Here is a 56,470-nt window from a genome sequence, read left to right as displayed (position 1 = left end):
GCTGAGTGACCTGGGCCGAACCGTTGGCAAAGGTGATCTCGGCCGAACGCGTCAGCGTTTTGAGCAGCCAGTCATAGGCCTGCGGATGCGGGCCGCGCCGACGCCACAGTGCATCCACATGCACGGGCGTGACATCGAACGGCAGATCGCGCAGCTCCAGATGCTCGCTCATGCCGGTCACTGGCAAAAAATGGCGCGGCAAGATGGTCAGCAGATCGGAGTTGATCACCACGCGCGCCGCAGTGAAGAACTGGTTGACGGTGAGCACCACTTCGCGCGAACGCCCCAGCGAGGCCAGGGCCTCGTCGATGAAGCCGAAGGAGCGGCCCGAGAAACTGACCAGCATATGGCGTGCCGCGCAGTAGTTGTCCAGCGTCAGCGGAACATGCGCCAGCGGATGGCCTTTGCGCATCACGCACAGGTACTCGCCCTCATACAGACGACGGCTGTCAAACGCCACCAGACCGCCAGCCTGGGCACGCGCCGTCAGATCGGCCAGTACGGCAGGGAAATAACCCACGGCCATATCGGCCTCGCCATCGTCGAGCAAGGGCCTTGGATCGCGCGTGGTCAGCGGCAGCAGGCGTATGCCCAGGCCCGGTGCCTCGCGCGCCAGAATCGGGTACAGCGGTGGAATCAGCGTGGCAGCCGTGGCATCGGCCATGGCGATCACGAAAGTCGTGGCGGCCGTCTCGGGATCGAACTCGTCGGGCGCGAGTGCGCCTTCCAGATGCTGCAGGGCCTCGCGTATCACCGGCCACAGGGCCTGGGCGCGCGGCGTGGGCTCCACGCCCTGTCCCTGGCGCACCAGCAGCTCGTCGCCCAGGACCTCGCGCAGCCGGCGCATGGCATTGCTGACCGCCGGCTGGGTGATGCTGAGCTTGTGCGCTGCGCGCGTGAGGCTGCGCTCGGACATGACCTCATCGAAGACGCGCAGCAAATTGAGATCCAGAGAACGAAAGTTCAAAGACATGGCATCACCCAATACATCACTGCTGTGAATGCTACAGATTCAAAATATAAATTTGAACACACCTAGGGTAATCCCTATAGTTACACCTATTCCCCGGGCAATTCGCCAAAAGCGTGGGTCAAAGGGTTAACTGCCATGAGCAACTTCATTTACAACTCCTACTGTGTCGAGCACCCTGGTGTGGTGCGTATCTATCAAGCCAGCGATGAACGCATGGCCGCCATTGCCGCCGAACACGAGGCGCAATCCCAGTCCAGGTCGTACTGGATGGTGCTGGCCGTGGTGCTGGCAGCCCTGGCCGCCGGCGTCTTCCAGGCGACCGAGACCTGGAGCGACGGTCATATGATGGCCGCCTGGATGGTTCTGTGGGCCATGGCTTTCGCCAGCATCGCCCTGTTCTCCCAGCCCGTGCGCCGCGCCATCAATCTGGTGCGCACCGGCTACCGCGCCTGGGTCAAGAGCCGCCAGCAAGCTGCTGCCGATGAACGCGTCTGGAACGCTGCGCTGCAAGATGCCCGCCTGATGGCCGATCTGGCCCGTGCCATGGATCGCCAGAGCCGCTGAGCGCCCGGACCGCTTCCCGAAAAAGCCGCTGCCCACAAGGCCGCGGCTTTTTGCATGAGGGAATAGATTTTTAAGTCAAACAAGCCTCTATCCCAGATTCAGAAAGCGCTTACCGCTACCAAAATAAAAGTAAACAAAAAGCCCTGCTGAAAAAATCAGCAGGGCTTTTTAATGTGCACAGTCTCAGTCAGGGACACCGCGCAAGGGCCGCCCCGCCGCGCTGGCGTCGTCCCCCTCCCATAGCGCCAAGCGCCTAGAGAGAGGGGCGCCCGGCCAGGGGGAAGCCGGGCAGCGGCTCAGGGGGAGAATCAAGCGCTCAAGCGCTTTTCCAGCTCAGCCTTGGTATCCAGCATGGCCTTGGGCAGGTTGTAAGCCAGCTTGTCGAAATGCTCGCCGTGCAGCTTCATTTCCTCGGCCCAGGCAGCCTTGTCGATATTGGTCACGCTGTCGAACTGGGCAGCGTTGAAGTCCAGGCCGCTCCAGTTGATTTCAGCGTACTGGGGCGCAATACCAAAGGCGGTTTCCTGACCTTGGGCCTGGCCTTCCAGACGGTCAATCATCCACTTCAGCACGCGCATGTTCTCACCGTAGCCGGGCCAGACGAACTTGCCTTCGGCATTCTTGCGGAACCAGTTGGTGGTGAAGATCTTGGGCAGGGTTGCGCCCTGGCCTTCGATCTTGGCGCCCAGATCCAGCCAGTGCTGGAAATAGTCGCTCATGTTGTAGCCGGCAAAAGGCAGCATGGCAAAGGGGTCGCGACGCACCACGCCTTGCGCGCCAAAGGCGGCGGCCGTGGTTTCAGAGCCCATGGTCGCTGCCATGTACACGCCTTCGGTCCAGTCGCGTGCTTCGGTCACCAAAGGCACGGTGGTGGAGCGGCGGCCGCCGAAGATGATGGCATCGATCTTCACGCCGGCTGGATCGTCCCAGGCTTCGTCCAGCGCGGGGTTGTTGGTGGCAGCCACGGTGAAGCGGGCATTGGGGTGAGCGGCCTTGGCACCGGTTTCCTTGGCGATCTGGGGCGTCCAGTCCTTGCCTTGCCAGTCGATCAGGTGATCGGGCAGCTTGCCCTGATCCTTTTCCAGGCCTTCCCACCACACGTCGCCGTCATCGGTCAGGGCCACATTGGTGAAGATCACGTTCTTGTCCAGGCTCAACATGCAGTTCGGGTTGGTCAGCATATTGGTGCCGGGAGCCACGCCGAAGTAACCGGCTTCGGGGTTGATGGCGCGCAGCGAGCCGTCGGCCTGGGGCTTGATCCAGGCGATGTCGTCGCCGATGGTCGTGACCTTCCAGCCGTCGAAGGCCTTGGGCGGCACCAGCATGGAGAAATTGGTCTTGCCGCAGGCCGAGGGGAAGGCCGCAGCCACGTGGTACTTCTTGCCTTCGGGGTTGGTGACGCCCAGGATCAGCATGTGCTCGGCCAGCCAGCCCTGGTCGCGGCCCATGGTCGAGGCGATACGCAGTGCAAAGCACTTCTTGCCCAGCAGAGCGTTGCCGCCGTAGCCCGAGCCGTAAGACCAGATCTCGCGGGTTTCGGGATAGTGGACGATGTACTTGGTCTTGCTGCAAGGCCAGGTGGTCTCGTCCTTCTGTCCTGCAGCCAGAGGTGCGCCGATGGTGTGCACGCAGGGCACGAACTCGCCGCTGGTGCCGATCACGTCATACACGGCCTTGCCCATGCGGGTCATGATCTTCATGTTGACCGCCACATAGGGGCTGTCGGAGAGTTCGATGCCCACGTGGGCGATGGGCGAACCCAGCGGGCCCATGGAGAAGGGCACCACGTACATGGTGCGGCCAGCCATGCAGCCGTCGAACAGCGGGTTCAGCGTGGCGCGCATTTCGGCAGGGTCCATCCAGTTGTTGGTGGGGCCTGCGTCTTCCTTCTTGGCGGAGCAGATATAGGTGCGGTCTTCCACGCGGGCCACGTCCGAAGGATCGGTCCAGGCCAGGAATGAGCCGGGGCGCTTGGCCAGGGGCTTGAAGGTGCCGGCATCCACCAGCTGCTGGCACAGCGCGTCATATTCGGCTTGCGAGCCGTCGCACCAGTGGATCTGGGCGGGCTTGCACAGCGCAGCCATTTCGGCAACCCAGGCGATGAGCTTGGGGTTCTTGACGTAGTCGGGAGCCTGGATGTTCAGGCTTTGCACAGCGGCGTTCATGGGGAAGTCCTTCAATTAAAAAACCAATTTTTCAAAGAAGCATCCTCTGCAGTCCGTACCGGCTGCGTCTTTGAAAAAAGGCTTTTGAAGGTGTCTCGCTTGCTTTCCCTAGCGCTTGTTGGCGCCTGAAATCCGTCTGAAATAGTCAAAACAACCTTGTTTTGAATAACAGCGGGAGATCGATTTTAGGTAGGAGCCTTGAATTTGTCAGCAAATCACCGGCAATATCTATGCATTCTATGCATCAGAATATGCATTTTACATTCATTCATAACCTGCACAGACGTAAAAAAACCCCGCGTCGCGGGGTTGGGCTCGAGAAGGTTGGAATGCCTAGGCCATGTTCACGGCGATAAAGGCCAGCAGGAACATCATCACGGCGCCAGCGGCGGGAATGATGATGGGAATGTAGGGCACAACGGCTTCGGCCGCGTCATGTGCCTCGTGGTTCACTGCGGAATCATCTGACATGTGATCAATGCTCCTCCTGAAAGCAGGCGGTGAAACAAGCAAGCTCTGCCGCCATTCTAGGCACAGCCCTGGCGACATGGCTCAGGGAAAGCCATAGCAGCTCTTGGCGCTCAGACCCGCCTCCGATGCGCCGCCAATGGCGAACAGCACTTCCTCGATGTCGACCATGCGCAGACAGGTTCTGCACTCGGCAGTGCAACAGCATATGCTGGGCTTGCGGACGAGCCGGCGCCGATTGCGAAATCGATGCGCACTGTTCCGCGTCAGATCGCAGCGCCGAAGTTCCTCGCTGAAAGGATGGCTTCTATGGTTAGCGCTTCTTTCTTGTTCTGGCTGATCCTGGTGATCCTGTTGATTGGCCTGGGGACAGCGTCGATCCGGATTTTTCGCGAGTATGAGCGCGGCGTGGTCTTCACGCTGGGGCGCTTCTGGCAGGTCAAGGGGCCGGGACTGATCTTCATCATTCCCGCCATTCAGCAGGTGGTACGGGTGGATCTGCGCACCGTGGTCCTGGAGGTCCCAGCGCAGGATGTGATCTCGCGCGACAACGTCTCGGTCAAGGTCAATGCCGTGATCTATCTGCGCGTGGTGGATGCGGAAAAGGCGGTGATCCAGGTGGTCAACTATCTGGAGGCCACCAGTCAGCTCGCACAAACCATGCTGCGCTCCGTACTGGGCAAGCATCAGCTCGACGAAATGCTGGCAGAGCGCGAATCGCTGAACCTGGACATCCAGCAGGCGCTGGATGCGCAAACCGACACCTGGGGCATCAAGGTCTCGAACGTGGAGATCAAGCAGGTCGATCTGACCGAATCCATGATCCGGGCGATCGCGCGCCAGGCCGAGGCCGAGCGCGAACGCCGCGCCAAGGTGATTCATGCCGAGGGTGAATTGCAGGCCTCTGAAAAACTGTTCCAGGCGGCCAAGGTGCTGGCGCAGGAGCCTCAGGCCATCTTGCTGCGCTATCTGGAGACGCTGACCGTGATCGGCGCAGACAAGAACACGACCGTGGTATTTCCCTTGCCCATGGATCTGGTGACGCCGCTCATGAAGAAAGCAGCATCCTTGCCGGCCTGAACCCCGCCGCCGGCCCCGCTTTCACACCAGGGCGGCCTCCATGCCTGCGGCGCGCAGTGCCTGCAGCACCTGCTCCACATGAGGCCGGTTGCGGGTCTGCAGCACAAATTCGATTTCGACGTTCTGTGCGGCCAGCATGGTGAAGGCACGCTGATGGTGCACTTCCTCGATATTGGCACCGGCACCGGCCACGGTGGCGGTGATCTGGGCCAGCACGCCGGGCACGTCGCGCGCGCTGACACGGATGCGCGCCAGACGACCGGAGCGCACCATGCCGCGCTCGATGATGGCGGCCAGCAACAGCGGATCGATATTGCCGCCCGACAGCACCAGCCCCACCTTCTTGCCCTTGAATCGCTCAGGATTGCGCAGCAGCGCCGCCAGGCCTGCCGCACCCGCGCCTTCGACCAGCGTCTTCTCGATCTCCAGCAGCATGAGCACGGCCTGCTCGATATCCCCTTCGTCCACCAGCAGCAAGTCATCCACGCAGCGCTGCACCACCTCCTGGGTGATGACGCCGGGCTGGGTCACGGCAATGCCCTCGGCAATCGTCGATGTGCCCATGGGCAGCTCGGTGTGGCGCAGCGCGTTGACCATGGAAGGAAAGCGCTGAGTCTGCACGCCCACGATTTCGATCTCGGGCTTGATGGCCTTGGCCGCCGTGGCAATGCCCGCAATCAGGCCTCCGCCGCCAATGGCAACGACCAGCACATCCAGATCGGGCTGGGCCTGCAAAATCTCCAGCGCCAGTGTGCCCTGGCCGGCGGCGATCGCCTCGTCGTCATAGGGATGGACAAAGGTCAGCTGCTGCTCGTGCGCCAGCTGATAGGCATGGGCACGCGCCTCGGCCAGGGTATCGCCATGCAGCACCACCTCGGCGCCGAAGCCGCGCGTGCGCTCCACCTTCACGCCGGGCGTGAAACGCGGCATGACGATGACGGCACGCAGGCCCAGACGTTGCGCGTGATAGGCCACGCCCTGGGCGTGGTTGCCCGCACTCATGGCGACCACGCCGCGCGCGCGCTCGGCATCGCTGAGCATGAGCAGCTTGTTGAGCGCGCCACGCTCCTTGAAGGATGCAGTGAACTGCAGGTTCTCGAACTTGAGATAGACCTGTGCCCCCGTGATCTGCGAGAGCGTGCGTGATTCCACAAAAGGGGTTTGAAGGACGGCGCCATTCAGGCGCGCAGCGGCGGCTTGGATATCTGCAAAGGTCAGCATGGTGGATCCATTTTGCAAGCAGCCCATCACCCCGCGCCAGTGCCGGGTTTGCAGATCAGCGGCTTCTGAACCACTCGCTCTCCAATTGATAGCTTCAATCCCTTTATTTGAAGGGGTCTTTTGGCAAAACCGCTGGATTTCAGCGCCATGCAGCGATGGACGAGCCACTAAGGATTTCCCTTAGTTATCTCAAAACATGCAACATAGTGCCTAAAACAGCGTGCATTTTTTTGGTACATCTGCATAATTGTGCCTACACCCAGTCAATAACTGCACTATCTTTCATCTCAGCAGGAGCCGAGCATGCAGCAGCAAACCGTCGTCGATTACCGCACCGACCCCAGCCAGTACCGGCACTGGTCGTTTGAAGTGGATGGCAATATCGCCCGGCTCAAGCTGGACATTGCCGAGGACGGCGGTATACGCCCCGGCTACAAGCTCAAGCTCAACAGCTATGACCTGGGCGTGGATGTGGAACTGCACGATGCGCTCAACCGCATCCGCTTCGAACACCCGCAGGTACGCTCCGTGATCGTGACCAGCGGCAAGGACCGCATCTTCTGCTCGGGCGCGAACATCTTCATGCTCGGTGTCTCGTCCCACGCCTGGAAGGTGAACTTCTGCAAGTTCACCAACGAGACCCGCAACGGCATGGAGGACAGCTCCCGGCACGACGGACTCAAGTTCGTCGCCGCCATCAACGGCGCCTGCGCAGGCGGCGGCTACGAACTGGCTCTGGCCTGCGATGACATCGTGCTGATCGACGACCGCTCTTCCTCGGTATCGTTGCCCGAGGTTCCTCTGCTGGGCGTGCTGCCCGGCACGGGCGGGCTGACGCGCGTGACCGACAAGCGCCATGTGCGCCACGACCTGGCCGACATCTTCTGTACCAGTGTGGAAGGCGTGCGCGGCCAGCGTGCCGTGGACTGGCGACTGGTGGATGCGATCGCCAAGCCCGCGCAGTTTGCCGAGGTGGTGCAGCAACGTGCCGCAGCGCTGGGTCAAAGCAGCCCGCGCCCGGCTAGCGCCCAGGGCATACAGCTGGCCAGGCTGCAGCGCGAGCAAAGCCCGGACGGCCTGCACTATCGCCATGTCAGCGTGCGGATCGATCGCAGCAAGCGCAGCGCCACCATCACGGTCAAGGCTCCCCGGGGCGAGCAGCCCGGCAGCCTTGAAGCCATTGAAAGCGCAGGTGCCGCCTGGTGGCCGCTGGCCATGGGCCGCGAGCTCGACGACGCCATCCTGCACCTGCGCACCAACGAGCTCGATGTGGGCACCTGGATTCTCAAGACCGAGGGCGATGCGCGCGCCGTGCTGGCAGCCGGCCAGGCCCTGGTGGCGCACCGCGATCACTGGCTGGTGCAGCAAACCACAGGCCTGCTGCGCCGTACCTTTGCACGCCTTGATGTGTCGTCGCGCTCGCTGTTCGCCTTGATCGAGCCGGGCTCCTGCTTTGCCGGCATGCTGGCCGAGCTGGTCTTCTGCGCCGATCGCGCCTACATGCTGGTGCTGCCCGACGAGCCCGAGCGCGAGCCCGTGATCGAGCTCGATGCCTTCAACTTCGGCCTGCTGCCGCTGGTCAACGATCAAAGCCGTCTGCAGCGGCGCTTCTACGAGGAGTCCGGGCCGCTTGAGGCCGCGCGCGCTGCCGTGGGCAAGCCGCTCAACGGCGATGCGGCGCAGCAGCTCGGCCTGGTCACCGCCGCGCTTGACGATATCGACTGGGAAGACGAGATCCGCATCGCCATCGAAGAGCGCGCCGCCATGTCGCCCGATGCGCTCACGGGCCTGGAAGCGAACCTGCGTTTTGCCAGCCAGGAAAACATGGTCACACGCATCTTCGGACGCCTGTCTGCCTGGCAGAACTGGATCTTCAACCGCCCCAATGCGGTCGGTGAAAAAGGCGCTTTGAAGCTTTACGGCACCGGACAGAAAGCCGGCTTCGATTTCAACAGGGTATGAGATTTCTCCCCCTGGGCCGCGCCAGTTTCACAGCGAATAACGGCTTCATGAATCGGCAAAACATCACAGGAGACATCCCATGAGCAGCATCGACTACAGCCAGAAAATCCCCAACAACGTGGACCTCAGCGGCGACCGCACGCTGCAGCGCGCTCTGGAGAGCTGGCAGCCCAGCTTCATCCGCTGGTGGGACGACGTGGGCCCCGAAGGATCGACCAACCACGAGGTCTATCTGCGCACCGCAGTGAGCGTGGATCCCCAGGGCTGGGCGCAGTTCGGCCACGTCAAGATGCGTGACTATCGCTGGGGCATCTTCCTGAACCCGGCGGATCAGGAACGCAGCATTCATTTTGGCGATCACAAGGGCGAGAAAGCCTGGCAGGACGTCCCCGGCGAGCACCGCGCGAACCTGCGTCGCATCATCGTCACGCAAGGCGATACCGAGCCCGCGTCGGTGGAGCAGCAGCGCCACCTTGGCCTGACCGCGCCGTCCATGTACGACCTGCGCAATCTGTTCCAGGTCAATGTGGAAGAAGGCCGCCATCTCTGGGCCATGGTCTACCTGCTGCACAAGCATTTCGGACGTGACGGACGCGAGGAAGCCGAGGCCCTGCTGGAGCGCCAGAGCGGCGATGAAAACAACCCGCGCATTCTGGGCGCCTTCAATGAAAAAACGCCGGACTGGCTGGCCTTCTTCATGTTCACCTACTTCACCGACAGAGACGGAAAATTCCAGCTCGCAGCGCTGGCCGAGTCCGCGTTCGACCCGTTGGCGCGCACCACCAAATTCATGCTGACCGAAGAGGCCCACCACATGTTTGTCGGCGAGTCCGGCGTCTCGCGCGTGCTGGCCCGTACCTGCCAGGTCATGAACGAGCTCAAGACCGACGATGTGAACAAGCTACGCAACGCGGGCGTCATCGATCTGCCCACGATCCAGCGCTATCTGAACTTCCACTACAGCGTGACCATCGACCTGTTCGGCGCCGATCAGTCGAGCAATGCCGCCACCTTCTACAGCTCGGGCCTCAAGGGCCGCTACGAAGAGGGCAAGCGCGAGGACGACCACAAGCTGCACGACCAGAACTACAAGGTGCTGGAAGTGGTGGACGGCAAGCTGCAGGAGAAGGAGGTGCCCATGCTCAACGCCTTGAACGAGGTGCTGCGCGACGACTACATCAAGGACAGCAATGCCGGTGTGGGCCGCTGGAACAAGGTGATGGAAAAGGCCGGCATCGACTTTCGCCTGACGGTGCCGCACAAGGCCTTCAACCGGCAGATCGGCGCGCTGGCAGGCGTGCGCGTCAGCCCCGACGGACGCCCCTTGAGCGAGCAGGAATGGCTGACCAGGAAGAACGAGTGGCTGGCCAGCGACGACGACCGCAACTTTGTCGCATCGCTGATGAAGCCATGCCTGGAGCCCGGCAAGTTTGCCGGCTGGATTGCGCCACCCGTCATGGGCATCAATCGCCAGCCCGTGGACTTCGAGTACGTGAAGTTTGGGTGACCCCTGAGCCGCTACGCGGCTTCCCCCGAGGGGGACGACATCCTCGCGGCAGGGCGGCCCTTGCTCGATGTCACTGAGTTGGGTTGCCCTGGTTTGGAGAACAAAATGAGCACCATCACGCTGATTGAAAACGGCATCCTGAAGCAGCATCTGATCGACCCGGAAATCTGCATCCGCTGCAACACCTGCGAGGCGACCTGCCCCGTGGATGCCATCACGCATGACGACAACAACTACGTGGTCATGGCGGACAAGTGCAACGGCTGCATGGACTGCATTTCGCCCTGCCCTACCGGCTCCATCGACAACTGGCGTCTGGTGCCGGCCAGCAAGCCCTACAGCGTGGCCGAACAGTTGGGCTGGGAGAGCCTGCCCGAAGAGCTTTGCGCCGATGTGCTGACTGCCGCGCAGACGGCCGAGAATGCCGGCGATGTGCAGGATCTGAGCCAGGCCCAGGCCGTGATCGCGGCCGCGGCGAGCCTGGCCGAAGGCGGCGCTGCGCAAGTCTTTCGCGCAGCCAGCTATGGCGCCACCACGCCGCCCTGGTCTGCCGCCCATGCCTACACCAATCTGCATGGTCCCAAGACTGCGGTGACGGCCACGGTGGTGGGCAATCTGAACTGCACGGAAGCCGGCTTCGACAACGAGACCCACCATATCGTGCTGGACTTCGGCGCCATGCCTTTCCCGGTGCTCGAAGGCCAGTCGCTGGGCATTGTTCCACCGGGTGTGGACGCCGGCGGCAAGCCCCATGTGGCGCGCCAGTACTCGATTGCCAGCGCCCGCAACGGCGAGCGCCCCGGCTACAACAATCTGGCCTTGACCGTGAAGCGCGTGGTCGAGGATCACCAGGGTCAGCCCGTGCGCGGCGTGGCCAGCAACTATCTCTGCGATCTGCAGGTGGGTGACAAGGTGCAGGTCATAGGCCCGTTCGGCAGCAGCTTTCTCATGCCCAACCACCCGCGCTCGCACATCGTGATGATCTGTACCGGCACGGGCAGCGCGCCCATGCGCGCGATGACGGAATGGCGCCGCCGCCTGCGCAAGAGCGGCAAGTTCGACAGCGGCAAACTGCTGCTGTTCTTCGGTGCGCGCACACCTCAGGAGCTGCCCTATTTCGGCCCCCTGCAAAACCTGCCCAAGGATTTCATCGACATCAACTTCGCCTTCTCGCGCGTGGCCGGACAGCCCAGGCGCTATGTGCAGGACGCCATGCGCGAGCGCTCGGCCGATCTCATGGAGCTGCTGCGCGACGACAACACGCATATCTATGTCTGCGGTCTCAAAAGCATGGAGGACGGCGTCGTGCTGGCCTTGCGCGACGTGGCCCAGCAAGCAGGCCTGGGCTGGGAGGAGCTGGGCGCAAGACTCAAGCGCGAAGGACGTCTGCATCTGGAAACCTACTGACGCCTCAAGCCCTCGCGAACCCTGTGGACGGCAGACAGGATTCGCGCATCCGCGCTGCGGCTGCATGTCATGCCCTTGACAGCCCAGCTCCCGCCAGCGCCCTACAGTGCAACACACCATAACCCACGAAAGACATGGCATGAATGCACGGGCGAAATTTCTGCGCATGCAAGACAGCACGCGTGAAGACTGGCAGTTGATCGGCGGTGAATTTGCACACTTCACCAGCGGTCTGCCCGATAGGGTGATGGCCCATCTGAAGCTGCTGGAGGGCGACTATGGCGGCTTTCCGGTGGACCGCTATACCCACTCCCTGCAAACCGCCACACGCGCGCTGCGCGACGGCCGCGACGAGGAGTATGTGGTGTGCGCGCTGCTGCACGACATTGGCGATACCCTGGGGTCCTTCAACCACCCCGACATTGCCGCCGCAGTTCTCCAGCCCTTTGTGAGCGAGGCCAACCACTGGATGGTCCAGCATCACGGCATCTTCCAGGGCCACTATTTCTTTCATCACATCGGCCTGGACCGGGATATGCGCGAGCAGTTCCGCGAGCACCCGCACTACCAGCGCACGGCCGAGTTCTGCGAGCTCTATGACAACCCGGCTTTCGATCCCCGGGCCGAGACCTTGCCCCTGAGTGAATTCGAGCCCATGCTGCGCCGCCTGATGGCCAGCCCCAAGCAAAGCATCTACAAGCAGGCAATGGCGCGCTGATCGCCCGGAATCGATTGTCTTTAGGACTTACGCAGACAAGGATGCACAACGGGCATGTCTATTGACCAAATATCATGCCCAATCCGAATTTGCGCGAGTCGTAGCCTTCTCGCTATCGATTAATGAGCTGCCAGCACTTTTCCCTCATTGATATCAGATGCATTTGGTGCTGATATCGTTGCATGACAAGCGCTACATGCTCCTGATTTCACCTCAGCATTTCAGGCGTCTGGTGCCTGAGCGTCGTCGGCCTGACTGCGGGCCAGACGTTCGCTCTTCCAGTACACATCGTCGCCGCCGTCGATGCGGTTGAGCACGCGGGCCAGCACGAACAGCAGATCGGACAGGCGATTCAGATACTGGCGCGCAGCGGCTCGCATGGTCTCGGCCTGCTCCAGCGCCACCACCTGGCGCTCTGCACGGCGCGCCACGGTGCGGCATACATGGGCCTGCGCAGCAGCGCGTGTGCCGGCCGGCAGGATGAACTCCTGAAGACGCGGCAACTGTGCGTTGTAGTGGGCCAGCGCGTTGTCGAGTTGCAGCAGCGCATCGTCCTTGAGCAGCTCGTAGCCCGGCATGGACAGCTCGCCGCCCAGATTGAACAGCTGGTGCTGGATGTCGATCAGCAGGTCGCGCACATCCTCGGGCATTGGCTCGCACAGCAGCAGGCCGATATGCGAGTTCAGCTCATCCACATCGCCCATGGCATGCGGGCGGCCGCTGTTCTTGGAAACGCGGGTGTTGTCTCCCAGGCCGGTGGTTCCGTCATCTCCGGTGCGGGTGGCGATTTGCGTGAGGCGGTTGCCCATGGGTCATCCCTTGTCAAAGCTGCGAATTTTGCGGGGCCGGCGCGGCCCGCAGATACGGCCGCCATTGTGCGTTACAGCCCGCAGGCAAATGTAGTCTGAGGCAACAGCAGGCAAAAATGCTGGCCCTTTGCCGCCTCACAGGGTGCAATGCACTCCTGTTATCGCATAGAGAAGGAATGCCATTCATGAACAAGAAGAATCTGCTGAACTGCAAGGTCTCGTCATTCGAAGTCGTCAGCGTGGTGCTGTTTTCTGCGCTCACCCTGGGCGGGGGCATGGCTTTTGCGCAGACCGGCGGCGGCAACGCCGGCAACAACAAGGAGCCTGTGCGCATCGTGCAGTCGGGCTCCGCCACCGGCGTGCAGCAGGCCCCCACCGCCAAGAACAGCGTGCAGGCCGCCTTCGAGCGTGCCGATGCCAATCGCGACGGTCAGCTCAGTGCGCAGGAAGCACGCCAGTTGCCGGTCATCTCCCAGCGCTTTGAAGAGATCGACAGCGACCGCAACGGCCAGCTGTCACGCGCCGAATTCGACAAGGGCGCTCAGCAGTACTGAGCCTTGTCGCGGCGCTTTCCTGATCACGCCGCAGCGCTGATTTCCTCCTGCGGCAAGGCAAACTCGGTGCCGGCATAGTCCAGGTGAATTTCGAACTCGCGGCGCAGCAGGCGCTGCGCCCAGTCTTCGACCAGGCTGCGCTGCGCAGCACTCACCCGGCTCCCCATTTCCAGCCGCACCAGGCTCGGCTCCTCAAGGCCGAAGGCACGATAGCCACCCAGCGGCAACTGGCCCCGGGCATGGTCCTCGACGGCGCGAAACAAGGCCTCGCCGGAGTCGCAGATCGCCGACGCCACAAACACCTCGGGGTCGCGCTCCACCCAGTTCAGCACATTGCCGATCTGCGCCACGCCATGCGCCCGGCAGGCCTGCGTCACGCCGGGGCGGCCGCCATCGAGCATGGCAAACACAATGTCCAGATCCGTCTGCTCGACCATTGCCGAGACACAGCTGCGGGCCCAGCCCGGGCGATGCTGGTGACCGCAGAACTGGGTGACCAGTGGCCCCTCGAAGCCGGCGCGCCTGAGACCGTCCGCATAGGCCGCGCGGCCACGCAGACCCGGCGGCACTTTCTCGCCTGAAAAATGCCCCACCTTGCCCGTCTTGCTCCACTGGCCGGCCAGCACGCCGGCGAGGAATGCCGACTGCTCCTGCAGCACCTCGTAACGCGCCACATTGGGTGCCGCCCAGCTGCCTTGCGTGACCGCAAAAGCCTGCTCGGGCCAGCGCTCGGCCAGGATCTGCACCGGACCGTCACCCTGACCGCCATGCGCAAGAATCAGCGCATAGCGGCCGCCGCACAATGCGGACATTTCGGCGGCGCGCTGCTGCGCCGACTGGCCGGCCACCCACAGCACATCGACCTCATGGCCGGCATCTCTTGCCTTGTGGGCTCCGCGCAGCCCCGACTCATTGAAACTGCCCTGCCCTTCGGGGCCAAACAGCACCACGGCATAGCGCGGCTTGCGGGGTGAATACAGGTTGTCGCTGCTCATCGTTGTCCTGGCTGGTTAAAGTTTTGCGCCTGTCTTTTTCGCGATGTCGCCCCAGGCCAGATGCTGGTCTGCAATCAGCTGGGTGAAGGCTTTGGATTCCATGTCCCGGGTCACGAATCCCTGGGCTTGCAGCGTCTGTGCAAACTCGGGACGCGCGCTGATCTGCCGCACCGCGCCGGCGATTCTTTCGGCCAGCGCCCTGGGCAGGCCGGCAGGGGCCGAGATGCCGACGAAGTTTTCGGAGACCAGCTGTGCCAGCCCCAGCTCGGCCACGCTGGGCACCGCCGGTGCCTGCGCTACGCGGCGTGGCGATGTCAGCGCCAGCAGCTTGAGCCGGCCCTGCTTGTGCAGCGCGATGTTCTGCGGCAAGGCGTCGATCGCCAGCTTGATATGGCCGCTGAGCAGATCCGCACGCATGGGACCGGCACCGCGATAAGGCACATGCTCCATGGACAGCTTGAGCGTCTGCGCAAACTGCTCGCCCACCAGATGCCCCACCGAGGCAGCGCCGCCGCTGCCAAACGCCATCGGGGCAGGCTGCTCCTTGATCCAGCTCACCAGCTCGCTCAGGCTGTTGGCGGGCACCGAGGGATGCACGGCAAACACCGTGGGCACGGCGCCGATATAGGCCAAGTGTTCGAAGCTGCGCAAGGGATCGTAGCCAGGGCTTTGCAGCAGCGATGGCGCTATCGACAGCGCCGCAGAATTGGATACCAGCAGCGTGTAGCCGTCATTGGCGCTGTGCGCCACGATTTGCGCACCGATCGACGAGCCCGCACCGGGCTTGTTGTCTATGACCACGCTCTGGCCCAGCTTCTCGGCCAGCGCGGGAGCCAGCACCCGCGCCACGATATCGCTGGAGCCGCCGGGCGGGAAGGTCACGACCAGTTTGATGGGCCGCGCCGGCCAGTCCTGCGTCTGCGCCGCACGCACATGCCATGCAGCGCCCAGCATGCCTGCCGCCGACACCCCGGCCAGCCCCTGTATGAATGATCTGCGACCCCTATCGCGCATAGCTTCGCCCTCCGAACTGCTTTTGGTTTGAAGCGAGCTCTGCAGCGCACGCCATGAGGCTTGCCAATATAGGCACGCCAGGAGCAAACCCTAAACACTGATTTCTCATTAGCTAGGGCGCAACTTATCTATGTGCTCGCGGCAGACGGCTGCGCCACGCCGAAACCGCGATCTCTGCCAGCTCCAATGGGCATGCGCCAACCTGGCGATTGCGACCTTGAGCGGCATGGCCTAGTACCCAATACGTACACGCCCGGATCGGGCCAGGTGGTATTCTTTTTCTCCTCTGGAGACCCCGATGAACGCACCTGTTGCCCATACCTCGCTGCAGCCCGATTTCGTGCAGCGCCCCATCCCCGAAGAATTCCTGCAGGCTCTGCAAACACGTTTCGGCGGCCAGTGCTCCACGGCGCTGGCCGTGCGCGAGCAGCACGGCCGCGACGAAGGCGCGATTTCCGCGCCCCCTCCGGCAGCCGTGGTGTTTGCCGAATCCACCCAGGACGTGCAGGATGCCGTCAGGCTCTGCGAGCAGTACAGCGTGCCCGTGATTGCCTACGGTGCCGGATCGTCGCTGGAAGGCCATCTGCTGGCCGTGCAAGGCGGCATCACCATCGACGTCAGCCGCATGAGTCGCGTGCTCTCGGTCAACACCGAAGACCTGACCATCACCGTGCAACCCGGCATCACGCGCAAGGCATTGAACGAGGCCATCAAGGACACCGGCTTCTTCTTTCCCATCGACCCCGGCGCCGACGCCTCGATTGGCGGCATGACCTCGACCCGCGCCAGCGGCACCAATGCCGTGCGCTACGGCACCATGCGCGAGAACGTGCTGGCCCTGGAGGTAGTGACGGCCAGCGGCGAAGTGGTGCGCACAGGCAACCGTGCCAAGAAGAGTGCCGCCGGCTACGACCTGACCCGCCTGCTGGTGGGCAGCGAAGGCACGCTGGGCATCTTCACCGAGATCACGCTGCGCATCTATCCGCTGCCCGAAGCGGTGAGCGCAGCCATCTGCTCTTTTTCCAGTATCGAGAACGCCGTGCACACGGTGATCCAGACCATCCAGATGGGCATTCCCATCGCCCGCGTGGAACTGGTCGATGTGAATTCAGTGCGCATGGTCAATGCCTACAGCAAGCTGTCCCTGCGTGAAGAGCCCATGCTGCTGATGGAGTTCCACGGCTCGCCCACGGGCGTGAAGGAGCAGGCCGAGATGGTTCAGGACATTGCCCATGAATTCGGCGGCAATGCCTTTGAATGGGCCGAGCGCCCCGAAGACCGTACGCGCTTGTTCACCGCGCGCCACAATGCCTATTTCGCGGCCGTCTCCAGCGTGCCCGGCTGCCGCTGCATCACTACCGATGCCTGTGTGCCCATCAGCCGCCTGGCCGATGCGCTGCTGGAGTGCGTGACCGAAGCCGATGCCAGCGGCATCCCCTACTTCCTGGTCGGCCACGTGGGCGACGGCAACTTCCACTTTGGCTATCTGATCGACCCCGACAACGAAGCCCAGCGCCAGCAGGCCGAGCAACTCAACCACACGCTGGTGGCACGCGCGATTGCGCTGGGAGGAACCTGCACGGGCGAGCACGGCATCGGCATCCACAAGCAGGGCTTTTTGCTGGAGGAAGCTGGCGTCGGTGCGGTGCAGATGATGCGCGCCATCAAGCAGGCTCTGGACCCCAAGAACATCCTGAACCCGGGCAAGATCTTTGCCCTGCAGTAAGCAGCGCTTGAGGCGCTTGCTGAAGACGCGCAAACCCTAAAAAAAGGGTTCATCGCGCATTACCGGGGAATGCTGCCCGAATCTTCAGAAAGAAGTAGTCCTGATCGCGGTAGCCATAGGCCCGGCGCTTGATGACCTTGATGGTGTTGTTGATGCCCTCCACAACACTTGTGTTCAACGGATGCCTGCATCGGGCGATGATCCCGTGCAGGTAGCTTTGCAAGCGCTGAGCGAAGGTGCTCAGTGCGGCAATGCCGCTTTGATGGGCTTGATCACACCAGTGCCGCCAGGCGCGATGCGCCCAAGTCGCACGACGGTAGAACCACAACTGTTTGAGCTCGTCGCGCAAGACGTATACCGTCATCAATGGTTGATTGGCCGCCAGCAGTTCCTTGAGTTGCACTGCTTGTTGAGGCTGCAGCTTGTTGCGATTGCGCAGCAGCAACCAGCGGCTGGATTTGAGCACCTTACGTGCTGAGGGCTGTTGGCGCAGCAAGTTGGCCTGATCGACACGCACTCGGTCGATGACCTCCCGGCCGTACTTGGCCACGACATGGAACAGGTCATAGACGATCTCGGCGTTAGGGCAGTGGGCCTTAATCTCCAGCTCGTAAGCCGTAGTCATGTCGATAGCAACTGCGCGAATGCGCTGGGCAACGCCAGCGGGCAACTGCTCGAAGAACTGGCGGGCCGTCTCGCGTGAGCGCCCTTGCCCCACCCACAGCACCTGCCGGCTGATGGGGTCGACGACGACTGTGGCGTAGCGATGGCCCTTGTGCAGCGCAAACTCGTCCATCGCCAGGTACTCGATCTGATCCCATTGCGGCTGCGCAGTGTTGGCCAGCAGCAAGGCTTTGTCGATGGACTTGACGGTGTGCCAGCCCAGATCGAAGAAGGCCGCTACCGCCTTGATGCTGCTGCTGCGAAGCAACTGGCTGCACGCCTGCGCCAGACGGTCTGTGACGCGCTGGTAGCGACCGAGCCAGCTGAGTTTCTCCAGGTGCGGGCCACCACAGCTATCGCACCACAGACGCCGACGCGGCACATGCAGCACCACTCTGTACTCGAACAATGCCAGATCGCGCACGTGCCGTGTCGTGGTCTCATGGACTTGGCTGCACTGCGCACCGCAGCGCTCGCAATGCATGACGCTGGCCTGCGGCTTCAGATAAATCGACACGGTGCGGCTATCGCCCTGGGGCCACTGCACACGTTCAACCACGTAGCCCTCCCAGCCGCCAAGAGCCTGCAATAACTTCGAGTCCAGCATTTGATTTGTTCTCCGATGTCAGTGTCGTTGCCATCAGATTACAAAACGAACGGGCTTATCTCCACGAAATTCCTCGATGAACCAAAAAAAGGGCCTGCAGTTGCAGGCCCTTTTCTGTTCTCGGATCGGGAGCTTTACTTGCCGACCTTGAGCTGACCGCCGCGACCCAGGCCGCCCTTGACTTCCTGTGCCTTGTAGTTGCGCAGCGAGATCACCATGTTGTTGTAGGCATCCATGAAGGCGGCCACCGTGGCCTTGCCTTCGGGTGAGCGCGAGAAGCCGCCCAGACCACCACCCACGCCACCGCCGAACGCGCCCATGGCTGCGCCGAAGTTGGTGGCTGTGGAGTTGCCTTCGGAGATGGAGATCTGCACGCCCGAGCGGATGTCGAACATGCTCAGCGTCACCACCGAAGCCTTGCTCTGCATGGCGCCGCCGATCAGCGTACCCACATTGCCGAACAGACCGCCCACGCCCGCAGCCAGCTGACCGGTTGCATCGTTGTCGATGATGATGGAAGGCTCCATGTAGTAGTCGGCAGCCACGCGCTGGCCCTTTTGCTGCTTGGAGCCGGCGCGGAATTCACCGGAGTTGCGCTGCTTGTCGGTGATCGCCGACATCTTGCTTTCGGTACGGTTGTTGCCGACGGAGGTGATCACAAAGCAGTTGGACTGCTGCACGGCCAGACGGATCAGGGGCTCGATGGTCGTGATCTTGGTGGCAGCGCCAAAGCTGGCATACCACTCCTTGCCGCGACCGTCATCCACGGCCAGGGTGCCCAGAGGGGCATCGCAACGCTCCAGCGTAGGGTTCGCATTCACGCTGGTTGCGCCGCCCGCTGCGCCGGTGGCAGCCGTGGGGGCCGTGCCCGTGGAGATGGTACCGCCGCCGGGGGTCACGCAGCCGCCCAGTGCCAGGGCCGATGCGATGGCTGCCAGACGCAGCGTTGTCTTCTTGGACATAGTGTGATGCTTTCTAAAAAATAAAAAATGCTGCGGCGCTCACAGCGCCTCAGCGGTAATACCAACCCGACGAACCCCACACCATGTAGTAGGGCGCGCCCACATACCAGCCGTTCCAGGACTTGCGCTCGTCCTCGATGGCCTGATAGCGTGCATGTGCATTCTGTTTGGCGGCCTGCGCCTGGGGCAGCAGGCGCTTGGCTTCCTTGAAGCCCTTGGCGGCAGCACGCGACAGCCAGGCCTCGGCCTCGGCGGGATCCGGGCCCATTTCCTCAAAGCCCAGCAGATACAGACGACCCAACGCAAACTGGGCCTGACCGTTACCGGCATCGCCGGCCTTGCGCATCCACTCGATGGCCTGATAGCTGTTGCGCTCCACGCCATCGCCGCGCAGATAGCGCAGCCCCAGGTCATAGGCGGCGCGAGGATCGGCTTCGGCTTTTTGCACCAGTGCCGCCAGGCGGCGCTCCGCCTCGGGATTGACAGGCTCGCCACGGAAAGTCGCGACATTGCGCGGCAGCTCGGAACAGTTATTGCCTTCGCACAGGCGCACGGTGGGCGAAGCAGGTGCCAACTGCTCCTGCGGTGTCTGTACCGCGCATGCTGTCAATACAAGAGCCGCCAATGACAAGGCGGGGGCAAGCAGGCGCATGGATGTCTCCTCTGAATTCTCAGCCGCTGAAAGCCGAAAAGTATACATAAGCAAAAATCAGTAATTTTTACGACGAGTTGACAACCCGCATACCCCACCAAAGAGGGGTATCCCGAACAAAATGCAAAATCCCGACAAGGCCTTGTCTGCGCTGCGGCGTCCTGGAGCCTGTGTATGACGGATACATTTCAAAACTCATGACAAAAAAATGGCTTGCCTCGACCTGGCCTCTGCCTGCATTGCTCGTCTGGTTGCTCGCCTGGGGGATCTTTGCGGCTCTGGCGCGCCTGCTGCCCTGGTGGCTGGCCCTGCTGGTCGCCGGCAGCCTCAGCACGGCGGCCAGTCTCTGCGGGCCCAACTGGTGGCGCAGGCTCATCATTGCGGCCGGGTTTCCGCTGTCGTTTCTGGTGCTCAGCGCCAGCCAGTTGCCCGCCTGGGGCTGGCTGCTGCCTCTGGGCTTGCTGCTGCTGATCTACCCGCTCAATGCCTGGCGTGATGCGCCGGTCTTTCCAACGCCGTTCAATGCGCTCAAAGGGCTGGCAGAGGTCGTGCAGTTGCCGGGGCAGGCACTGGTGCTGGACGCCGGCTGCGGCATGGGCGACGGCCTGCGCGCGCTGCGCAGCGCGCTGCCGCAGGCCCGCCTCCATGGTCTGGAATGGAGCTGGCCACTGGCGATTGCATGCGCCCTGCGCTGCCCCTGGGCACGCGTGCGGCGTGGCGATATCTGGCTGGCCGACTGGAGCGGCTATCAGTTGGTCTATCTGTTCCAGCGGCCCGAAAGCATGGGCCGCGCCGCTGTCAAGGCGGCCACCGAGATGCAGCCCGGCAGCTGGCTGGTGAGCCTGGATTTCCAACTGCCCGGCGTGGAAGCGACGGCATGCCTGCAAGGCAACAGCCGCCACAAGGTATGGATCTACGCCATGCCGCTGGATGGCGCGCAGCGCGGCTGAGGCGCTTTATTTGGCTGCGCCGCTGGCCTTGCTCACGTACAGAGCAACGGCAGCGATATCGGCTTCGCTCATTGTGGCCTTGAAGGAGGGCATGGAGCCGATGCCGTCCTTCAAAGCGCGCGCCACGCGGGCCGCATCGGGCTGCAACTCGTCCAGCACCGGGCCTATGGCCCCTTCGGTACCGGCGTCCTTGAGGGTATGACACACCGCGCAGGCAGGGACTGCTGCAGTGGTGAACAGCTCTTTGCCGCGCGCCATCTGGGCAGCCTGATCGGCATGGGCGGCAGTGCCCGCAAAGGCGGTCAACAACAGGGCGGCGAGGGTGTGGTTTGTCTTCATCATTGTTCTTGGAGAAATGCGATGCATCGGGGTTGGATCCCATACCCTGCGTTCCTTCTTGCGGCACAGGGCATGGGCAGTGATTGCGACGCTCAGGCCACGGTGACCGTCACGGCGTGGTCGGCCCAGCTGGTGTTGTTGTAGCCGCTCTGGTTTTCACCGCGCGTCTCGGGCTGCACATTGCCCTTGACGTCGGTGGCGCGGCTGGCCAGCTGGTAAGTGCCCTTGGGCAGCTGGGCCTGGAGCACGAACTGGCGCCAGGCGTACTTGCCCATGTCGGGGCCGACCAGACGAGCCTGCTCCCAGCTCTTGCCGCCGTCGATGGATACCTCCACCCCCTTGACGGCGTTCGTCCCGCCGAAGGCCACGCCCTGAATCTGCACCAGGCCAGGAGCCTGGTTGCCGTCTTCGGGGATGGGGCTGTTGATCCAGGACTTGACGCTCATCTCCTGCACCGAAGGCTGGCTGGGATCGCCCTTGCTGCCCGGAGGCGAGATGCGGTAGCCGTGGGACATGATGTGCGCGTCGCTTTCCTTGTCGGTAAAGGCCAGCTGCTTGATGTACTTGATGTTGTTCACGCCGGTGTAGCCGGGCAGGATCAGACGCAGCGGGCCGCCATGGGCCAGAGGCACGGGCTCGCCGTTCATCTCCCAGGCCAGCAGTGCGTCCACCACCATGGCCGACAGGGGCACGGAGCGCTCCACCAGCACGCTCTTGGGATCGAGGCCTGCGGGCAGCACCTCTCCGCCCGTTCCCGTCATGTAGATCATGCCCTCGGCCAGGCCGCCCAGGGCCTTGACGACATCACGCACGGGAACGCCGCTCCAGACCACGCAACCAGCAGCACCCACCGTCCATTGCGTACCGCTGGGCTTGGAGGGGAAGAAGGCGCGGCCGTTGCCAGAGCATTGCAGCACCATGGTCACGGTCTCCAGACCCATGGTCTTGAGTTCACGCACGCTCAGCTTTCTGGGCTCTTTCACACCATCGATCTGCACCACCCATGCATCGCGGTCGGCCACGATGGCCTCCGGCGGCGTCGGCAGGTTGTTGCGCACATAAAGCTGGCTGGTGGGCGTGACCACGCCGGTGCCAAACGCGCTGCGCTTGGTCTCGATGGTGGTGGAGCTGTGCACGATCACGGCATCGGCATTCTTGAAGCCGGCGTAGCCTGGCAGAGGCTTGGCGGCGGGCGCAGCCACCTGTGCCATAGCCTGGCTCTGGAAGCTGGCCAGACCGGCCGCAGCCAGCGCACTGGCGCTACCGGCGAGCAGGCGACGACGTGGCAGGGATGGGGGTTGTTGCATGGTGTCTCCTTGGTAATTGTGGTGAATGCTCAGCGTGAAAAATCCGGTTCAGCCATCGGCTTTCTCAGGGGCTCCCAGAGCGCGTGAAGCCACGGCCAGTGCCTGTTTCTTCTGTGCGATCAGCACCAGCGGGCGACCTTCGCGCGAGCGCACCACCTGCCAGTAGCTGTTGGCCCACCAGCCCTGCCCATCGGCAATCCGCTGGGGCTGCTCGAAGGCCAGCACGGTGACGATGCCGCCTTTTTCAAAAAAAGTGGTCAGGTGATAGGCGCGACTGCCGTCGATATCGCAGGGCCGCATGAGCTGGGTATAGCCTGGCAGCTTCTGGTCGGCAGGCCAGTCCATATGCCTGGCAATCTCGGCCTCCGGGATGAACTGGCCACGCAGCGTGCGTTCGTAGTACTCATGCTCGATGGCCGAGCGCACCAGCTGCGACGGGCGCAGGCTCAGCACGCTGCCCGCAGCGACGCTGGCGACTATCACGGCTGCACACAGCGCATGCAGGCCACGACGGGCGTACCAGGGCGTGTGGCGCAGCAAATGGGTCGGCGGCTCGCCGGGCTCGAAAGCCAGCGCCAGCTCGGCACGGGCACGCAGGTCGAAATCGGTGTCTTCGGGGCGGTCTTGGTGTTTCATGGTGCGCGCTTTCTCAGCGGTATCACGCCGGCAGCTGCGGAAGATTCGGTGGTGGCCCCTGCGGGACGACGCGCAGGCTCCTGCAGTGCCGTCTTGAGCGCCTCACGGGCCCGCGCCAGGCGAGAGAGCACGGTGCCCGGTGCAATATCCAGCGCCTCGGCCATCTGGGCCGTGGGCATGTCGTCAAAGTAGTAAAGCACCAGCACTTCACGATGGATCGGGGCAATGCGGCTCAGCGCCTTGACCACATCCAGCTGCACATCGAGCGCATCGTGGAGATTTACGCCCTGCTCGCCGGCTTCATCCAGAGGCTCGGTCTGCGATTGCACAGGATCGAAGTGCCTGAAGGCATGACGGCGCATGATCTGGAACAGCCAGGCCCTGGCCATGCTCTGGTCGCGCAGCTGGTGGCGAAAGCGCCAGGCGCTGGTGAAGCAATCCTGCACCACATCCTCGGCCGTGGCACGCGAGCCCGTCAGCGCCCAGGCGCTGCGCAGCAAAAAGCGGTAATGCTCGCGCACCCACTGGTTGTAGCGCGACTCGGCGGAGAAGATCATGGTGATAAAGAGCGCAGGCCTGCTGCTTTCATTCCATGGCGCTGCAAATAATTTCCGCAGGCCCCCGGATACGGGACGAGAAGACCTGCAGCGCTATCGAATCAATCGCCGGTAGCCATGACTTTGGTGTGCATGCCGAAGAACTGCGCAGGCGGCATGCCCACCGTGCGGCGCACCATGGCGCTGAAGGCGCTGGGACTGTAGTCCAGCTCGGCCGCAATGCGCTGAATCGGCCAGTTGCGCGCTGCCAAGCTGACGGCATGGGCCAGCACCACCTGCTGGCGCCACTGGGTAAAACTGCATTCCAGCTGCTGGCGAAACAACCGCGCCACGGTGCGCGGACTGGCCCCGGTATCGCGCGCCCAGTCCTCCAGTGTCTCGTTGCGCGTCGGGTCGGCCAGCACGGCCTCGCACAGCAGGCGCAAGCGCTTGTCCTGGGGCAGGTTCACGCCCAGTTGCACGGCGCTGGCACGGCGCAGCTCGTCGAGCAGCAGCTGGCTCAAATGGTGCTCGCGCGCCCTGTCCTGCTCGGACCGCTGCAGGCTGTCATCGGGCAGCGTGGGCAGCTCGCGCACCACGGCGCGCAGCAGATCCGACGCATTGAGCACCCGGCATTGGCGCCAGGCCGCCTCTTGCTCGGGACTGACATCGGGGCCGCAACGCCCATGGGTCTGAAAGAAGTACAGCGTGCGCAGATCGGCGCTTTCCACCATGGTCACCGCATGCTCCATGCCGGGCGGCACCCACAGTGCGCGGGACGGCGGCACGATATAGGTGCCCTGCGCTACCGTCAGGCGTATGGTGCCCGTGGTGGAGATGGCCAGTTGCCCCCAGGGATGACGGTGCGGCTTGACCTGGGTGTCGGCCTCCAGCCAGCGACATTTGGCGCGCACCGGACGCTGTGCCGTGGGTATGTAGAGATGGGGTGTCAGCGTCTCCACATAGGCGGTGGCCTTGCCTGCACGCAGGGGCTCGGGGTCGTGGAGGCTGGACATGATGGTTTGGCTGGATTGCGATAGCAATTGGCAGACTATCGCATACAAGACGCGAGCAGTCTGCCTAAGATGCGACATATGAACCGCCCTGCCTCCACAACACCTCAAAATCAGGCGCCAGAGACACTGCGCAGTGACGCGCGCACCATCAGCCTCATCGGCCTGGCCCATGGCTCGTCGCATTTTTTCCATCTGCTGCTGCCGCCATTGTTTCCCTGGCTGATCAAGGACTTCGGCTACAGCTATGCCGAGCTCAGCGTCATGGTCTCGCTGTTCTTCATTGTTTCCGGCACCGGCCAGGCACTGGCCGGCTTTGCAGTGGACCGCTTTGGCGCACGTCCGATTCTGTTTGCCGCCCTCAGCAGCTTTGTGGTGGCAGGCCTGATTGCCAGCACGGCCCAGGGCTACAGCATGCTGCTGGCGGCCTCCTTCTTTGCGGGTCTGGGCAATGCGCCCTTCCACCCCGTGGATTTCACCATCCTCAACAAGCGCGTGTCGCAGCAGCGCATAGGCCATGCGTTCTCGGTGCATGGCCTGTCCGGCAATCTAGGCTGGGCGCTGGCACCGCTGTTCATGGCGGGCATCACCACGGCCACGGGCTCCTGGCGTCTGGCCTGCCTGGGCGGAGCCCTGTGCGCAGCCGTGGTGCTGGCCATCATGGTCTTCAACCGCGATGCGCTCGATGATCGCGCCGAATCCGCCGGTGCGGGCGCCAAGCCGGCCGCCGCAGCCATGGCCGCACCTCAGGAACACCCCATGGCCTTCATGAAGCTGCCATCGGTGTGGCTGTGCTTTTCCTTCTTCTTCTGGAGCACCTGCGCGCTCAGCGCCATCCAGAGCTTTGCCAGCCCGGCCCTGCAATCCATGTACGGCCTGCCGCTTTCCGTGACGGCGCTGATCGTCACCGGCTATATGCTGTGCGGCGCTGCCGGTATGGTCGTGGGCGGCTTTCTGGTCGGCCGCGTGCAACGGCTGGAGAAGGTGATCTCCATCTGCATGCTGGGCTCGGGCCTGTTGCTGTTTGTCGTCGGCACGGGTTGGCTGCCCGGCATGGTGGCGGTGGTCGTGGCTTCTGTCGCCGGTCTGGGCACGGGCCTGGCCGGCCCCTCGCGCGACATGCTGATCAAGCGCGCAGCGCCCCCCGGCGCCACGGGTCGTGTCTACGGCACCGTGTATTCCGGCCTCGATCTGGGCTTTTGCCTGGCCGCGCCAGTCTTCGGCTACATGCTGGATCACCAGATGACCAACGCAGTGTTCTATGGCTCGGCGATTGCGCTGGTGCTGTCGGTGGTCTCGGCCGTCATCGTGGGCGACGGTGTGAGCAAAAAGACCAAATCACCACTGGCAGCCGCCTGAGCAACAGGCGCAACCCACCAAGCCCTGCGCGCGCAAGCTGCAGGGCTTTTTTGTTGGCGCGAGAGATCAAGTGGTCCTGGTATTTATCCCTAGTCCCTCAGCGCCGAGGCCGCAAACACGGCTGCTAAGCTGAATTGCCTGAGCGGTGCATCACGCCGCCTTGTCTTGCCGCGGCCCTATCCGGGAGCGGTCCGCCCCCTCAAGGAGAATTTCTATGCGTTGGAACACGCCCTCTGCCCCTTTGCTGCGCGCCCTGGCCCTGGTGCTGGCCTTCGGCTCCGCCCAGGCTGCCCCTCAGGCCGAATGGCTGGAGCATGCGAAAAAGGAGCAGCAGCCCTATCTGGATACGCTGCGCGATCTGGTGCATATCGAGTCCGGCAGCAAGGATGTGGCGGGCGTGAAGAAGATTGCCGAGTACATCGCCGGCAAGCTGCGCGCGCAGGGCGGCAAGGTCGAGGTGATCGAGCCCAGCGACATCTACCGCCTCGATGACACGCCCGAGAAAGTCGGCCCCATGGTGCATGCCGAATTCAAGGGCAAGGGCAGCAGCCGCATCATGCTGATCGCGCACATGGACACCGTCTATCTGCCCGGCATGCTCAAGGAGCAGCCCTTTCGCATCGACGGCGACAAGGCCTATGGCCTGGGCATTGCCGATGACAAGCAGGGCGTGGCCCTGATCATGCATATCGTGCCCCTGCTCAAGAAGCTGGGCATCGAGGACTACGGCACGCTCACGGTGCTGATCAACGGCGACGAGGAAATCAGCTCGCCCGGAGCCCGCAGCACCATCACCCGCCTGGGGGCCGAGCAGGACGCCGTGTTCAGCTTTGAAGGCGGCGGCAACGACGGCAGCCTGCGCCTGGCCACCAGCGGCATCGGCGCCGCCTACCTCAAGGTCACCGGCAAGGCATCGCATGCGGGCGCCAAGCCCGAAGACGGCGTGAATGCGCTGTACGAGCTCTCGCATCAGCTGCTGCAGATGAAGGATCTGTCCCAGCCCCAGGACGGCCTCAAGCTCAACTGGACGGTGTCCAAGGCCGGCACCAACCGCAATGTGATTGCCGCCGAAGCCACGGCCCAGGCCGATGCCCGTGCGCTGCGCGTGGCCGACTTCACGGCGCTGGAAAAAGCCATGCAGGACAAGATCGGCAACAAGCTGCTCGCCGCCAGCAAGGTGGAGCTGAAGTTCGAAGTGCGCCGCCCGCCGCTGGAGGCCAATGCCACGGCGCGCAAGCTGGCGGCCCATGCCCAGGGCATTTATGAGCAGGAGCTGAAGCTGCCCATGAAGGTCATGGACAAGGCCTCGGGCGGCGGCACGGATGCGGCTTTCGCGGCCCTCAAGGCCAAGGGCGGCGTGATCGAGGGCTTCGGCCTGTCGGGCCATGGCGCGCATTCCAACGATGCCGAATATGTGCAGCTCAACACCATCGCACCGCGCCTGTATCTGGCCGCCCGCATGATCCAGGACCTGTCGCGTGGCCAGATCAAGTAATCGTTTTTGATAGCTTTTTGCGCTTTATCAGCTTCAGTTTCAATACAGAAACAATCTGAAAATCAACAGGAGCTTGCGCTGCAAGCTCCTTTTTTATTTTCCAGACTCGGGCCAACATCTCCCACGGGTATTGCCACCGCGCCTGATCCGAACCGGCCTCGCCCGCGTTTGCAGGGTTCTGTCGCCTAGCCAACAGACCGCCGGTGCACGAGTGTCTACATTCATCGGATCAACGATGAAGGAGAGTCGCCCGTGAGCCAAGAGCCCTTGAACATCCCCAGCGTGCAGCATCTGGTCAGCCCCGAGGAATGGCAGCTGCGCGTGGACCTGGCCGCCTGCTACCGGCTGGTGGCACTGTACGGCTGGAGCGATCTGGTCTTCACCCACATCAGCGCGCGGCTGCCGGGCCCCGGGCATCACTTCCTCATCAACCCCTACGGGCTGATGTTTGACGAGATCACCGCCTCCTCGCTGATCAAGGTGGACCTGGGTTGCAACAAGCTCATGGACTCGCCCTTTCCCGTGAACCCGGCCGGCTTCGTCATCCACAGCGCCGTGCATGAGGCACGCGCCGACGCGCAATGCGTGATCCATACCCACACGCGCGCCGGCGTGGCCGTGGCAGCCCAGAAGAACGGCCTGCTGCCCATCAGCCAGCAAAGCACCTTTGTCCTGGGGTCCCTGGCCTATCACGTCTACGAAGGCGTGGCCTTTCGCGAGGACGAGAAGCCGCGTCTGCTGGCCGACATGGGCAAGGCCAACTTCCTCATGCTGCGCAACCACGGCCTGCTGACCTGCGGCCCCACGATTGCCGATGCCTTTTTGTCCATGTACGTCTTCGAGTCCGCCTGCCAGATCCAGATCGCGGCCCAGTCCGGTGGCACCGAACTCACCGAGGTCGACCCGCAGATCCTGCAAGGCATCGCCCATGCCATGAAGGTGCAGACCGGCGGCATGGGCGGCCAGTTTGCCTGGCCCGCACTGCTGCGCAAGCTCGACCGAATCGACCCCGGCTATTGCAGTTAGAACACCGCCCCGGAATCAAAAAAGGGCATCCATCTGGATGCCCTTTTTTGCAGCATCAGCTGCGGCGAATACGGTAGAGACAGTGCTCAGCCAGCGCGTGCCCGGCTGGCAGATCAGGGTGCATGAATGTCTGCGCATCGGGCTGCATTCCCAGGCGCTGCATTACGGCCTGTGAGGGCTTGTTCGGCACCGCCGTGAACGCCACAACTTCATCCAGTTGCAGCTCATTCCACGCAAAATCCAGCGCGGCTTTTGCGCCCTCTGTCGCCAGCCCTTGGCCCCAGTATGGCCGCGCCAGCCGCCAGCCCACTTCCACGCAGGGCGAAAACGGTAGCTCTGCTGCGGGAGTGTGCAAGCCAATCATTCCTGCCAAATGCCCGGTGGCTCTATCCTGCGCTACCCAGAATCCCCAGCCACGCTCGGCAATCAACGCCTCGGCCTTGGCGGCCAGGGCATCGCTGGCCTGTCTGTCCAGCACGCTTGGGAAGTAGCGCATGACTTGCGTGTCCGCATTGAGCGCGGCAAACTCCGGCAAATCCTGCGGCGTCCATTGCCGCAGAATCAGCCTTGGCGTGGTCAGGCACTCAGGCTTCACCACGCAGCTTTTCGATGAGGCCGTTGAGCTCGTCCAGCGAGCCGAACTGGATGGCGATCTCGCCCATTTCCTGCTGCTTGCCATGGCGGCGCACGGTCTTCTTGATGCGCACCTCGACATCGGCCGTGAGCAGGTCGGACAGCTCTTCCTCAATGCGTTTCACGTCGCGCGACTTGCCATCTTTCTTGGCCTTCTGGCGCGTCAGATTGAACTCGGCACCGATCTTCTTGACCAGCGACTCGGCCTCGCGCACCGACATCTTCTTGGCCGCGATCTGGTTGCCTGCCGTGATCTGGGTGGCCCGGTCCAGCGTCAGCAGCGCCCGCGCATGGCCCATGTCGATATCGCCGGCCATCAGCATGGTCTGCACGGGCTCGGCCAGATTCAGCAGGCGCAGCAAATTGGTGGCAGCGCTGCGCGAGCGGCCCACGGCCTGCGCGGTCTGCTCGTGGGTCAGGCCGAACTCCTTGACCAGGCGGGCCAGACCCTGCGCCTCTTCCAGCGGGTTCAGATCTTCGCGCTGAATGTTCTCGATCAGCGCCATGGCCGCCGCCGCCTCGTCGGGCACCTCGCGCACCAGCACCGGCACCTCGGACAGACCCGCGATATGCGCGGCACGGAAGCGCCGCTCGCCGGCAATGATTTCGTACTTGCCGGCGTTGTCGCCCCTGGAGAGCTGGCGCACCAGGATCGGCTGCATGATGCCCTGGGCCTTGATGCTCTCGGCCAACTCGTACAAGGCGCCTTCGTCCATGCGGGTGCGCGGCTGGTACTGGCCGGCCACCATCACATTGAGTGCCAGCGTGCTCGGCAGATTGACCTGAGACCCGCTCGCAGCGGCCTGCTCTGCTTCACTGACCTTGGGGCCCAGCAGGGCTTCCAGACCACGTCCCAGGCCCTTGGGTTTCTTAGTCACCATTGCTGAATTCTTTCTTTAAAGGGAGAGCAACAGCTCATGCCCGGCTTCCCACAGTCCCAGTCCGCTGGCCGTGTTGATATGGCCTGCGGCACCCGCATTCACGAAGCGGCTGCCCCAGCCCTCAGCCATGGCCTGGGCGCGTACTACAGAGCAGTTCGGGTCGTTTTCGCTGCCCACCAGTATCGACGGGAAGGGCAGCGTTTGCAGCAGCACGGGCGACCAGCCCGGCAAGACGCCGCGCAGACTCTCCTGCTCGGTGTCGCCCGGCGCCACCAGCAACGCACCGCGCACCTTGCTCCTGGCTACTTGAGAATGCGCCGCCCACCAGGCCACCAGCACGCAGCCCAGGCTGTGCGCCACCAGGGTGACGGGAGCCGGAGCGTCAAGCACGGTTTCCTGCAGGCGGATGCTCCAGTCACCACGCAGCGGATGCTGCCAGCTGTGCTGCTCCAGTCGCTGGTAGCCGTACCGCTCCTGCCACAGACTTTGCCAGTGGCCGGGGTCGGAGTTCTGCCAGCCGGGCAGCAGCCAGACATGCTGCGGGTTCAGTGCTTCAGAGGTCATGACCGTTGGCGATAGGCTAGAGAGAAGACGGGGAGCTGTTTCACGTGAAACACTCACATTTTCTTGATGCGGCGCACCATCTCTTCGGCGAACTCGACAAAGGCCTTGCTGCCCTTGGCCGAGGCGTCGAACACCACGCCCGGCAGGCCGTAGCTGGGGGCTTCGGCCAGGCGCACATTGCGCGGAATCACGGTATCGAACACCTTGTCGCCGAAATGCTCCTTGAGCTGGTCACTGACCTGCTGCTGCAGCGTGGTGCGCGGATCGAACATCACGCGCAGCAGACCGATGATCTGCAGCTCGGGATTCATATTGGCATGCACCTGCTTGATGGTGTTGACCAGATCGGTCAGGCCTTCCAGTGCAAAGTACTCGCACTGCATGGGCACGATCACGCCATGCGCCGAGCACAGACCGTTCAAGGTCAGCATGGACAGCGAAGGCGGGCAGTCGATCAGCACAAAGTCGTAGTCGGCGGCCACGGCCTGCAGAGCGGTCTTGAGACGCTCGTTGCGGCGCTCCAGCGAAACCAGCTCGATCTCGGCACCCGACAGCTCGCGGTTGGCACCCAGCACGTCATAGCCGACCTGCTCGGACTTCTGGGCCACTTCCTTGACGCTGGCGTTTTCCAGCAGCACGTCGTAGACGGTCAACTCCAGCGCACGCTTGTCCACGCCGGAGCCCATGGTGGCATTGCCCTGGGGGTCCAGGTCGATCAGCAACACACGCTGGCCGACCTTGGCCAGACCGGCGGCAAGATTGACCGTGGTCGTGGTCTTGCCCACTCCACCCTTTTGATTGGCAACGCAGAAAATTTTGGCCATTGAACTTCTCTTTTAGTTGGCGGCCAGCTTGAGGCCAAAACCGATCAGAAACACACCGGCTGTTTTTTCCAGCCACTTCACCACGGCCGGATTGGCACGCAAGCGCTCGGCCAGCACCGTGGTCAGCGTCACCACGATGAAGCTGTAGATAAAGGTAATTGCCGCCACCGTGGCAGCCATCACGCCAAAGGTGATGGCGCCCTGATGCCGGGCCGGGTCCACGAACATGGGAAAGAACGCCATGTAGAACACAATGGCCTTGGGGTTCATCAGGGTGATCAAAGCACCCTGGCGGAAATACTGGCGCGGCTGGATTTCAATGGCCGGCGCATCGCCGGGCCTGGTCGTGAGCAGCTTGTAGCCCAGCCAGGCCAGATAGGCCGCCCCCACCCATTGCACGGCATGGAAGGCCGCCGGGTAGGCGGCCAGCACCGCCGCCACACCCGCCACGGCCAGCCACATCAGTACCTGGTCGGCAGCCATCACCCCCAGGCAGCATGCAAGGCCCGCTCTCCATCCGCCCTTGCCCGTGGAGGTAATCAAGGCCAGATTGCCTGGTCCAGGGATCAGCAAGAAAACAGTAACGGCAGCTGCAAAAGCGCCGTAATCAGAGATGCCAAACATTCAAACCCTGCGCGATGGAAAACAGCAAGTTTATGCGAGGGCCATGACCGGCGCATCTGCATTGCGCAGATGTTGCCTGACACAGTATGTAAAAAGGCACTTTGTTCCCCTTGGAAACAAAGTGCCTCGACCAAGCCTTACCGCTCAAGAAGCCAGCTTCAACCAGATCACGCAGCGCTCGGCATCCAGGCCGGGCACGGCCAATGGTTCCACGTGAAACACATTCACATCGGCAGGCAGCGCAGCAATTTCCTCATCGGGGTGCTTGCCCTTCATGGCAAACCAGATGCCGCCCTCGGCCAGAGCCTTGCGCGACCAGGTGGTGAAGTCCACCAAAGATGCAAAGGCACGGCAGCTGATGACCGGATAGCGGGTCTTGAGGTTTTCCACCCGGTCATGAATGCCGCGCAGATTGGGCAGGCGCAAGGATGCCGCCACCTGCTGGATGAAAGCGGCCTTCTTGCCCACGGTATCCACGCAGTTCACATCGATCTGCGGGCAGCAGATGGCAAACACCACACCGGGCAAACCACCGCCGGAGCCCACGTCCAGCAGCGGCAGGCGCTTGCCCTGTTGCACCGGCAGTTGGTTCACATGCCGCAGCAAGGCGGGCACGGCGGCCAGGCTGTCGAGCAGGTGATGCGTCAGCATCTCCTGGGGATCACGCACCGACGTCAGGTTGTAGACCTTGTTCCATTTCTGCAGCAGATCCATGAAGGACATCAGCAGATCGATCTGGGCCGGGGCCAGTTCCAGCTTCAGTGCCTGAACGCCCTGCTCCAGCTGGGTACGCAAAACCTGGCTCATGCGGAAGCCTCTTCGTTCTGAGTGGCAAAGCCCTTGAAGCCGCCTTTTTTCAGATGCACCATGAGCAGCGAGATGGCTGCCGGCGTCACTCCCGAAATGCGCGAGGCCTGACCCAGGGTTTCGGGCCTGTGCTTTTGCAGCTTCTGGCGCACCTCGAAGGACAGCGCCGCCACCTGCATATAGTCGAAGTCCAGCGGCAGACGCAGGCGCTCGAAATGCGCGGCTCGCTCCACCTCATCCTTCTGGCGGTCGATATAGCCAGAGTACTTGGCGGCAATCTCCACCTGCTCGATCACTGAAGCGCTGAGTTCACCCAGAGCCTCGGGCTGCACATCGGCACTGGCGTATTTGCCCTGGTTCATGCCCATGAGCTTGTCGTAGTCCACACCGGGGCGACGCAGCAGGTCGAACAGGTTGTATTCGCGCTCCATGGCCTTGCCCAGCACGCGCTCGGACTCTTGCGCAGCCACCACACGAGGGTTCACCCAGGTGGATTTGAGGCGCTCTGTTTCACGTGAAACAGCATCGCGCTTGCGGCTGAAGGAATCCCAGCGCGCATCGTCGACCAGCCCCATCTGGCGGCCCGCTTCGGTCAGGCGCATATCGGCATTGTCTTCGCGCAGCTGCAGGCGGAACTCGGCGCGGCTGGTGAACATGCGATAGGGCTCGGTCACCCCCTTGGTGATCAGATCGTCGACCAGCACGCCCAGATAGGCCTCGTCGCGACGCGGCATCCAGGGGCCTTCGCCACGGCACTGCAGCGCTGCGTTCAGGCCCGCGAACAGACCCTGGGCGGCAGCCTCTTCATAGCCGGTCGTGCCATTGATCTGGCCCGCAAAGAACAGACCCTGGATCTGCTTGGTCTCGAAGCTGCTCTTGAGCGAGCGCGGATCGAAGTAGTCGTACTCGATGGCATAGCCGGGGCGCAGGATATGGGCGTTCTCCAGCCCCTTCATGCTGCGCACCAGTTCGTACTGAATGTCGAAGGGCAGGCTGGTGGAGATGCCGTTGGGGTAGAACTCGTGCGTGGTCAGGCCTTCGGGCTCCAGAAAGATCTGATGGCTTTCCTTGTCCGCGAAGCGGTTGATCTTGTCCTCCACGCTGGGGCAGTAACGCGGACCCACGCCCTCGATCTTGCCGGTGAACATGGGACTGCGGTCAAAGCCGCTGCGGATGATCTCGTGCGTGCGCGCATTCGTGTGCGTGATCCAGCAAGGCATCTGGCGGGGATGCATGGCACGGTTGCCCATGAAGCTGAACACGGGCACTTCCCCTTCGTTCACGCCGCCTGGCATGCCATCGCCGGGTTGCTCCTCGCACTGGCTGAAATCGATGCTGCGGCCGTCGATGCGCGGGGGCGTGCCGGTCTTCAGACGGCCCTGCGGCAGCTTGAGCTCCTTCAGGCGCGCCGACAGGCTCACGGCCGGAGGATCGCCCGCACGGCCTGCGGCATAGTTGTTCAGGCCCACGTGGATCTTGCCGTCGAGGAAGGTCCCCGCGGTCAGCACCACGGTGCGGCTGCGGAACTTGAGACCCACCTGGGTGACGGCACCGACCACGCGGTCGCCCTCCACCATCAGATCATCCACGGCCTGCTGGAAAAGCCAGAGATTGGGCTGGTTTTCCAGCATCTCGCGAATCGCGGCCTTGTACAGAATGCGGTCGGCCTGGGCGCGCGTGGCACGCACGGCCGGTCCCTTGGAGCTGTTCAGAATGCGGAACTGGATGCCGCCCTTGTCGGTCGCCAGAGCCATGGCACCGCCCAGGGCATCGACCTCCTTGACCAGGTGACCCTTGCCGATGCCGCCGATGCTGGGGTTGCAGCTCATCTGCCCCAGGGTTTCGATATTGTGGGTCAGCAGCAATGTCTTGCTGCCCATGCGCGCAGCGGCCAACGCAGCCTCGGTGCCGGCGTGGCCGCCACCGACCACGATCACGTCAAATTCCTGTGGGTACAACATATTTCTGCTCCGGGCCAAGCCCGGCCCTTGCCCCTGCACGAAGCAACCATGCCTCGGCTCTCATGGCAGGCGGACATGTTTTCGCGCCATGTCCAGCCCTGCGGGGAACCTGCAATTTTCCCACCATTGGCGCAACAATGCCTTGCCAGGGGGGTTTCACGTGAAACATGGCAGCCACAGCTACGGCCTAGTTGTTTGCCCTGATCACCCTGCCTACGCATGAAAAGTGCAATCGCTCTGTGCTGCAATGCCTGCATGCAAATCCTCATTTTTGCGGGCAGCACCCGCCAAGACTCGTACAACCGCAAGCTGGCCAAGGTGGCCGCCTCCATCGCCCGGCAGCAAGGCGCAGAGCCCAGCCTGCTGGAGCTGTCGGACTACGACATCCCCCTCTACAACGCCGACCTCGAAGCGCAGGGCACTCCAGCCGATGTCATTCGCCTCAAGCAAGCCATGCACAGCCATGCCGCCTGGATTGTCTGCAGCCCCGAGTACAACGGCAGCTACCCTGCCCTGCTCAAGAACGCGATCGACTGGGCCTCCAGCCCGGTCAAGGGCGATGCGCAGTGGTCCGATGGCGTCCTGCCGTTTCGCAACAAGGTCGTCGGCATGGCCAGTGCCTCGCCTGGTGGTCTTGGAGGCCTGAGAGCGCAGTCTCACCTCGCTGCGCTGCTATTGAACCTGGAATGCTGGGTGGCACCGCGCAGCCATGCCGTGAGCCAGGCGGGCGAGGCTTTCGATGCCCAGGGGCATCTGGTGCGCGCCCAGAACCAGCAAGGCATGGAGGCACTGGTGCAGCAGGTACTGTGGGCTGCAGGGCGCCTGGGCTGAGCAATCCCCCACGGATACGTACTACTTGCTGTCGGCTGCATAGGCATATGACATGCAACCGGTTTAGCATGGGCGCTTGTCTTTTCATTGCATAGAGAGCCACTCATCATGAAGCTTTACTACAGCCCCGGCGCCTGCTCCCTGTCTCCGCACATCGTGCTGCATGAAGCAGAACTGCAGCATGAAACTGTGATGGTCAGCACCAAGAGCCACAAGCTCCAGGACGGAACGGATTACTACGGCATCAATCCTCTGGGCTATGTACCCTTTCTGGTGCTGGACAACGGCGACACCTTGCACGAAGGCCCGGCCATTGTTCAATACCTGGCTGACCTGGCCCCCGAGAAGAACCTGGCGCCCGCCAACGGCACGGTGGCCCGCTACCACCTGCAGGAATGGCTGAACTTCATCAGCACCGAAGTGCACAAGGGCTTCGGCCCCTTGTTCAATCCTGCAACGCCAGAGGATTACAAGCCCCTGGTGCGCGCCAATCTGCTCAAGCGCCTGGCCTGGGTCAACGAGCAACTCGCCAACAAGAGCTATCTGATGGGCGACCAGTTCACCGTGGCCGATGCCTACTTCTTCACGGTCACGGGCTGGGCCCAGTTTGTGGGCCTGGACATCTCCGAGCTTGAGAACATCCAGGCCTACCGCGAGCGCATTCTGGCGCGTCCCGCCGTGCAGGCCGCGATGAAGGCAGAAGGCTTGCTGAAGTAAGTTTTTTGGCACCCATGCACGCTGAGATCGTAAACACGTTCTAAGAGCTCGGTACCCACCGAGCTTTTTTCATCTGGAGTTCTGCATGACCTCATTGTTCGACCCGATTGAAGCGGGCAGCCTGCGCCTGCCCAACCGCATTGCCATGGCACCGCTGACGCGCAACCGCGCTCCCGACGCGATACCGACGCCGCTGATGCAGACCTACTATGTCCAGCGCGCCTCTGCCGGCCTGCTGATCAGCGAAGGCACGGCCATCAGCCACCAGGGACAGGGCTATGCCGACGTACCCGGTCTGTACGGCCAAGAGCAGCTGCAGGCCTGGAAGAAAGTCACCGATGCCGTGCATGCCAAGGGCGGACGCATCGTCACCCAGCTCTGGCATGTGGGCCGCATCTCCCACACCGTGCTGCAGCCCGAGCTGCAGGCACCGGTCGCGCCGTCGGCGCTGACGGCCCGCTCCAAGACTTTTGTGATCGACCGCGAGACGGGACAAGGCCAGTTTGTCGCCACCTCGGCGCCGCGTGCACTTGAGCAGCAGGAGCTGCCGGGCATTGTTCACAGTTTTGCCACCGCCGCGCGCGAGGCCGTGCAGTCGGCGGGCTTCGATGGCGTGGAGCTGCATGCAGCCAACGGCTATCTGCTCGACCAGTTCCTCAAGACCGGCACCAACCAGCGCAGCGACGACTACGGCGGCAGCATCGAAAACCGGGCCCGTCTGGTGCTGGAATGCGTGCGCGCCGTGGCCGATGCCATCGGTGCCGGCAAGGTCGGCATCCGCATCTCTCCGGTCACGCCGGCCAACGACATCGTGGACGAAAACCCGCAGGCGCTGTTCGAGTATCTGGTGCGCCAGCTCGCGCCGCTGGGCCTGTCCTATATCCACGTGATCGAAGGCGCAACCGGCGGTCCGCGCGAGCTGGCGGATCGTCCCTTCGACTACCAGGCACTCAAGCAGGCCTATCGCTCAGCGGGCGGCAAGGGCGCCTGGATGGTCAACAACGGCTATGACCGCCAGCTGGCGACGCGCGCGGTGGAAAGCGGCTATGCAGATATCGTGGCCTTCGGCAAGGCCTATATCTCCAACCCCGATCTGGTGCACCGTCTGCGCGACGATCTGCCGCTCAATGCCTGGAACAGCGAACGCTTCTACGGCGGCGGGGCCGACGGCTATACCGACTACCCTGCGCTCGCCAGCCAGTAAGCGCGATCGGGCTGCAGGCCCTGTCGACGCTTGCGCCAGCAGCTGTTGAACGAAAGAAAAAAGCCCGGTGCAGGACAGCAACCGGGCTTTTTTGTGGGCGTGCTCCGCCTGAGGATCAGGCCTGTTCGAGCAACTGCTGCTTGTGGCCCGGCAAAGCCGCCTGGGCAGGCGCCATACCGGGATGTGCGGCAGTCCTGGGGCTGCGCTGGACGGCATGCAGCGCGCCGCCGGCCAGCTTGAACTGGCTGACCAGCTGTGCCAGTCGCGCCGCCTGCTCGCGCAGCGATTCTGCGGCGGCGGCAGACTCTTCCACCAGTGCCGCATTCTGCTGGGTCATGCGGTCGATATCGCCCACCGCCTGGTTGACCTGGCTGATGCCCAGCGACTGCTCGCTGGACGCCGCCGTAATCTCGCCAATGATGTCGCCCACACGCTGTGCACTGTCCACGGTCTCCTGCATGGCCTTGCCTGCGCTCTCCACCTGGCGCGCGCCCACATCCACGGTCTGCACGCTGGTGTTGATCAACGACTTGATCTCGCTGGCAGCCTGGGCCGAACGCTGGGCCAGGCTGCGCACCTCGGCCGCCACCACGGCAAAACCGCGGCCCTGCTCGCCGGCACGGGCCGCTTCCACAGCGGCATTCAGCGCCAGGATATTGGTCTGGAAAGCAATGGAATCAATCAGGCCGATGATGTCGCCGATCTTGCGGCTGGAGGCCGAAATCTCCTGCATGCTGTTGACGGCCTGGCCGACGATCTGGCCGCCCTGCACGGCCGTCGAAGAGGCCGAGGCCGCCAGCTGGTTGGCCAGCTGCGAAGACGATGCGGTCTGCTGCACCGTGGCCGTCAACTGAGCCAGCGACGCGACGGTTTCCTGCAGATTGCTGGCCGTCTGTTCGGTGCGGCCCGACAGATCCTGATTGCCCGTAGCAATTTCCTGGCTGGCGGTGGCGATATTGCCGCTGGCATCGCGCACCTGGGCCACCGTGGTGCTCAGCGATTGCTGCATCTGGTCCAGCGCACGCTGCAGATCCGTCAGCTCATCCCTGCCGCTGACCTCGACCTTGTGCGACAGATCGCCGCCGGCAATCGTCAGTGCCATCTGACGGGCCACTTCAAGCGGACGGCAGATGGACAGCATGTTCAGCAAAGTCAGTGGAATCACCACCACCAGCGCCAGGATCACGGCCGCCACAAACATCCAGCGTGTCATGTCGGCCACGTCGCGCTCGGCTGCGGCCAGTGCATTGGCCTGCTGGCGCAGCAAGTTGTCCAGCTGCGCCAGCAGCTTGTCGGCCTCCATGACTTCGGCCAGAGCCTTGCCGCTCATGCGGTTGGCGGTGGTGGCCGAGTCATAGCCACCGGCCTCCAGCTGGCGCGCCACAGGCTCGAAGAGCTTTCGATAAGCGTCGATGTGCCCAATGATGCTCTTGGTCAGCTGTGCGTCCTGCGCGTTCGGGTCGGTCACGAACTTGCCCAATGTCACCTTGGATTTGTCGATGAACATGACCCATTGCTGATAGGCCTTGCGCACCTCTTCGGGCTTTTCGTACTGGATGACCATGTCCTTCTCGCTGGAACGGATGCCACCCAGCTCGGTGCGCAGTTGCGCCATATGGCCCGATTTGACAAAGGCGTTGCTCAAAAACTCCTGGCTCATGTCCTGGATGCGGAACATGCCCAGCATCCCGGCGCCCCCCAGCAAGCCCAGCAACACCATCACCACACCAATGGCGCCCATCATGCGCGTGCGGATGGTGAAGCCCCGCATCATTTCCAACAGACTCATGAATCTCTCTCCACTTTGAACGACTGGCATTGTCGGGCCAGAACTTGCAAATTGTTTCAGATTGTCACCGACATCCAAAAAAACCCGTGACTGCGATGCCCAAGCCATGGCGATCTGCAATATGACAAGTTCTTATCGGCAGTCTTTGCGGCTTATCAACCCTGCCGGCTTCATGTCTTATCAAAGGCTTGACCTTGCCATGATGTTAGGGTTAACCATTCAAGACATGGAGTCCGCCAGCCCGGTCGACTCACCTTCTGAAGGAGCCATCCATGCAACAAGTTTTTGAAGTTCAAGGCATGACCTGCGGCCACTGCGAACGCGCCGTCACCAATGCCATCCAGGGCGTCGATGCCCAGGCGCAGATCAAGATCGATCGCGCCGCCAATCGAGTGGAAGTCGAAACCGGCGCCAGCCGCGAGGCCGTGGCAGCCGCCATTGCCGAAGAGGGCTACAAGGTAGCCTGAGCGCAGCCTCTCCCACCGCGCCAGCACCTCATGCAAGCCGCCAGAAGGCCGCTGGCGCGTTTTTTCAGGATCACCCATGCCCAACCACCCAGCGACACAAAAAATCGCTCAGAACTGGCCTGTCGTCATCGGCGAGGCCGCACGCCGCGCCGGGGTTTCTGCGCGCATGGTGCGTCACTACGAGTCACTGGGCCTGCTGCCACCCGTGCACCGTACCGACAGCGGCTATCGCCAGTACACCGAAGCCGATGTGCATGCGCTGCGCTTCATCCGCCGCGGGCGCGATCTGGGCTTTTCCATGGACGAGATCGCCACCCTGCTGGGCCTGTGGCAGAACCAGGGCCGTGCCAGCAGCCAGGTCAAGGCCATCGCGCAAAAGCACATTGCCACACTGACCGAGCGCATCGCCGCCATGCAGTCCATGCAGCGCACGCTGCAGACTCTGGTGCATTGCTGCCACGGCGACGACAGGCCTGACTGCCCCATCCTCGACGACCTGGCCAGCGCGGACACCGACCTGACGCCGGCCCATCACGAACCCAGGGCTCCCACTCCGAGAGGCCGGCGCAGGGCAGCGGCCTGAGGCGGATTGCGGCGGCTTGGGGGTTTCACGTGAAACCATCGCCACCCGCGCAGGGCAGCGTCAACAATGAGACATGTTGCACTGCAGCAAGTACTGCAGAATACTCTGTGCGATGAATGCGGTTGCTCTCATCCATCTTTTTAAATCACTCAAGCACAAGCATTGCCGACGCGATGCAGGAGACAAACCATGAGCACCAGAGACATCTTCGTTGTCAGCGCCGCGCGCACGGCCATCGGCACTTTTGGCGGCAGCCTCAAGGACGTTCCCAACGCCCAGCTGGCCACCACCGTGGTCAAGGCTGCCATTGCGCGTGCCGGCATCGCTGCCGACACCGTGGGCCATGTGGTGATGGGCAACGTCATCCCCACCGACACGCGCGACGCCTACCTGTCCCGCGTGGCGGCCGTGGACGCCGGCTGCTCCATCGAAACCCCTGCCTACAACGTCAACCGCCTGTGCGGCTCTGGCCTGCAGGCCATCGTCTCGGCAGCGCAATCGATTGCGCTGGGCGACTGCGAAGTGGCCATTGGTGCCGGCTCCGAATCCATGAGCCGCGGCCCCTACTTCGACATGTCCGCGCGCTGGGGCGCACGCATGGGCGATGCCAAGAGCATCGACTACATGCTGGGCATCCTGCACGATCCCTGGCAAAAAATGCATATGGGCATCACTGCTGAAAACGTGGCCGAGCGCTACAAGATCAGCCGCGTGATGCAGGACGAGCTGGCCGTCATCAGCCAGCAGCGCGCCGCTGCCGCCATCGAGGCCGGCCGCTTCAAGGAGCAGATCGTTCCCGTGGAAATTGCCAGCCGCAAGGGCGTGGTGCTGTTCGACACCGACGAACACGTGCGCGCCGCCACCACGCTGGACACCCTGGCCGGCATGAAGCCCGCGTTCAAGAAGGAAGGCGGCACGGTCACCGCCGGCAACGCCTCCGGCATCAACGATGGCGCGGCTGCCGTGCTGATGATGAGCGAGCAGGCGCTGAAGTCTTCCGGCGCCAAGCCCATTGCCCGCCTGGTCGGCTACGCGCACGCCGGCGTCGAGCCGGCATACATGGGCATCGGCCCGGTCCCCGCAACGCAGAAGGTGCTGGCACGCACCGGTCTGAAGATCGAACAGATGGACGTGATCGAAGCCAACGAAGCCTTCGCCGCCCAGGCCTGCGCCGTGATCCAGGAGCTGGCTCTGGACCCTGCCAAGGTCAACCCCAACGGCTCCGGCATCTCCCTGGGCCACCCCGTCGGTGCCACCGGCGCCATCATCACCACCAAGGCGCTCTACGAGCTGCAGCGCACCGGCGGCCGCTATGCGCTGGTGACCATGTGCATCGGCGGCGGCCAGGGTATTGCCGCGATTTTCGAGCGCGTCTGATGCCGCGTTTGCGCAGCACCTGAAACGCCCATGAAAAAGGCCTGCCGGAGACATCTGGCAGGCCTTTTTTTGATAGCTACTTGCGCTTTCTAGCCATTGATTTCAGCATCAATTAATGCTGAAATCCTTTATTCACATGCGCAAGCAGCTACATCATTCATAGCGTCAGAACGGCGCCTCTTCCGGGGCCGTATCGGCGGGCGCCGTGGCCGGGCCCGTGAACGTGCCCTGGCCGCGTCCCTGTGCCAGACGCACGGGCAACGTCTCTGCCGCAGGCACCGACGCCAGCGATGCCGGCAGGCCATCGCCCAGACCCGTGCGCCCTTCCCCGCCCAGCGCCTCGATCAGATCGGGAATCAGGCGTGACAGCTCGCCCGTGGCAATCGCCACATCGGTATCGAAACCGCCATCGTCCTGGCTGTTTCCGTCCATCACTGCGTCAAGCAACGCGATCTTCTTGATCTGCAGACCTTCGCTGAGCACAAAGCTCACGCGGTCATCCCAGGTCATGGCCAGCTTGGTCGGCAGCTTGCCATGCTCGATATGCTGGCGCACCTCGTCGATATCGAGCGGGTGGCGCGCATAGCGCACCACGGCCTTGGACTCATCGGCGGCCTTGAGCTCGCACTCGCGGTCGATGGAAAAACCTGCCGGAGGCTCCTGTGTGATCAGCCAGTGCGCCATGGCGGCCTGCGGACTGGTCTGCGTGTCCAGCAACGCCACCGCAAAGCCTGGCAGGCCTTCGACCAGCAGCGTCACGATCTCGTCGGCACGGCCTTGTGCGCTGGTATCGAGCACCAGCGTGCGCGCCTGCGCATCGATCCACACCCACATGCTGCCCTGCTTGGTGAAGGCCATGGGCAGCAGGTCCAGCTTGGCCTCGTCCTTGAGCTCCTTCTTTTCCTTCTTGCCGGGCTTGCGGCCCTCCGTCTTTTCGATGTGCTCGGCCTTCTCGTTGACCTTGCGGTTGAGCACGCTGGCCGGCAGCATCTTGGACTCGCTCATGAAGCGCATCACCCACTGGCCGGCCACGCTTTCCGCCAGCGGGCCATGCGGCTCGCCGCGCGGCGGCACCCAGCCCACGGAGCGCTCCTGTGTCGCGCCGCACTCCTCAAACACCGTCTTTTGCAGCGCATCTTCCAGCAGCTGCAGATCGCCCTGCCAGCTCTCGGCAATGCGATAAACAATCATGTTCTTGAACATCAAAAACCTTTGCTAAACCTTCAATCGTCGCCAGCTCCTGCAGCTGGATCTCGCGGAAAAAAATCGGCCGCCAACGCAGCCCATGCATGCATTGTTGCGCAGTCGGAGCCACTCAAACTTATCAAATCTTTACAGAGCGGCTGCAAAACCTCACGTCTCAGAAACATGGGGGGTCCACACTTCAGTCATCCGCTACCGAATGCCCATTCAGGAGCAAGACCAGGCGGCCACTTCTTCCACTTCAATCGAAAAGGAAACAGACATGACCCGCTTTCGCCAGACATTGACCGGCGCCGCTGTTGCAACCGCCCTGCTCGCCTCGCTGAGCCTGCCCAGCTTTGCCCAGACTTCCGCCCCTGCCGAGCAACCCGCAGCAGCGCAAAAAGCGCCCGAGCCGCACCAGCACCAGCGTGGTGACAAGCGTGGTGACCGCATGGAGCATATGAAGCAGCGCATGGAAAAACTCAAGGCCGAACTGAAGCTGACGCCTGCGCAGCAAGCGGCCTGGACCACCTACACCCAGGCCATGAAGCCCGGTGAGCGCCCTGCCCCCCGCGACCGCGAAGCCTTTGCCAAGCTGACCACGCCAGAGCGCATCGACAAGATGCGTGAAATGCGCGGCAAGCACATGGCCGAGATGGACCGCCGTGCCGAAGCCACCAAGGCCTTCTACGCCCAGCTCAGTGCCGAGCAGAAAAAGACCTTCGATGCGGCCACCCTGCACATGCATCACCAGCGCGGTGAGCGCCATCACGGCCACCATGGCGGCCAACCCGGGCAGGAGCGTCCCGCAGCTCCTGCCCCTGCGGCAAAGTAAGCCGAGCTCAGTCGCCCTCTCCATAAAAGCCCCCGGTCGTCATGACCGGGGGCTTTTTTCATTTCGATATCAATTGGCTGACTACCAACGCAAGCGCTTGCCGACAGAACATTTATTCACAAGCTTCTAGATTCATATCCACAGAAGGAACGAAATCCAGGCATTACCCGAGCATCGATGTAGCGACCCAATTCAACACATTTAGATGGCAATTGACATGAAAAAACTGCAATTGGCAACCAATCTTGTAGTCCCGGTGCTGATCAGCCTGGCGAGCTCCATGCTTCATGCACAGCCTGCGCAATCATCGACAACAGCTATCTATCTGCAGTACGGCTCGGCGGAGCACAACACCGACAGCTGGACGGGCGGCGTCATGCTCCCCTGGAACTGGAGCTACGCCCTTGGCTCGGGACGGATGACGGGTTACTGGGATCTCTCTGTCAGTCGCTGGTCGGCCGACTATCAGGGCGGCAATCGTTCAGCCTGGGTTCTGGGAGCACAGCCCACATTACGCTGGCGCCCCTCTCAAGGCCAGTCTCCCTGGTTCCTGCAAGCCGGCCTGGGCGCGAGCTATGCCATCAACCACCGCTTCATCACCGATCACAAGGAATTTTCGACCCGCTACAACTTTGCCAGCCATATAGGCATCGGCTACCTGTTTGGCGAGCAACTGAAAAACGAGATCAGCCTGCGCTTGGAGCATCAGTCCAATGCAGGCATCAAGCGCCCCAATCCGGGAGAGAACTTTCTTCAGCTGCGATACGCACGCCACTTCTGAATTCCCGGGCCAGTGCTATCCAGCTCGACCAGGCCGCCCAACGGGCGGCTTTTTTCATGCTTTGCCGCAGCTCCACGGCCTGTGAATAAACATGGTGATAAAAGCCAAGGAAATTTTCAGTTTTCCACAGCCCGGCTGGCTTCTGGAAAGTTGTTCCCAAATCAAGGACAGCGGCAGCCCATGTAAGGGCACAGACTTTGTGAAAGTGTAAGTTGTTGATTTTCAATGAAATTAATTACTTATCAACAATTAAGTGGACTACTTACTATTACTACTAAGTAAAAAGATAAGACTAGAAATAACAACTTTGGTCGAAGTTTACACAGCAATCGGAGAGCACCTGGATAAAAAAACCGGCTGATCAGATCAGGTTCAGGAAGTTCTTTCTTCACCACAGCTCTGACATCTGATGTGCTCAAGCATGCTTTCAGCAGTTGTTCACTATAAAAAACATAGCTAACTATGCATATATAGCAATGTTTTTAGCCGATTTAATGCTAAATAAGAAAGAAATGAATTTCTGTGGATAACCAGATACCAACTCTTGGGTTTTCCACAAAAATCAAGAGATCGACAAAGTTGTTCATGGATGGAGGACAGCAGCGACCCTGGTTTGTCTCCATGTTTGTCATCGTGCAAGAGACTTGATTTGTCTTGTTTTTTTGAAGTTATCAACAGCAGATGCCAAGTCTTACTACTACGACTATATTTTTATAAGACTTCTAAAGAACAACTGAAGGCAAACTCGCAGACAGGGACTGGGCGAAGCTGGAACTGAGCGTGTTCAGCTGCTTCAATCCCTTTGTTTCAGAGGGAAGTTCAGAAAAAAAGCCCTTGGTGAAAATTGACGCGCCAGATCTTGAAAAATTGGCGTAAGATGCGCCTCCTCAAAGATCCGAGCTGGGGATAAATTCCTGTGGCAGAGACGATGAAGCGCTTGTTATCCACAGAATGTTATGAACAGCTGGGGGAAACTCGCCACGCATGCATGCCGCCGATCCCGGCTGCTGATGGCTTGGCATGCATTCAAAAAAATTCAATGATCCGTAGGTCATTGTTTTCAAAGGATTTTTTGACTCTTTCTTGAAGTCTGAATCAAGACTGGGCGGGATGCGGCTGGCATCCGGGCAGGCGCAAAGGCATTGCAGCAGGCGCCAAAGCTGGCCGCTCGCCATGCAGACCGTCCAAGAAGAAAGGGTCGGATCGCAGGCGTATCGGGAATCGCGTATTGCTTGGGGATGGGCTCGCCGCGCAGTGCGGCGAATCGCTGCAGATGCCGCTCGCAGTGCCGGGCAAGTGTTAGAAAAATTACAAATGCGACTCGGGCGAGCAGGGCGGTGCCGGCCTGGCTGAAAACCGCCAGGCCGTAAATGTCCAGGACGCGCTAAAACCGGCTGTCAAACGCGCTGAGAGAGCGGCAAAACAGCCTGGAGTTGCTGCTGCAGGCCGCCCTTCGCGCAGGAACTCAGGCCCCTCGGACAGGGCGCTTTTGCAGCGTGAACGGCGGCAGGCCCTTGATCAGCAGCTGGCCGTAGCTGGTGCCCGTCAGGCGACGGTCATAGCAGTACACATGGGCCTGGTCTTCCTCGGTCCGGATAGCGCGGCCTACCCACTGGGCCAGGCGAATGGCCGTGGCCGGCACCACCAACTCGTTGAAGGGGTTGCGGCCGCTGCTGCGCAGCCATTCGGCTCTGGCTTCGCCAACGGGGTCATCGGGCGGAGCAAAAGGCAGCTTGGTGATGAACAGGGACTCGCAGAGTGCTCCGGGCAGGTCCAGTCCTTCGCCAAAGGACTGCATGCCGAAGATGATGGAGGGCTCACCCATCGCCACGGCCTCGCGGTGGCGTGCCAGCAGTGTCTGGCGGGGCAGGGCGGTCTGCACCAGCACCTGGTTGCGCATGCTGGTGGACAGCGCATCCACGGCCTGGCGCATCTGCTCGCGGGATGTGAACAAGACCAGTGCGCCGGCCTCTATGCGGCTCAGATCGTTCAGCAGGGCCTCGACCATCTCCTCGGTAAAGCGGGCGGCTTCACGCGGGTCTGAGACCGTTTCACGGGCCACCAGCGTGCCCTGGCGCGCATAGTCGAAGGGACTTGGCACTTCCAGCGTGGTGACAGAGGCGTCATTGGCCAGCCCCGCCTCACGCAAAAAGAAGTCGAAATGCCCGCAGCTGGTCAGCGTGGCAGATGTCAGCACCGCACCGCGAACCTGCGACCACAGGTGCTGGCGCAGGGTGGCGCCGGGCTGTATCGGGCTGGCATGGGCCTTGACCACGATGAACTCGCCGTCCATCTCCAGCGTGAACCACTTGGCATGGGGCACCATCTTGCCGTCGCCATCGCTCTCGTTGTTCTGCAGCAGCAATTGCGTGGTGTTGAAAATGGCTTCCAGCCAGGGCGCCAGGGCGCCTACCTGCGCATAGACGGTGGACAGGCGCTGCGCCTCCTCGGGTTGCTCCTTGATTTCGGCACGCAGAGCCTTGGAGACAGCACGCAGCGCATCCAGAAAGCCGTCGGCATGGTGCGCAATCTGTCCCAGAGGCTCCAGAAGGGCCTCTGGCAGCATTCCGCGGGGTGCCCGTACCCTGGCCGGCCCATAGCTGTCTTTTTGCGATTTGAGAGTCTCTCCGTAGTGCTCCATGACCAGTCGCGCCAGCTCCTGCATCTGCTGGCGCAGCTGACCCGCATGCTTGGGCACGTCGGCCAGCTCCTCGACTTCGGCGACCTGGTTCACGCGCAACGCACGGCTGGCCAGCTTGTCGATCCAGCCCAGGCGGCTCAGATCCATCTCGCCGGCAAACTGGTCCAGAGCCGTGGAGGGCAGGTGGTGGGCTTCATCGAGCACCAGCAGGCAATTGTCCAGCTCGGGCAGCAGCTTGGAGCCCAGCGAGGAAAGCAGCAAATCATGATTGGCGACAATGACTTGCGCCGCCACCAGGTCTTTGCGGCGTTCGTAATAGACGCAGCTGCCGAAGGCCGGGCAGTGCTTGCCGGTGCATGAAGAGGACTCGGCCGCCACGGGGCTCCAGGCCTCGGCCTCCGGCGGGGTCTCCAGCGAGTCGCGGTCGCCGTTCCAGGCCTCGGTGGCCAGCGCATCGGCCATGGATTTGTAGAACTGCATGCGGGCCTGCAGTTCATGCTGAGGACGGCTGAACTTGGTCTGGCCCTGCTCATCGCCAAACAGGTCGTCCATCTCGTCCTGTGCTTCCCCCGTGCTCGCCAGACGTTCCAGCTTGAGTTTGCAGACAAAGCGGCCACGCCCCTTGGCCAGCGCGAATTTGAAAGGCTGGTCCAGCTTTTGCGCCAGGGCCGGCAAATCCTTGTTCACCAGCTGCTCCTGCAGCGCCACCGTGGCTGTGGAGATCAGCACGCGCGTGCCGCGCGACAGCGCCATGCGAATGGCCGGAATGCTGTAGGCCAGCGATTTTCCGACTCCGGTTCCTGCCTGCACGACAGCGATGGCACGGCGCGGTTCCGGCTCGTCTTCATCGATTTTTCCGAGCTGGGCCTGGCTCAGCGTTTGCGCGATCTGGGCCGCCATTTTTCGCTGCCCATCACGACTGCGAAATCCCGGCATGGCCCCGACCACGGCATCAAAGGAATTCAGGGCCTCTTCAGCCCACTTTTTTTCATGCATTTCAGCGTTTTTTGAGACGCAAAGACGCTGTGCTTTGGCGTTTTATAAGTATTCGTACAGAGATATGTATCAAATAAGATTGAATTTCTTATGTGATACGGCATACAAAACAGTGGTTTTTGTATGCTCTACGGTTGTATCCGGTGAGCAGTTCCAATGAAACTTTTCCACCACTTGTATGTGACTTGTTCATTGTAGTTGTGGATTCTGTCCATGATAGTTACCAAGAAACTTATCCACAGAGCTATCCGAGAATTGACCTGTACATATCATGGGGGCAACCATGTATGCATGCATGTGGATATGGTTGTTAAATTTTTATGAATAAAAAACTTTTTCTAGATTTCGTTGTGGCAGGCATTTTTCAGGATCTGCATAGTTTTCAAGCGCTGTGAGTAAGTTTGTTCAAGGTTTGTATCGCTCTTGCAGGGTATGAATTTCTCGATTTATCCACAGGTTTGGCGGATCTGCTGCTGAAGGTCTTCAGGCTCTGAATTTTCCACTGATGACGGTCACGCCAGGGGTTTGTATGCCAGAGCGGCCATTTCTGTTGAAATCCGGGATGCGGAGGAGGGAGAGGCGCAATCTATCCACTGCGTGGATAACTTCAATGCTCTACTTTTGATAGTAGATATCCAATGGTTATCAAAGGATTGATCGTGTTTTCTGAGGAATTCGGAGATAAGGCATGGCCTTGGCTTCGGTCACGATTTCTAGATACTTTTAATACTCATGTATGAAAAAGTACATGAGAAATGCCTGTTTTTTGAGCAAATTGCAGAAGGTATGCGTGATTTGCCTGAAAAACGGGCAATGCAGCCTGTCTGAAGGCTGATTTCCTGGTGTCAGGCCATCAGCGGGGCCTGGCCTGCTCTGCGGCCCCGTTCCAGTCCGAGCCCGGTCTTACCAAACCGTAATGCGTGTGTCATCCACGCAGCTGGGGGCTGTTCCTAGCATGCTGGCATCACTGCAAGTGAGGCCGCGGACCAGCTCATCACTTGCCAGTCATGGAAAAGGGTGAACGATGAACAAAAGCCTTGTGGGACTGCCGGGAGCGGCACATTTAGCAAACTGGACTTGGGCAAGACTGCCGGTGGTGGCTGCGGCCATTGCCGTGGCGGGTCTGTTGGGTGGCTGTGATGCCTCCAAGGCCACCGAGGAAGCGAAGAAGCCGCTTGCGCAACTGCCCAAAGGCTTTATTCAGGTCAAGCCAGAATCCGTGAAGATGCTGGAGATCGCGCCCGTGGCCGATCCGCAAGGGGTTCAGATGGCCTGGGCTCCTGCGCATGTGGCGTTTGTCGAGGATCGTGTGGCTTCGGTCGCAGTGCCGTTATCGGCGCGCGTCGTGGCTGTCAATGCGCATGTGGGCGATATGGTCAAGGCCGGTGATTTGCTGGCGACGCTGGTCAGCCCCGATGCACTGCGCACCCGCTATGACGTGGCAGCGGCCAAGACCGCACACGACGTGGCTGTGGTGGAGGCCCAGCGCCAGCAGACCATGGTGGACAAGGGCGTGGGTGTGGAGGTCGACCTGCGTGCCGCGCAGGCCAAGCTGCGTGAAACCTCGCAGGAGCTTGGCCGTGCACAGGGCACGGCAGCGCTGCTGGGCTCCGGTGGCGGCGATCGTATCGAGCTGCGCGCACCGCGCGCCGGCATCGTGGCCGAGCGCAAGGCCGTGGTGGGTACTGCTGCCGAGCCGGGAGCGGCACTGTTCATGATTGGCGACCCCCAGGCCATGAATGTGGTCGCAGAGGTATTCGAGTCCGATCTGCCCGGCATTCGTCTGGGCAGTTCCGTACAGGTCGAGGTACCGCAGCTGCCCAAGCCGATCAAGGGCACGGTCCGTCATCTGGGGGCCACCCTGGACAAGGAGTCGCGCCGCGCTGCCGTGGTGGTGGAGCTGAGCGAACAGAACCCGGTGCTGCGTCCCGGCATGCAGGCCAAGGTGGGCGTGCAGTTGTCGAATCTGCAGGAGATGCTGATTCCCGTCACTGCCGTGCTCATCAAGGATGAGAGCCGCAGCGTGGTCTATGTGCAGCATGAGAACAACCAGTTCGAGGCGCGCGTAGTGACGCTGGGGCGTCCATCGCGCGGCATGGTGCCGGTGATCAGCGGCCTCAAGGTCGGTGAGAAGATCGTGGTGCGTGGTGGTCTGCTGCTCGACGGCGCGGCCAGTCAGCTGCTGTAGCCCGGCAGGAGTCTGAACCATGCTGCGTTCATTTATTGCATTTGTCGTCCATCGCCGACTGCTGGCGCTGTGCGCCACGCTGGCGATTGCCATCTATGGCGTCTACGCCTATCTGCAGACAGCCATCGAAGCCTATCCTGACGTGACCAATGTCCAGGTCGGCGTGATCACCCAGGCACCTGGCCTGGCTCCTGAGGAAGTGGAGCGCCAGATCACCCAGCCGCTGGAGCGTGAGCTCAACGGCACGCCGGGTCTGATATCGCTGCGCTCGGAGAGCTATTTCGGTCTCTCCATGATCAACCTGGTCTTCAACGACGACGCGAAAAGTTTCACCGCGCGCGCCGAGGTTTCGCAGCGTCTGCCGCAGGCAGATCTGCCCAGCGGCATGACGCCTGAGATGGCGCCCGACTACACCCCGCTGGGCAAGATTTTCTACTATCGCCTGCAAAGCGACAGGCACACCCTGGCGCAGCTGCGCACCGAGCAGGAATGGCATGTGGTGCGCGTGCTCAAGCAGGTGCAGGGCGTGGCCGACGTGGTGAGCATTGGCGGTTTCGTCAAGGAGTTCCACGTTGAAGTGGACCCCGAGAAGCTCTACAGCCTGGGCCTGTCGCTGGACGATGTGAGCGATGCGCTGTCCAAGTCCAACCGCAACGTTGGCGGTGGCCTGATGCGCCGCGGCGAGCAGTCCTTCATCATTCGCGGTATCGGCCTGTTGCGCAATCCGCAGGAGATTCAGGATGTGGTCGTTGCCATGCGTGGCAAGGCTCCTGTGACCATCGGTGACGTGGCGCGTGTCGCGCAGTCGCATACGCCGCGTCAGGGCTCGGTGGGCATGGACGAGCAGAACGATGTGGTGCAGGGCATTGTGCTGCTCAAGCGCGGCGCCAACCCCTCCATCGTGCTCGATGACATTCATGCCAAGGTCGATGAGCTCAACAGTGGCGGCCTGCCTGAAGGCATGCACATGGTCACCAACTATGACCGCTCCGATCTGGTGGGCCATACGCTCAAGACCGTGCAGCACAACCTGCTGTTCGGGGCCACGCTGATCGTGGCCGTGCTGTGGCTGTTCCTGCGCAGCCTGCGTGGCTCGCTGATCGTGGCCACCGTGATTCCGCTGTCGCTGCTGGTGGCCTTCATCGGCCTGCACTGGCTGGGCATGCCCGCCAACCTGATCTCCATGGGAGCCATCGACTTCGGCATCATGGTGGACGGTGCCGTGGTGCTGGCCGAGAACATCATCCGCAATGCACGCCAGCGCAAGCCGCAGACGGCCAATGACATGCGCCACATCATTGTGGATTCGGCCGTTGCCGTGGCTAAGCCCACGCTGTTCGCCATGGCCATCGTGATTGCGGCGCTGATTCCCGTGTTCTCGCTGCAGAGCATCGAAGGCCGCATCTTCCGCCCGCTGGCCATGACCTACAGCTTTGCCCTGCTGGGTGCGCTGGTGTTCGCCATGGGTCTGGTGCCTGCGCTGTGCGCCCTGATGCTCAAGCCCAAGCATGTGATGGTGGAAGAGCCCAAGATCTTCGACCGCGCGCACCACGGCTACCAGCACTGGATCGCCAAGGTGCTGGGCGCAGCCAAGCGTCGCACGGCCGTGATTGCCGTGTTTGTGAGCGTGCTGGTGGTGGCCGGGGTTTCGGTCAAATGGCTGGGCACCGAGTTCCTGCCCGAGCTCGATGAGGGCGATGCCTATGTGCTGGTGCAGATGCCGGCTTCCATCTCGCTGGAAAAAGGCCAGGAAGTGCTGCGCGATGTGCGTCTGCGTCTGAAGGTGTTCCCAGAGGTGATTACCGTCACCACGGAGCAGGGACGCCCCGAATCGGGCACCGACAACGAGACGCTCAATCTGGCCAAGGTGCTGGTGCGCCTCAAGCCCCATGGCGAATGGCGCAAGGGCCTGACCAAGCCCGCGCTGATCGAGGAAATGCGTGCGACGCTGGGCGAGATTCCCGGCGTGGCCTTCAACTTTGCACAGCCCATTCGCGACAGCGTGGAAGAGTCCACCTCAGGCGCGCGCGGCCAGGTCGTGCTCAAGCTGTTCGGCCCCGATATTCCCACCCTGCGCGGCATTCTTCAGCAGACCAAATCGCTGGTGAAGGACATCAATGGCGTGGTCGATCTGGATCTGTACCGCGATGCCCCGGCACCCCAGGTGCATGTGCAGTTCGACCGCCAGGCGCTGGCGCGCCAGGGCATTGCCATGGAGGATGCGCAAAAGACGCTGGAAGTGGCCCTGGCCGGCAATGTGGCCACCACTTTGTGGGAGGGCGAGTTCCCCGTGCCGGTGCGCGTGCGCCTGCCCTATGTGGACCGCATGGACGAGGAGCGCATTCGCAACATCGCCATACCGCTGCCCGATGGTGGCTCGGTCCCTCTGGGCTCGGTCGGTACGGTCAGCATGAAGGTCGGCAACTCCTCCATCTTCCGCGAAGGCAATGCGCGCTACATGGCGCTCAAATTCAACGTGGAAGGCCGCGACATCGGCTCGGTGGTGAAGGACACGCTGGCCACCTTCAAGCAGAACGTGAAACTGCCTGAGGGCTACCAGGCCGTCTGGGGCGGCGAGTGGGAGAACCAGCAGCGTGCGGCTGCACGCCTGAAGGTGGTGGTGCCGCTGTCTCTGGTCATCGTCTACGCCCTGCTGTTTGGCGCGCTGGGCCAGGCCCGCAGCGCCGGCATCATCTTGCTGTGTGCGCCGTTCGCCATGGTGGGCGGCATCGCAGCTTTGCATCTGGCACACATCGAGCTGTCCATCAGCGCGGCTATCGGCTTTATCGCCTTGCTGGGGCAGGTGGCCCTGGCGGGCTTGCTGGTGGTCTCTGCGGTCGAGGATTTGCGCCGTCAGGGCATGCCCTTGATGCAGGCGCTGATCGAAGGTACAGCCGAGCGCATGCGCTCCATCATTTTGGTGGCGTTGCTGGCGCTGCTGGGCCTGCTGCCCATGGCTCTGTCTACCGGCGTGGGTAGCGAAACCCAGCGCCCCTTTGCCTCGGTCATCGTCGGCGGCATGGTGGTGCTGCCACTGGTGGCACTGGTGCTGCTGCCCGTGCTGTATGCCTTGCTGGGCCCCAAGAACATGTTGACGCAGGAAGAACGTGATGAAAGCGCTCAAGATGAATAAGTGGCACTCCCTGGCCATGGCCGCTGCGATGTGCTGCGCTGCTTTCAGCGGCATAGGCCATGCTGCCGAAACTATGGATGCAGCCGTACAGAGCAATGCTGCAGCAGGCCGTATGGCGGCCCCTGCACAGCCTGTGACCCTGCAGGAATATCTGCGCATCGTCGTGCAGAACCAGCCCAATCTGGCGGCTGATCGCATGCAGCTGGATCTGGCAAAGGCAGACAGCAAAACGGCTGCCACCATACCCAATCCCGCCATGCACTACTCCAGCAAGCGCGGAGAAAAGGAATGGGGTGTGGAGCAGGCCATCCCCATCTTCGGCCAGCGTGGCATGCGCATCGAGAACGCCAGGCTGGGCGAGAAGGCCGCCACGGCCAATGCCGATGTTGCAGTCGCCGTCACCATGAGCGATGCAGCCCATGCCTTCAACGAGCTGCTGGTGGCACAGCAGCGCTATCAGGTGTGGTTGGCTGCCCGTGATGAGCTGGAGAAGGCTGGCAACATCGTCAAGGGCCAGATCGAAGCAGGCACGCGCAGCCGCTACGACGGCGCCCGCCTTAACCTGCAACAGGCCCAGATGAGCATGCAGGTCAGCAAGGCTCAGGCCGCCTTGCGGGATGCCGCATCGCGCGTGGCCAGCATTGCGGCCTTGCCGCAATGGCAGGTGCGTGTGGAAGGCAGCCTGCAGGCCACTGACATTCGCAAGGCAGCCAGCTACGAGCAGCTGTGGAACCAGGCGCAGACCCAGCTGCCGAGCCTGCGTGCCGCGCAGGCCGAGCTCGACAGGTCGCGCCAGAAAATCAAGCTGGAGCAGCGTGAAGCATTGCCCACGCCATCCTTTGGTCTGGCCCGCATCCGCAACAGCGTGGATGGCAGCTTCAACCAGGTGGGCGTGAGCGTGGAGATTCCGCTTTTCGACCGTCGCCAGGGCCCTATCGAGCGCGCCAAGGTGGAGGCCGATCAGGCCGAGCTGCGCCGTGATGCGGTCGTGCTTGCCGCTCAGTCCGAATTGCAGCGTGCCCTGCAGCAGCTGTCGCTGCGCCGAACGGCCGTGCGCGACTACGAGAAGGAAGGGCTGGCGCAGATTGCACCGCTGCACCAGATGGCACAAGACGCGTACAAACTGGGCAAGGGCACGATTCTGGAGCTGATCGATGCGCTGGGCTCGATTACCGAGCACAGGCTGGAGCACCTGGAGCTGGTCAAGGACATGCTGGATGCCGAGTGGGAAGTGCGTCAGGCCAGCGGTGATCTGCCACAGGTGCAGCCTTGAGCGAGGCGAGGGAGATGGCACAAACCCCTGTACCACCTCCTGATGCCGCTGCATCTCCGGCTGCGAAGGTGGAGGCAACGGCTTATAGTGTCTGTCCACCAACGGCCAGAGACAGACTCAGCATGTACCGCTACCTCATCATCGAAGACGATGCGCTCAACGCGCGTTACATCGCTGAAGGGTTGCGCCAGCAAGGCGCGCATGTCAGCGTCTGCGGTGACGGCGTGCAAGGCATTGCACAGGCCGTTGGCGAGAACTGGGATGTCATCATCCTCGACCGCATGTTGCCCAATGGCTTTGACGGGCTGCAGATTCTGCAGACACTGCGCTCCATGGGCAAGCAGACGCCGGTGCTGGTGCTCAGCGCCTTGTCTGCCACGGATGAGAGAGTGCGCGGGCTCAAGGCCGGCTGCGATGACTATCTGACCAAGCCCTTTGCATTTTCCGAGCTGTCGGCAAGGCTCGAAGCCTTGGTGCGCCGCGCCCAGATCCCGGCTCCCACGCGCGAGATGCAGGTGGCCGATCTGCGCGTCAACCTGATTTCGCGCAGTGCCGAGCGCGCCGGCCAGCCGCTTTCGCTGCAGCCGCGCGAGTTCCGCCTGCTGGCGTTTCTCATGCAGCACGCGCACCAGATCGTCACGCGCACCATGCTGCTGGAGTCGGTCTGGGATTACCGCTTCGATCCGCAGACCAATGTGATCGACGTGCACATCAGCCGCCTGCGCAGCAAGGTGGACAAAGGCTTTGCCACGCCTCTCATCCATACCGTGCGCGGTGTGGGCTACAGCCTTTCGGACCAGCCGCAAGACCTGCCCGAGGTGGTCTGATGCTGCGCTCCAGACCCTGGAGTTCGCTGGCCTTCAGACTGGCGCTGAGCTATGGCGGCCTCCTGGTTCTGACCATGGCGATTGTGCTGGCCGTCTTCTATGTCCAGACCGTCGGCGTGGTGCGGGTGAGGCTCGACAAGCAGGCTGAAAACCATGTGCGCAGACTGACCGAGCACTCGGCCAAATACGGCCCCGGAGCGCTGGAAAGCGAGATACTGCAGACCATTCGTGACGGTGTGAATACCGACACGGAAATCCTCATTCTCATGAACCCGCAAGGCGAGACCATTGTCAGCAATGCCGAGGTCTACCCTCCGCGCAAGCTCAGCATCATGGGCGTGCGCGAGCTGACCGTGAAGCGCAACGGGCGGCTGATGGTGGGCCGGGTTGCCGTGGTCGAAATGCCCAATGGCAATCTGCTGGCCGTAGGCAGCGACATGCAGTTGCAGCGCGACATGGAGGAGCTGTTCGGTCAGGCCAGCTTGCTGGCGGCCGTCGCGGCCTGCATCATGGCCCTGATAGGTGCCATGGTCTTCAGGCGTGTGGTGGATGAGCGCGCGGCCGCCATTCGCAACACCATGTCGCGCGTTGCGGCGGGCGATTTGCGCCAGCGCATTCCGGTCGATCAGCGCGGTGATGAA

Annotated in this window: 50 protein-coding genes (2 of these 50 cut by a window edge); 25 read left to right on the top strand and 25 right to left on the bottom strand. The window is 62.3% G+C overall.

The features are described from left to right. Window positions 1–973: the 5' portion of a LysR family transcriptional regulator gene (locus tag QYQ99_RS11295; protein ID WP_302092714.1), read on the bottom strand. The gene continues 8 nt to the left of window position 1, outside the view; only the first 973 of its 981 coding nucleotides appear in the window; the start codon lies at window positions 971–973; its stop codon lies off the left edge, out of view. A gap of 135 nt (window positions 974–1,108) precedes the next feature. Between QYQ99_RS11295 and QYQ99_RS11290 the strand changes: the two genes are divergently transcribed. Further along, the gene (locus QYQ99_RS11290) at window positions 1,109–1,537 is read left to right on the top strand and encodes a hypothetical protein (RefSeq protein ID WP_302092713.1); all 429 of its coding nucleotides are present in this window, start codon (window positions 1,109–1,111) and stop codon (window positions 1,535–1,537) included. Window positions 1,538–1,845: 308 nt separating this feature from the next. Here QYQ99_RS11290 and QYQ99_RS11285 read toward each other — a convergent pair whose 3' ends face one another. Both QYQ99_RS11285 and QYQ99_RS11280 read right to left on the bottom strand, forming a co-directional pair. Further along, complete coding sequence (locus tag QYQ99_RS11285; RefSeq protein ID WP_302092712.1) at window positions 1,846–3,702, bottom strand: phosphoenolpyruvate carboxykinase (GTP); 1,857 nt, start codon at window positions 3,700–3,702, stop codon at window positions 1,846–1,848. 333 nt (window positions 3,703–4,035) lie between these two features. Continuing rightward, a complete protein-coding gene (locus QYQ99_RS11280; protein ID WP_302092711.1) occupies window positions 4,036–4,173 on the bottom strand; it encodes a hypothetical protein in 138 nt (45 codons plus the stop codon). A gap of 306 nt (window positions 4,174–4,479) precedes the next feature. Here QYQ99_RS11280 and QYQ99_RS11275 point away from each other — a divergent pair, with 306 nt between their 5' ends. Next, on the top strand, window positions 4,480–5,250 hold the full coding sequence (locus tag QYQ99_RS11275; protein ID WP_302092710.1) for a slipin family protein: 771 nt from the start codon (window positions 4,480–4,482) through the stop codon (window positions 5,248–5,250). Window positions 5,251–5,271: 21 nt separating this feature from the next. Here QYQ99_RS11275 and QYQ99_RS11270 read toward each other — a convergent pair whose 3' ends face one another. Then, entirely contained in the window at window positions 5,272–6,471 is a 1,200-nt protein-coding gene (locus QYQ99_RS11270) for a threonine ammonia-lyase (protein WP_302092709.1), read from the bottom strand. A 303-nt stretch (window positions 6,472–6,774) separates the two neighbouring features. On the opposite strand from QYQ99_RS11270, the gene boxC reads away from it, so the two are divergent. The 4 genes from boxC (at window position 6,775) to QYQ99_RS11250 (ending at window position 12,065) form a co-directional block, all read left to right on the top strand. Next, complete coding sequence (gene boxC / locus QYQ99_RS11265) at window positions 6,775–8,433, top strand: 2,3-epoxybenzoyl-CoA dihydrolase (RefSeq protein WP_302092708.1); 1,659 nt, start codon at window positions 6,775–6,777, stop codon at window positions 8,431–8,433. Window positions 8,434–8,512: 79 nt separating this feature from the next. Next, the gene (gene boxB, locus QYQ99_RS11260) at window positions 8,513–9,940 is read left to right on the top strand and encodes a benzoyl-CoA 2,3-epoxidase subunit BoxB (protein WP_302092707.1); all 1,428 of its coding nucleotides are present in this window, start codon (window positions 8,513–8,515) and stop codon (window positions 9,938–9,940) included. A 105-nt stretch (window positions 9,941–10,045) separates the two neighbouring features. After that, window positions 10,046–11,347, top strand: a complete 1,302-nt coding sequence (gene boxA, locus QYQ99_RS11255) for a benzoyl-CoA 2,3-epoxidase subunit BoxA (protein ID WP_302092706.1) — start codon at window positions 10,046–10,048, stop codon at window positions 11,345–11,347. A 139-nt stretch (window positions 11,348–11,486) separates the two neighbouring features. After that, window positions 11,487–12,065, top strand: coding sequence for an HD domain-containing protein (locus QYQ99_RS11250; protein WP_302092705.1), 579 nt, complete (start codon window positions 11,487–11,489; stop codon window positions 12,063–12,065). A 221-nt stretch (window positions 12,066–12,286) separates the two neighbouring features. Here the strand turns inward: QYQ99_RS11250 and QYQ99_RS11245 are convergent, their stop codons facing one another. Next, window positions 12,287–12,874 carry a cob(I)yrinic acid a,c-diamide adenosyltransferase gene (locus tag QYQ99_RS11245; protein ID WP_302092704.1) on the bottom strand — a complete coding sequence of 196 codons (588 nt, stop codon included), beginning with the start codon at window positions 12,872–12,874 and terminating at the stop codon, window positions 12,287–12,289. A gap of 185 nt (window positions 12,875–13,059) precedes the next feature. Between QYQ99_RS11245 and QYQ99_RS11240 the strand changes: the two genes are divergently transcribed. Further along, window positions 13,060–13,428: an EF-hand domain-containing protein gene (locus QYQ99_RS11240; RefSeq protein ID WP_302092703.1), complete on the top strand. Its 369-nt coding sequence runs from the start codon at window positions 13,060–13,062 to the stop codon at window positions 13,426–13,428. Between the two features lie 23 nt (window positions 13,429–13,451). Here QYQ99_RS11240 and QYQ99_RS11235 read toward each other — a convergent pair whose 3' ends face one another. Both QYQ99_RS11235 and QYQ99_RS11230 read right to left on the bottom strand, forming a co-directional pair. After that, entirely contained in the window at window positions 13,452–14,423 is a 972-nt protein-coding gene (locus QYQ99_RS11235) for a BMP family lipoprotein (protein WP_302092702.1), read from the bottom strand. Window positions 14,424–14,438: 15 nt separating this feature from the next. Continuing rightward, window positions 14,439–15,437, bottom strand: a complete 999-nt coding sequence (locus QYQ99_RS11230) for a Bug family tripartite tricarboxylate transporter substrate binding protein (protein ID WP_302092701.1) — start codon at window positions 15,435–15,437, stop codon at window positions 14,439–14,441. Window positions 15,438–15,735: 298 nt separating this feature from the next. Here QYQ99_RS11230 and QYQ99_RS11225 point away from each other — a divergent pair, with 298 nt between their 5' ends. Continuing rightward, window positions 15,736–17,163 carry an FAD-binding oxidoreductase gene (locus QYQ99_RS11225; RefSeq protein WP_302092700.1) on the top strand — a complete coding sequence of 476 codons (1,428 nt, stop codon included), beginning with the start codon at window positions 15,736–15,738 and terminating at the stop codon, window positions 17,161–17,163. Window positions 17,164–17,212: 49 nt separating this feature from the next. On the opposite strand, the gene QYQ99_RS11220 is transcribed toward QYQ99_RS11225, so the two are convergent. The 3 genes from QYQ99_RS11220 to QYQ99_RS11210 all read right to left on the bottom strand — a co-directional run bounded on the left by QYQ99_RS11220 (window position 17,213) and on the right by QYQ99_RS11210 (window position 20,047). Then, window positions 17,213–18,433: an ISL3 family transposase gene (locus QYQ99_RS11220; protein WP_302092699.1), complete on the bottom strand. Its 1,221-nt coding sequence runs from the start codon at window positions 18,431–18,433 to the stop codon at window positions 17,213–17,215. A 134-nt stretch (window positions 18,434–18,567) separates the two neighbouring features. Further along, complete coding sequence (locus tag QYQ99_RS11215) at window positions 18,568–19,395, bottom strand: hypothetical protein (protein WP_302092698.1); 828 nt, start codon at window positions 19,393–19,395, stop codon at window positions 18,568–18,570. A gap of 49 nt (window positions 19,396–19,444) precedes the next feature. Beyond that, on the bottom strand, window positions 19,445–20,047 hold the full coding sequence (locus tag QYQ99_RS11210; protein ID WP_302092697.1) for a tetratricopeptide repeat protein: 603 nt from the start codon (window positions 20,045–20,047) through the stop codon (window positions 19,445–19,447). 197 nt (window positions 20,048–20,244) lie between these two features. Here QYQ99_RS11210 and QYQ99_RS11205 point away from each other — a divergent pair, with 197 nt between their 5' ends. Then, window positions 20,245–20,997 carry a class I SAM-dependent methyltransferase gene (locus QYQ99_RS11205; RefSeq protein ID WP_302092696.1) on the top strand — a complete coding sequence of 251 codons (753 nt, stop codon included), beginning with the start codon at window positions 20,245–20,247 and terminating at the stop codon, window positions 20,995–20,997. A gap of 6 nt (window positions 20,998–21,003) precedes the next feature. Here the strand turns inward: QYQ99_RS11205 and QYQ99_RS11200 are convergent, their stop codons facing one another. The 5 genes from QYQ99_RS11200 to QYQ99_RS11180 form a co-directional block, all read right to left on the bottom strand. Further along, a complete protein-coding gene (locus tag QYQ99_RS11200) occupies window positions 21,004–21,339 on the bottom strand; it encodes a c-type cytochrome (protein ID WP_301444446.1) in 336 nt (111 codons plus the stop codon). An 89-nt stretch (window positions 21,340–21,428) separates the two neighbouring features. Further along, a complete protein-coding gene (locus QYQ99_RS11195) occupies window positions 21,429–22,643 on the bottom strand; it encodes a sulfite oxidase (RefSeq protein ID WP_302092695.1) in 1,215 nt (404 codons plus the stop codon). A 48-nt stretch (window positions 22,644–22,691) separates the two neighbouring features. Beyond that, complete coding sequence (locus QYQ99_RS11190) at window positions 22,692–23,279, bottom strand: hypothetical protein (protein WP_302092694.1); 588 nt, start codon at window positions 23,277–23,279, stop codon at window positions 22,692–22,694. Then, window positions 23,276–23,836: an RNA polymerase sigma factor gene (locus QYQ99_RS11185; protein ID WP_302092693.1), complete on the bottom strand. Its 561-nt coding sequence runs from the start codon at window positions 23,834–23,836 to the stop codon at window positions 23,276–23,278. Before QYQ99_RS11185 ends, QYQ99_RS11190 begins: the two co-directional genes overlap by 4 nt. Window positions 23,837–23,937: 101 nt before the next feature. Continuing rightward, window positions 23,938–24,831, bottom strand: a complete 894-nt coding sequence (locus QYQ99_RS11180; RefSeq protein WP_302092692.1) for an AraC family transcriptional regulator — start codon at window positions 24,829–24,831, stop codon at window positions 23,938–23,940. A 78-nt stretch (window positions 24,832–24,909) separates the two neighbouring features. Here QYQ99_RS11180 and QYQ99_RS11175 point away from each other — a divergent pair, with 78 nt between their 5' ends. The 3 genes from QYQ99_RS11175 to QYQ99_RS11165 all read left to right on the top strand — a co-directional run bounded on the left by QYQ99_RS11175 (window position 24,910) and on the right by QYQ99_RS11165 (window position 28,708). Then, a complete protein-coding gene (locus tag QYQ99_RS11175; RefSeq protein ID WP_302092691.1) occupies window positions 24,910–26,187 on the top strand; it encodes an MFS transporter in 1,278 nt (425 codons plus the stop codon). A 214-nt stretch (window positions 26,188–26,401) separates the two neighbouring features. Next, entirely contained in the window at window positions 26,402–27,682 is a 1,281-nt protein-coding gene (locus QYQ99_RS11170; protein ID WP_302092690.1) for a M20/M25/M40 family metallo-hydrolase, read from the top strand. 252 nt (window positions 27,683–27,934) lie between these two features. Beyond that, window positions 27,935–28,708 carry a class II aldolase/adducin family protein gene (locus tag QYQ99_RS11165; RefSeq protein ID WP_302092689.1) on the top strand — a complete coding sequence of 258 codons (774 nt, stop codon included), beginning with the start codon at window positions 27,935–27,937 and terminating at the stop codon, window positions 28,706–28,708. 55 nt (window positions 28,709–28,763) lie between these two features. Here QYQ99_RS11165 and QYQ99_RS11160 read toward each other — a convergent pair whose 3' ends face one another. The 7 genes from QYQ99_RS11160 to mnmG all read right to left on the bottom strand — a co-directional run bounded on the left by QYQ99_RS11160 (window position 28,764) and on the right by mnmG (window position 35,002). Next, window positions 28,764–29,306 carry a GNAT family N-acetyltransferase gene (locus QYQ99_RS11160; protein ID WP_302092688.1) on the bottom strand — a complete coding sequence of 181 codons (543 nt, stop codon included), beginning with the start codon at window positions 29,304–29,306 and terminating at the stop codon, window positions 28,764–28,766. Then, entirely contained in the window at window positions 29,293–30,222 is a 930-nt protein-coding gene (locus QYQ99_RS11155; protein ID WP_302092687.1) for a ParB/RepB/Spo0J family partition protein, read from the bottom strand. Before QYQ99_RS11155 ends, QYQ99_RS11160 begins: the two co-directional genes overlap by 14 nt. A gap of 15 nt (window positions 30,223–30,237) precedes the next feature. Further along, a complete protein-coding gene (locus QYQ99_RS11150) occupies window positions 30,238–30,786 on the bottom strand; it encodes an RBBP9/YdeN family alpha/beta hydrolase (protein ID WP_302092686.1) in 549 nt (182 codons plus the stop codon). Between the two features lie 53 nt (window positions 30,787–30,839). Then, a complete protein-coding gene (locus QYQ99_RS11145) occupies window positions 30,840–31,610 on the bottom strand; it encodes a ParA family protein (RefSeq protein WP_302092685.1) in 771 nt (256 codons plus the stop codon). A 12-nt stretch (window positions 31,611–31,622) separates the two neighbouring features. After that, entirely contained in the window at window positions 31,623–32,234 is a 612-nt protein-coding gene (locus QYQ99_RS11140) for a LysE family translocator (protein WP_302092684.1), read from the bottom strand. A 144-nt stretch (window positions 32,235–32,378) separates the two neighbouring features. After that, window positions 32,379–33,041: a 16S rRNA (guanine(527)-N(7))-methyltransferase RsmG gene (rsmG, locus tag QYQ99_RS11135; RefSeq protein WP_302092683.1), complete on the bottom strand. Its 663-nt coding sequence runs from the start codon at window positions 33,039–33,041 to the stop codon at window positions 32,379–32,381. Next, window positions 33,038–35,002, bottom strand: a complete 1,965-nt coding sequence (mnmG, locus tag QYQ99_RS11130) for a tRNA uridine-5-carboxymethylaminomethyl(34) synthesis enzyme MnmG (RefSeq protein ID WP_302092682.1) — start codon at window positions 35,000–35,002, stop codon at window positions 33,038–33,040. Before mnmG ends, rsmG begins: the two co-directional genes overlap by 4 nt. A gap of 255 nt (window positions 35,003–35,257) precedes the next feature. On the opposite strand from mnmG, the gene QYQ99_RS11125 reads away from it, so the two are divergent. From QYQ99_RS11125 to QYQ99_RS11115, 3 genes are all read left to right on the top strand, one after another. Continuing rightward, entirely contained in the window at window positions 35,258–35,833 is a 576-nt protein-coding gene (locus tag QYQ99_RS11125) for an NADPH-dependent FMN reductase (RefSeq protein ID WP_034374944.1), read from the top strand. Between the two features lie 108 nt (window positions 35,834–35,941). Continuing rightward, entirely contained in the window at window positions 35,942–36,550 is a 609-nt protein-coding gene (gene gstA, locus QYQ99_RS11120; RefSeq protein WP_302092681.1) for a glutathione transferase GstA, read from the top strand. Window positions 36,551–36,635: 85 nt separating this feature from the next. Then, window positions 36,636–37,754 carry an alkene reductase gene (locus QYQ99_RS11115; RefSeq protein ID WP_302092680.1) on the top strand — a complete coding sequence of 373 codons (1,119 nt, stop codon included), beginning with the start codon at window positions 36,636–36,638 and terminating at the stop codon, window positions 37,752–37,754. 115 nt (window positions 37,755–37,869) lie between these two features. Here the strand turns inward: QYQ99_RS11115 and QYQ99_RS11110 are convergent, their stop codons facing one another. Continuing rightward, complete coding sequence (locus tag QYQ99_RS11110) at window positions 37,870–39,543, bottom strand: methyl-accepting chemotaxis protein (RefSeq protein ID WP_302092679.1); 1,674 nt, start codon at window positions 39,541–39,543, stop codon at window positions 37,870–37,872. A 272-nt stretch (window positions 39,544–39,815) separates the two neighbouring features. Here QYQ99_RS11110 and QYQ99_RS11105 point away from each other — a divergent pair, with 272 nt between their 5' ends. From QYQ99_RS11105 to QYQ99_RS11095, 3 genes are all read left to right on the top strand, one after another. Continuing rightward, the gene (locus QYQ99_RS11105) at window positions 39,816–40,010 is read left to right on the top strand and encodes a heavy-metal-associated domain-containing protein (protein WP_012836553.1); all 195 of its coding nucleotides are present in this window, start codon (window positions 39,816–39,818) and stop codon (window positions 40,008–40,010) included. A 76-nt stretch (window positions 40,011–40,086) separates the two neighbouring features. Beyond that, the gene (gene cueR, locus QYQ99_RS11100; protein ID WP_302092678.1) at window positions 40,087–40,593 is read left to right on the top strand and encodes a Cu(I)-responsive transcriptional regulator; all 507 of its coding nucleotides are present in this window, start codon (window positions 40,087–40,089) and stop codon (window positions 40,591–40,593) included. 189 nt (window positions 40,594–40,782) lie between these two features. Then, window positions 40,783–41,970 (top strand): acetyl-CoA C-acyltransferase family protein, encoded by a 1,188-nt coding sequence (locus QYQ99_RS11095; RefSeq protein WP_087085572.1) that lies wholly within the window; start codon window positions 40,783–40,785, stop codon window positions 41,968–41,970. A gap of 165 nt (window positions 41,971–42,135) precedes the next feature. Here QYQ99_RS11095 and QYQ99_RS11090 read toward each other — a convergent pair whose 3' ends face one another. Further along, on the bottom strand, window positions 42,136–43,173 hold the full coding sequence (locus QYQ99_RS11090; protein WP_302092677.1) for a recombination-associated protein RdgC: 1,038 nt from the start codon (window positions 43,171–43,173) through the stop codon (window positions 42,136–42,138). Window positions 43,174–43,435: 262 nt separating this feature from the next. Between QYQ99_RS11090 and QYQ99_RS11085 the strand changes: the two genes are divergently transcribed. Both QYQ99_RS11085 and QYQ99_RS11080 read left to right on the top strand, forming a co-directional pair. Beyond that, the gene (locus QYQ99_RS11085) at window positions 43,436–43,990 is read left to right on the top strand and encodes a Spy/CpxP family protein refolding chaperone (RefSeq protein WP_302092676.1); all 555 of its coding nucleotides are present in this window, start codon (window positions 43,436–43,438) and stop codon (window positions 43,988–43,990) included. Window positions 43,991–44,207: 217 nt separating this feature from the next. Then, the gene (locus QYQ99_RS11080) at window positions 44,208–44,771 is read left to right on the top strand and encodes an acyloxyacyl hydrolase (RefSeq protein ID WP_302092675.1); all 564 of its coding nucleotides are present in this window, start codon (window positions 44,208–44,210) and stop codon (window positions 44,769–44,771) included. Between the two features lie 1,465 nt (window positions 44,772–46,236). On the opposite strand, the gene dinG is transcribed toward QYQ99_RS11080, so the two are convergent. After that, window positions 46,237–48,408 (bottom strand): ATP-dependent DNA helicase DinG, encoded by a 2,172-nt coding sequence (gene dinG, locus QYQ99_RS11075; protein WP_302092674.1) that lies wholly within the window; start codon window positions 48,406–48,408, stop codon window positions 46,237–46,239. Window positions 48,409–49,432: 1,024 nt separating this feature from the next. Here dinG and QYQ99_RS11070 point away from each other — a divergent pair. The 5 genes from QYQ99_RS11070 to QYQ99_RS11050 all read left to right on the top strand — a co-directional run. Beyond that, on the top strand, window positions 49,433–50,596 hold the full coding sequence (locus QYQ99_RS11070) for an efflux RND transporter periplasmic adaptor subunit (RefSeq protein WP_302092673.1): 1,164 nt from the start codon (window positions 49,433–49,435) through the stop codon (window positions 50,594–50,596). 19 nt (window positions 50,597–50,615) lie between these two features. Then, window positions 50,616–53,729 carry an efflux RND transporter permease subunit gene (locus QYQ99_RS11065; protein WP_302092672.1) on the top strand — a complete coding sequence of 1,038 codons (3,114 nt, stop codon included), beginning with the start codon at window positions 50,616–50,618 and terminating at the stop codon, window positions 53,727–53,729. Beyond that, window positions 53,707–55,002, top strand: a complete 1,296-nt coding sequence (locus tag QYQ99_RS11060) for a TolC family protein (RefSeq protein WP_302092671.1) — start codon at window positions 53,707–53,709, stop codon at window positions 55,000–55,002. Before QYQ99_RS11065 ends, QYQ99_RS11060 begins: the two co-directional genes overlap by 23 nt. Before the next feature lie 122 nt (window positions 55,003–55,124). Further along, a complete protein-coding gene (locus QYQ99_RS11055) occupies window positions 55,125–55,829 on the top strand; it encodes a response regulator transcription factor (RefSeq protein WP_003065317.1) in 705 nt (234 codons plus the stop codon). After that, window positions 55,829–56,470, top strand: partial view of a sensor histidine kinase gene (locus QYQ99_RS11050; protein WP_302092670.1) — the beginning only. Its footprint extends 756 nt past the window's final position; only the first 642 of its 1,398 coding nucleotides appear in the window; its start codon is at window positions 55,829–55,831; the stop codon falls past the right edge of the window. Before QYQ99_RS11055 ends, QYQ99_RS11050 begins: the two co-directional genes overlap by 1 nt.

Origin of the sequence: Comamonas testosteroni, from assembly GCF_030505195.1 — a bacterium.
Taxonomy (GTDB): domain Bacteria; phylum Pseudomonadota; class Gammaproteobacteria; order Burkholderiales; family Burkholderiaceae_C; genus Comamonas; species Comamonas testosteroni_G.
This window is presented reverse-complemented; position numbering and strand designations above follow the sequence as displayed.

Bases quoted from the DNA above. Each gene is read 5' to 3' on its own strand.
- QYQ99_RS11090 (WP_302092677.1), bottom strand. From the start codon at position 43,173: ATGTTCAAGAACATGATTGTTTATCGCATTGCCGAGAGCTGGCAGGGC.
- QYQ99_RS11140 (WP_302092684.1), bottom strand. From the start codon at position 32,234: ATGTTTGGCATCTCTGATTACGGCGCTTTTGCAGCTGCCGTTACTGTT.
- QYQ99_RS11225 (WP_302092700.1), top strand. From the start codon at position 15,736: ATGAACGCACCTGTTGCCCATACCTCGCTGCAGCCCGATTTCGTGCAG.
- QYQ99_RS11200 (WP_301444446.1), bottom strand. From the start codon at position 21,339: ATGATGAAGACAAACCACACCCTCGCCGCCCTGTTGTTGACCGCCTTT.
- QYQ99_RS11240 (WP_302092703.1), top strand. From the start codon at position 13,060: ATGAACAAGAAGAATCTGCTGAACTGCAAGGTCTCGTCATTCGAAGTC.
- QYQ99_RS11230 (WP_302092701.1), bottom strand. From the start codon at position 15,437: ATGCGCGATAGGGGTCGCAGATCATTCATACAGGGGCTGGCCGGGGTG.
- boxC (WP_302092708.1), top strand. From the start codon at position 6,775: ATGCAGCAGCAAACCGTCGTCGATTACCGCACCGACCCCAGCCAGTAC.
- QYQ99_RS11180 (WP_302092692.1), bottom strand. From the start codon at position 24,831: ATGTCCAGCCTCCACGACCCCGAGCCCCTGCGTGCAGGCAAGGCCACC.
- QYQ99_RS11250 (WP_302092705.1), top strand. From the start codon at position 11,487: ATGAATGCACGGGCGAAATTTCTGCGCATGCAAGACAGCACGCGTGAA.
- QYQ99_RS11170 (WP_302092690.1), top strand. From the start codon at position 26,402: ATGCGTTGGAACACGCCCTCTGCCCCTTTGCTGCGCGCCCTGGCCCTG.
- QYQ99_RS11095 (WP_087085572.1), top strand. From the start codon at position 40,783: ATGAGCACCAGAGACATCTTCGTTGTCAGCGCCGCGCGCACGGCCATC.
- QYQ99_RS11235 (WP_302092702.1), bottom strand. From the start codon at position 14,423: ATGAGCAGCGACAACCTGTATTCACCCCGCAAGCCGCGCTATGCCGTG.
- QYQ99_RS11155 (WP_302092687.1), bottom strand. From the start codon at position 30,222: ATGGTGACTAAGAAACCCAAGGGCCTGGGACGTGGTCTGGAAGCCCTG.
- QYQ99_RS11185 (WP_302092693.1), bottom strand. From the start codon at position 23,836: ATGATCTTCTCCGCCGAGTCGCGCTACAACCAGTGGGTGCGCGAGCAT.
- QYQ99_RS11125 (WP_034374944.1), top strand. From the start codon at position 35,258: ATGCAAATCCTCATTTTTGCGGGCAGCACCCGCCAAGACTCGTACAAC.
- QYQ99_RS11215 (WP_302092698.1), bottom strand. From the start codon at position 19,395: ATGTCCAAGAAGACAACGCTGCGTCTGGCAGCCATCGCATCGGCCCTG.
- QYQ99_RS11175 (WP_302092691.1), top strand. From the start codon at position 24,910: ATGAACCGCCCTGCCTCCACAACACCTCAAAATCAGGCGCCAGAGACA.
- QYQ99_RS11285 (WP_302092712.1), bottom strand. From the start codon at position 3,702: ATGAACGCCGCTGTGCAAAGCCTGAACATCCAGGCTCCCGACTACGTC.
- QYQ99_RS11115 (WP_302092680.1), top strand. From the start codon at position 36,636: ATGACCTCATTGTTCGACCCGATTGAAGCGGGCAGCCTGCGCCTGCCC.
- QYQ99_RS11290 (WP_302092713.1), top strand. From the start codon at position 1,109: ATGAGCAACTTCATTTACAACTCCTACTGTGTCGAGCACCCTGGTGTG.
- cueR (WP_302092678.1), top strand. From the start codon at position 40,087: ATGCCCAACCACCCAGCGACACAAAAAATCGCTCAGAACTGGCCTGTC.
- QYQ99_RS11190 (WP_302092694.1), bottom strand. From the start codon at position 23,279: ATGAAACACCAAGACCGCCCCGAAGACACCGATTTCGACCTGCGTGCC.
- QYQ99_RS11210 (WP_302092697.1), bottom strand. From the start codon at position 20,047: ATGCGCCTGCTTGCCCCCGCCTTGTCATTGGCGGCTCTTGTATTGACA.
- QYQ99_RS11150 (WP_302092686.1), bottom strand. From the start codon at position 30,786: ATGACCTCTGAAGCACTGAACCCGCAGCATGTCTGGCTGCTGCCCGGC.
- QYQ99_RS11275 (WP_302092710.1), top strand. From the start codon at position 4,480: ATGGTTAGCGCTTCTTTCTTGTTCTGGCTGATCCTGGTGATCCTGTTG.
- QYQ99_RS11080 (WP_302092675.1), top strand. From the start codon at position 44,208: ATGAAAAAACTGCAATTGGCAACCAATCTTGTAGTCCCGGTGCTGATC.
- QYQ99_RS11085 (WP_302092676.1), top strand. From the start codon at position 43,436: ATGACCCGCTTTCGCCAGACATTGACCGGCGCCGCTGTTGCAACCGCC.
- QYQ99_RS11055 (WP_003065317.1), top strand. From the start codon at position 55,125: ATGTACCGCTACCTCATCATCGAAGACGATGCGCTCAACGCGCGTTAC.
- rsmG (WP_302092683.1), bottom strand. From the start codon at position 33,041: ATGAGCCAGGTTTTGCGTACCCAGCTGGAGCAGGGCGTTCAGGCACTG.
- boxB (WP_302092707.1), top strand. From the start codon at position 8,513: ATGAGCAGCATCGACTACAGCCAGAAAATCCCCAACAACGTGGACCTC.
- QYQ99_RS11060 (WP_302092671.1), top strand. From the start codon at position 53,707: ATGAAAGCGCTCAAGATGAATAAGTGGCACTCCCTGGCCATGGCCGCT.
- QYQ99_RS11065 (WP_302092672.1), top strand. From the start codon at position 50,616: ATGCTGCGTTCATTTATTGCATTTGTCGTCCATCGCCGACTGCTGGCG.
- boxA (WP_302092706.1), top strand. From the start codon at position 10,046: ATGAGCACCATCACGCTGATTGAAAACGGCATCCTGAAGCAGCATCTG.
- QYQ99_RS11220 (WP_302092699.1), bottom strand. From the start codon at position 18,433: ATGCTGGACTCGAAGTTATTGCAGGCTCTTGGCGGCTGGGAGGGCTAC.
- mnmG (WP_302092682.1), bottom strand. From the start codon at position 35,002: ATGTTGTACCCACAGGAATTTGACGTGATCGTGGTCGGTGGCGGCCAC.
- QYQ99_RS11110 (WP_302092679.1), bottom strand. From the start codon at position 39,543: ATGAGTCTGTTGGAAATGATGCGGGGCTTCACCATCCGCACGCGCATG.
- QYQ99_RS11145 (WP_302092685.1), bottom strand. From the start codon at position 31,610: ATGGCCAAAATTTTCTGCGTTGCCAATCAAAAGGGTGGAGTGGGCAAG.
- dinG (WP_302092674.1), bottom strand. From the start codon at position 48,408: ATGCATGAAAAAAAGTGGGCTGAAGAGGCCCTGAATTCCTTTGATGCC.
- QYQ99_RS11195 (WP_302092695.1), bottom strand. From the start codon at position 22,643: ATGCAACAACCCCCATCCCTGCCACGTCGTCGCCTGCTCGCCGGTAGC.
- QYQ99_RS11070 (WP_302092673.1), top strand. From the start codon at position 49,433: ATGAACAAAAGCCTTGTGGGACTGCCGGGAGCGGCACATTTAGCAAAC.
- gstA (WP_302092681.1), top strand. From the start codon at position 35,942: ATGAAGCTTTACTACAGCCCCGGCGCCTGCTCCCTGTCTCCGCACATC.
- QYQ99_RS11105 (WP_012836553.1), top strand. From the start codon at position 39,816: ATGCAACAAGTTTTTGAAGTTCAAGGCATGACCTGCGGCCACTGCGAA.
- QYQ99_RS11245 (WP_302092704.1), bottom strand. From the start codon at position 12,874: ATGGGCAACCGCCTCACGCAAATCGCCACCCGCACCGGAGATGACGGA.
- QYQ99_RS11280 (WP_302092711.1), bottom strand. From the start codon at position 4,173: ATGTCAGATGATTCCGCAGTGAACCACGAGGCACATGACGCGGCCGAA.
- QYQ99_RS11270 (WP_302092709.1), bottom strand. From the start codon at position 6,471: ATGCTGACCTTTGCAGATATCCAAGCCGCCGCTGCGCGCCTGAATGGC.
- QYQ99_RS11205 (WP_302092696.1), top strand. From the start codon at position 20,245: ATGACAAAAAAATGGCTTGCCTCGACCTGGCCTCTGCCTGCATTGCTC.